A 55,549-nucleotide genomic window follows, 5' to 3' on the forward strand; every position below is an offset into this window, starting at 1 on the left:
CGCCAGCGGATAGCGCCAGGAATAGGCATGGTCGATGCGGCGCGGTTGGCCTTGCGCATCGACGAGCAGATCCTCCGGTCCGTGCACGAAACCCAGCGGCGGCGCATCGAGCTTTCCGTCCGCGCCGCGGGTCTTGCCGGGGCGATTCGCCGGCGGAATCGGACGCGGAAACGGCGGTTGGTAGCGGAAGGAACCGGGCGCATCGACCGCGCCGAGCAGCAGTTGCAGGACGTGCAGCGCGCGACAGGTGTGGAAGCCGTTGCTGTGCGCGCTGATGCCGCGCATCGCATGCATCGCGACCGGCCGCGCGCGCATCGTCTCGTGTCGCCGGCCATGCACATCGGTCCAGGCCACGGGCAGATCGAAGGATTGGTCGAAGGCGGCTTCGGCCAATTCGCGCGCGATGCGGCGGATCGTCTGGGCCGGGATGCCGCAGCGTTCGCTCACCGCATCGGGCGCATACTGCGGGTCGAGATAACGTTCGGCCAGTAGATGGAAGACCGGCACGGCGCGACGGCCATCGGGCAACGCGACCTCGCCGACGACCGCCGGTTCGATATCGATCGCGCCAGCATCGGCCGGTGCGCCGGTGCGCCGGTTCCAGCACAGGGCACGGCCTTCTTCGTCGCGCACGAACAGCCCGTCGTCGGCGCCGCCGGGATTACGGACCACGAGCCAGTGCGCGTTCGTGTAACGCACCAGATAGTCGAGGTCGATGCGATCGGCCTTCAGCAGTTCATGGATCAGCGCGAAAGCGAACAGGCCGTCGGTACCGGGGCGGATGCCGATCCACTCGTCGGCGATGGCGCCGTAGCCGCTGCGGATCGGATTGACCGCGACGATCTTGGCGCCGCGTCCCTTCAGTTTTCCGAGACCGAGCTTGATCGGGTTGGAGTCGTGGTCTTCGGCCACGCCCCACATCATCAGGTAGCGCGCGTGTTCCCAGTCGGGCTCGCCGAATTCCCAGAAACTGCCGCCCAGCGTATACAGGCCGCCGGCGGCCATGTTCACCGAACAGAACCCGCCATGTGCGGCGTAGTTGATCGTGCCGTACTGCTGCGCCCACCAGCCGGTCAGCGCCTGCGACTGGTCGCGGCCGGTGAAGAAGGCCAGGCGGTCGGGATCGCGTTCGCGCGCCTCGCCCAGCCATTGCGCGGCGAGGGCCAGCGCTTCGTCCCATTCGATCTCGCGGAACTGATTCTGTCCGCGCTCGCCGGTGCGCAGCATCGGCGAGCGCAGGCGCGCCGGCGAATAGTGCTGCATGATGCCGGCCGAACCTTTCGCGCAAAGCACGCCGCGGTTGACCGGGTGCTCGGGGTTGCCTTCGATGTAGCGGATCTGCCCATCCTGCAGATGCACGTTGATGCCGCAACGGCAGGCGCACATGTAGCACGTGGTCTGCTTGACCTCGGTACCGACGGGTTTTTGCAGATCGAGCGCGGGTTCGGCCATCCGCCTATTCTGCCTGCCCGCCACCTTCCCGGCGAGACGCGCGACCGTTCCGGCAAGCCGGAAACGCGCCCGGGTCGGGTTGCGGTGCCGATCCGGGCGGGCGACGCTTGGAAGCCGCAGGGCACAATGCCATCCTAGTCCGCCCCGGCCGACCCGCGACCTCCGTATGGACCGCTACGAACGCACGCTCGCACTGCATCGCATCCTGAAGTCCGCCCGCTATCCGGTGTCCTTGCAGCGCCTGATGGACGAACTCGCTTGTTCGCGTGCGACCCTTTATCGCGACATCGCTTTCCTGCGCGATGCGCTCGGCGCGCCGATCGAGAGCGAAGGCGAGGGTGGATTCCGCTACAACGAAAAAGACGCCGAACGCTTCGAGCTGCCGGGCCTGTGGCTGAACTCCGACGAGCTGCATGCGCTGCTGGCGACGCACCAGTTGCTCGATCGCACCGGTTCGGGCGTCTTGTCCTCGGCGCTGGCGCCCTTGCGTGGTCGCATCGAATCGCTGCTGGCGCAGCAGGCCGGCGGCAAGCGCTGGCCGGTCGAGCGCGTGCGGGTGATCGGCAGCTACGTGCGCCAGCGCGACGAGATCGCTTTCCGCGTCGTCGCCAGTGCCGTGCTCGAACGCAAGCGACTGGCTTTCGACTATCTGGCGCGTTCGACCAACGAGCGCACCCATCGCACGGTCTCGCCGCAGCGTCTGACGCATTATCGCGACAACTGGTATCTCGATGCCTGGGATCAGGACCGCGAGGCGCTGCGCAGCTTCTCCGTCGATCGCATCCAGCATGCGCGCGTGCAGGACGAGGCGGCGCGCGACCTGCCCGATGCCGAACTCGACCAGCACCTGGCGTCGAGCTACGGCATCTTCTCCGGGGCGCCGAAAGCGAACGCGACCATCCTGTTCTCGGCCAAGGCCGCGCGCTGGGTGGCCGACGAACATTGGCATTCGAAGCAGGAGGGGCGCTTCCTGCCCGACGGCCGTTACCAGCTGAAGATTCCCTACAGCAATGCCAAGGAATTGCTGATGGACGTGCTGCGCTACGGCGCCGATGCCGAGATCGTCGAACCGGAAAGCCTGCGCCAGCAGGCGCGCACCCTGCTGCAGCTGGCCCTGTCGGCCTACGAGCGCTGAATCAGGACGGGCACACCGGCGTTCTCAGTCCCTGAGAAGGGGCTACGGCAGTTTTCCTCCACGCCCACGGAGGAAGCCGCCATGTCGAAGCAGTATTTCAGCCAGAACCGTCCTGACCCGCGTCTGTCTCGCCTGCTGTGGCAGGCCCTGGCCCTGGCCGCCCTGCCGTGGTTGCTGGCGCCGAGCATGTTTGGCGTATCGCCCTGGCTAGGCAATGGCCCGCTCTGGTTGGTGCTGGCGCCGGCGATTTCCCTGCTGGTCTTGCATCGTCAAGCGCTGCGCACCGTCTTCGCCGTGGCCGCCGAACCGGGCGCCGGCCGCCGACGCCTCGGCGCGCGCCAAGGCCAGTCGCGTCGCGCCTCGCAGCGGCCGCGACGCCGCAACCTGGCGCCGCGCGCGGCCTGATCGCGTCTCGCATGACCTCCTTCCATGGGAAGGGGGCCGGGCGGCATGTTAGGTTTCCCGTTTCCTTTCTGGAGACGGTTCATGCCCCGCCCGATGATCGCCTGGTTGGCTGGCGCGCTGTTCGTCTCCGCGGCCGGAGCGCAAAGCGTGAACGATGATCCCAATCTGTGGCTGGAAGACGTCACCGGCGACAAGGCCTTGGAATGGGTGCGGGCGCAGAACGCCGATGCGAAGAATGCGCTCACGTCCGACCCGGGCTTCGCGAAACTGCGCGACGATCTGCGTTCCATCCTCGACTCGGACGCGCGCATTCCCGAAGTCGTCAAGATGGGCGATTACTTCTACAACTTCTGGAAGGACAAGGCGCACCCGGCCGGCCTCTGGCGCCGCACGACGCTGGCCGAGTACCGCAAGGCCGAACCGGCCTGGGAAGTCCTGATCGACCTGGATGCGCTGAACAAGGCCGAGAACGAGAACTGGGTCTGGCATAGCGCCGAATGCCTGGAACCGACCTATGACCGCTGCCTGATCGCCCTGTCGCGCGGCGGCGCCGATGCCGACGTGACGCGCGAGTTCGACCTGCCCAAGCGCAGTTGGGTCGCCGACGGGTTCTTTCGACCGGAAGCCAAGGGCTCGCTGTCCTGGCGCGATGCCGATCATGTCTATGTTTCGACCGATTTCGGCGCCGGGTCCACGACGGAATCCGGATATCCGCGCGTGCTGAAACTCTGGAAGCGCGGCACGCCGATGGCGCAGGCGCAGACGGTGTTCGAGGCCGACGCGAAGGATCTCGGCGTCTGGGGCTATCGCGACCACTCGCCGGGTTTCGAGCGCGACTTCATCTGGCGCGCGTTCGCCTTCTACAACAACGAGCTCTACCTGATCGGCAAGGACGGCAAGCAGACGCGCCTGGACCTGCCCAATAGCGCCGACAAGACCGTGCATCGCGAATGGCTAACGCTGCAGTTGCGCGAGCCGTTCACGGAAGGCGGACGCACCTATGCCGAAGGCAGCCTGATCGGCACGCGTTTCGACGATTTCCTGCAGGGCAAACGCCGCTGGACCGTGCTGTTCGAGCCGACGCCGACGGTCTCGCTGGCGGCGGCGAACTGGACGCGCGACTACCTGATGCTGAGCCTGCTCGAGGACGTGAAGAGCCGCGTCGAGGTGCTCTATCCCGTTTCGGCCGAGGAATGGCATCGCTCGGGCCTGCCCGGCACGGAGGACATCGCCGACCTTACCGTCGATCCCGTCGATCCCGATACGTCCAACGAATACTTCCTCACGTCCACCAGTTTCCTGACGCCGACCTCGTTGTCGCTGGGCGAAGCGGGGTTGCGCGAGCCGGAGATGCTCAAACAGTTGCCGGCCTTCTTCGACGCCAGCGCCTACGCAGCGACGCAACATTTCGCGACCAGCAAGGACGGCACGAAGGTGCCGTATTTCCAGGTGGCGCGTAAGGACGTGAGCGCCAATGGCGCGAACCCGACCCTGTTGTATGGCTATGGCGGTTTCGAGGTCTCGGAAACGCCGGCCTACAAGGGCAGCATCGGTCGTGCCTGGTTGGGCGAGGGCGGCGTCTACGTGCTCGCCAATATCCGCGGCGGCGGCGAATACGGACCGCGCTGGCACCAGGCGGCGCTGCGCGAGAACCGCAACAGGAGCTACGAGGATTTCGCCGCGGTCGCGCAGGACCTGATCGCGCGCAAGATCACCTCGTCGAAACATCTCGGCATCCAGGGCGGCAGCAACGGCGGCCTGCTGATGGGCAACATGACGGTGATGTACCCGGAGCTGTTCGGCGCGGTCGTCTGCCAGGTGCCGTTGCTCGACATGCAGCGCTACAACAAGCTGCTGGCCGGCGCTTCCTGGATGGCCGAGTACGGCAATCCCGACGTGCCCGCCGATTGGGCCTTCCTGCGGAAGTATTCGCCCTACCAGAACGTGCGCAAGGACGTGAAGTATCCGCCGGTGTTGTTCACCACGTCGACGCGCGACGATCGCGTGCATCCGGGACATGCGCGCAAGATGATGGCGCGCATGAAGGAGCAGGGCCACGACGTGCTGTATTACGAGAACATCGAGGGCGGTCACGGCGGTGCGGCCAACAACGAGCAGGCGGCCTTCATGTCGGCCCTGGCCTATGCCTTCCTCAAGAAGAAGCTCTTCTGATCATCCCCGAACTTCATGTATCGCGACTTGCGTCGCTCCTACACTGCTTTCGACAGGAAACCCGATGAACCCGATCAATCTCACGCCCCTCGCTTTCGCCATGTCGCTCGCCGTTGGCGGCGCCCGGGCCGGCGAACTCCCGGTGCCGCCGGTCGCCGCGAAGAAAGCGCATGAAGTGAAGGCGCCGCATGGCGCCGTGCGCCAGGACGAGTACTACTGGCTGCGCGACGACACCCGCGAGAACGAGGAGATGCTGGCCTACGTCAAGGCCGAGAACGCTTATGCCGATGCCGTGCTCGCGCCGACGAAAGCGCTGCAGGAGAAGCTTTACGGCGAGATCGTCGGGCGCATCAAGCAGGACGACGCCACGGTGCCCTATCGCCTGCGCGGCTATTGGTATTACACGCGCTTCGAGACCGGCAAGGACTACGCGATCAACGCGCGCCGCAAGGGTTCGATGGATGCGCCGGAAGAGATCCTGTTCGACCAGAACACGATGGCCGAAGGCAAGGGCTATTTCAGCCTCGGCGAAGCCGAGGTCAGCCAGGACAACGAGCTCGTAGCCTGGGCCGAGGACGATGTCGGCCGTCGCCAGTACGTTTTGCGGGTCAAGAACCTGCGCACCGGCGAGGTCTATGCCGATCGCGTCGAGAACATCGAGCCGAACCTGGTCTGGGCCGACGACAACCGCACGATCTACTACATCGAGAAAGATCCGACGACGCTGCTGAGCAAACGCGTGAAGGCGCACGTGCTCGGCACGCCGGCTTCGCAGGACCGCCTCGTGTACGAGGAGGCCGACGACAGCTTCTACATGGGCATCTCGCGTACGCGCTCGGACAAGTACATCTGCATCGGTCTCGGCAGTACGGTCAGCAGCGAGATGCGCTGCACCCCGGCGGCCAAGCCCGGCGAGTTCGCCGTGTTGGCGCCGCGCCAGCGCGATTTCGAGTACGAAGCCGACCATCTCGACGGCCGCTGGGTCATCCGTACCAACTGGGATGCGAAGAACTTCCGCCTGATGACGATGGCCGACGACCAGGCCTGGGGCGACCGTATGCGCTGGAACGAACTGGTGCCGCACAGCGACAGCGTCTTCATCGAGGACTTCAAGCTGTTCGACGATTTCCTCGCCATCGACGAACGCTCCGGCGGCCTGCGGCGGTTGCGTACGCTGACCGACGATGGCCGCAGCGCCTTCGTCGAATCGGACGAGCCCGCCTACACGATGGGCCTGGGCATGAATTCCGAACCCGGTACCGACTGGCTGCGTTACGGCTACACATCGTTGACGACGCCGAATACGGTCTACGAAGTGAACATGAAGACCGGCGAGCGCAAATTGCTCAAGCGCGAGCCGGTACTGGGTGAGTTCGATCCGGCCAATTACGTCACCGAGCGCCTGTGGGCGACGGCGCGCGACGGCACGAAGGTGCCGGTGTCGGTGGTCTATCGCAAGGGCCTGAAGAAGGATGGCTCGGCCGCGATGCTGCAGTACGCCTACGGCAGCTATGGCATTTCCAGCGATCCGCGTTTCAGCGCGACGATCCTGAGCCTGCTCGATCGCGGCATGGTCTATTCCATCGCGCATATCCGCGGCGGGCAGGAGATGGGCCGTGCCTGGTACGAAGACGGGAAGCTGCTGGAGAAGAAGAACACCTTCACCGATTTCATCGACGTCACACGCTTCCTCGTGAAGGAAGGCTATGCGGCGAAGGATCGCGTCGCGGGCTTGGGCGGCAGCGCCGGCGGCCTGCTGATGGGCGCGGTCGCGAACATGGCGCCGGAGGATTACGCCCTGTTGATCGCCCAGGTGCCCTTCGTCGATGTGGTCACGACGATGCTCGACGAATCGATTCCGCTGACGACGAACGAATACGACGAGTGGGGCAACCCGTCCGAGAAGAAGTACTACGACTACATGCTCTCGTACTCTCCCTACGACAACGTCGGGCGCAAGGCCTATCCCGCGCTGTTCGTCGGCACCGGCCTCTGGGATTCGCAGGTGCAGTACTACGAACCGGCGAAGTGGGTCGCGCGCCTGCGCGATCGCAAGACCGACCAGCATCCGCTGCTGTTCCGCACGAACATGGAAGCCGGCCACGGCGGCAAGTCGGGCCGCTTCCGCCGCTTCCGCGAGATCTCCGAGTACTACGCCTTCATGCTGCAGCAGCTGCGCGTGCTGGAATAAGGCCTGCACCAGTCCCGATATACCCACCCTTTCCTCGCCCCGCGGGGAGAGGGTGGAATCAGGGGCGCGTCACGGCGCTATACTCGCCGCATGAAAAACCTGCGCCTTCCCCTGCTGTTCCTCGCCCTCAGCCTGATGGGCCTGCTGGCCGCCTGCGGCAACAAAGGCGATCTGGTCCGCCCCGGCGAGGCCAATCCGCCCGCCCAGCGCTGAGGCCGGCATGGGCCTGCGTTTCACCAAGATGCACGGAGCCGGCAACGACTTCGTCCTGATCGACCTGCGCGGCGGGCGCGAAGCGCCGAGCGCCGATCTTGCCCGTGCTATCGGCGACCGCCACACCGGCGTCGGGTTCGACCAGCTGCTCAGCATCGAGGACAGCGGCCGCGCGGGTTGCGTTGCGCGCTATCGCATCTGGAACAGCGATGGCAGCCTGGCGCAGCAATGCGGCAATGGCGCGCGCTGTGTCGCCGCATGGCTGGAGCGGGCGATGCCGTCGCTGCCACCGCGCTTCGTGCTCGACAGTCCGGCCGGGCCGATCGAAGCCGAGCGCCTGCCCGACGGTCGCTATTCGCTGCAGATGGGCGTGCCCGAATTCACCGCGGCGAAGATCCCGTTGGTCGGTGCCGATGCACAGGCCGAGCACGAATACGTCGCGATGCTCGGCGGCACGCCCCTGCATTTCGGCGCGGCTTCGATGGGCAACCCGCATGCGCTGTTGTTGACCGATGACATCGTCAACGCGCCGGTCGGCCGGATCGGCCCGATGCTTCAGGCTTCGACGTTGTTTCCCGAGAGCGTCAACGTCGGATTCGCCCAGGTCGAATCGCCCTCGCACATCCGCCTGCGCGTTTACGAGCGCGGCGCCGGCGAGACCCTGGCCTGCGGCAGCGGCGCCTGCGCCGCGGTCGCGATCCTGATCCGGCAGGGGCGGGTCGCACGCAAGGTCGATGTCGACCTGCCCGGGGGTATGCTTCAGATCGACTGGCCGGACGATGCGGCGCAGATCCGTATGGCCGGGCCGGTCGCATTCGTGTTCGAAGGAGAGTGGATCGCATGAGCGAAGAGAGAGCCGAGCGCCTGAGCGCGCACGAAGTCGCGGCATGGCTGCGCCGGCATCCGAAATTCCTGTCGCAGTTCCCCGACCTGACGCTGTCGCTGGTCGTGCCGCGCGAAGACGGGCCGGCGGCGTCGCTGGCGAGCTACCAGCTCGAGGTGCTGCGCGACAAGAACCGCGAACTGAATCGACGCCTGGCCGAACTGTTCGCCAACGCGCAGGAGAACGAGCGCCTGACCGTGCGCACGCACCAGCTCGCGCTGAGCCTGATGCGCGCCGGCAGCGCCGCCGACACCGTGCTGGCGATGGTCGCCAGCCTGGGCGAGGATTTCCAGGGCGATGCCGTGCGCATCGTGCTGTTCGACGAGCAACCGGGCCTGGCGGCTCCCTGGTTGCAGGTGATCCCGGTGCGCGACAAACGCATGGCGCCGTTCAAGGATTGCGTGACCAGCGGCGAACCGCTCTGTGGCCGGCTCAATCCGGACAAGATGGAACTGCTGTTCGGCGACGACCAGTCGCAGGCGCAATCGGTCGCACTGATTCCGGTGACGAACGTCGGTCTGGTCGCCGTCGGCAGCCGCGACGGCAATCGCTTTTTCCCCGGCATGGGCACCCTGTTCCTGCGCCTGATGGGCGAAAGCTTCGCCGCGGCGCTGGCGCGGTTCCCCAAGCACTGACCGAATCATGAGCAGCGACGCCCTCCGCACGCAGGTCGAGGCCTACCTCGAACACCTGTCGGTGGAGCGGCGGTTATCGGCGAACACGACGGAAAACTATCGACGCGATCTGATGGCGATGATCGACTGGATGGCCGAAACCGGCATCGTGCGTTTCGCCGATATCGACGGCGAGCGCCTGCGCGGCTTCATCGCCGGCGAACATCGCCGCGGCCTGTCGCCGAAGAGCCTGCAACGCCGTCTGTCGGCCCTGCGCAGCTTCTTCCGCCACCAGCTCAAGCGTGGCAGCCTGGCGGCGAACCCGGCGCAAGGCCTGCGCGCGCCGAAGGCGCCGCGCAAGTTGCCGCAGATCCTCGATCCCGACGAGATGACGCAACTGGTCGAAGTGCCGACCGATGCACCGCTTGGCCTGCGCGACCGCGCGATGCTGGAGCTGCTGTATTCCTCCGGCCTGCGCGTTTCGGAATTGTGCGCCCTGCGCTGGCGCGACCTCGATCTGGCCGAGGCCCTCGTCCGCGTGAACGGCAAAGGCGGCAAGATGCGTATCGTGCCGGTCGGCAGCCATGCGCTGACGGCCTTGACCGAATGGAAGACCGACCAGCGCGCCGCGATCGAATCGCCCGTCTTTCCCGGTCGCGCCGGCAAGCCGATCACGGCGCGCGCCGTGCAGCTGCGCCTGCGCCAGCTCGCGCAGCAACAGGGCATCTGGAAACGCGTGCACCCGCACCTGTTGCGTCACAGTTTCGCCAGCCACGTGCTCGAGTCTTCCGGGGATTTGCGCGGCGTGCAGGAACTGCTCGGCCACGCCGACATCGCCACCACGCAGATCTACACGCACCTCGATTTCCAGCGCCTGGCCAAGGTGTACGACGACGCCCACCCGCGCGCGAAGCGACGGAGCAAGGCATGAGTTCGCCGCGCCCCACGAACATCGTATTGCATCGTGCCTCGCATGCGCTCGAGGTCGCCTTCGACGACGGCAGCGTTTTCCGTTTGCCCTGCGAGTACCTGCGGGTCGAATCGCCGAGCGCGGAAGTGCAGGGGCATGGCCCCGGCCAGCGCGTGCTGGTGCCGGGCAAGAAGCACGTCAACATCCGCGGCATCGAACCAATCGGCAACTACGCCGTACAACTGCAGTTCGACGACGGCCACGACAGCGGCATCTTCAGCTGGTCGCTGCTGCACGAGCTCGGCCGCGAGTACGAAACCCGGTGGGCCGCGTACATGGCGGAAATGGACAATCGCGGGATGAGTCGTGAGCCCAGCGCCTAGGCGCGTGGAGCCGATGGAGTACGCATGAGCGCGGATACGAAATCACTGGTTGCCTTCGCCCACGTCGCCGACGTCGAACGCAGCATCGGCTTCTACGCGGACCTCGGGTTTCGCGTGGCGAACAGCGTGACGCCGGAAGGCGGCAGCACGCCGAACTGGGCCTGGTTGCAGAGCGGCGAAGCCAGCCTGATGATCGCGCAGGCCTCGGAACCGATCGATCCGCATCGGCAGGCCGTGCTCTTCTACCTCTACTTTGACGATATCCGGAGAACGCGTAGCGAATTGCTCGCACGAGGGCGCGAACCTGGCGAGATCTTCTTTCCGTTCTACATGCCGGGCGGCGAGTGCCGATTATCCGATCCGGATGGCTACGTCCTGATGCTGGCCCAGATCTGAGCCTGCGTTGGCGGGCGGTCGGCGCTAGAATCCTCGCACCCCCCGAAGAGAACACCCGCATGTCGTCCGCCGAAAGACTCCTCCCGAGGCTGCTTCTGTCGTTCCTGCTGATCGCGCCGGGCGCGAGCGCTGGCGAGCTTTACAAGTGCAGCATCAACGGCCAGACCAAGTACCAGGACAAGCCTTGCGAAAAAGGCGCGAAAACGACGGTCATCGATACCGAGGCCGCACAGGCGGCGCCGGGCACGGCCGAGATCACGCCGGCCAGGGCATCGCAGCCCCCGGCGGGCGGTAGTGGTTCGGTGGAAGGGCTCTATATGGAGCTGCAGTCCGCCCAGAAGCAGCGCGACGATGTCCAGCTGTCTTATCAACAAGCGATGAACCGGGCCACGCCCCTGTTCGCGACCAACGAGGACCAGCAACAGGCCGAGCTGGAGCGTGCCAGATTGAAGACCGAGTGGGAGCCGAAGATCGCGCAGGCCTCCGAGCGCGTCGACGCGGCGTCGGATCGCCTCAATGCGCGCTGCCCGACCGGTGTGCGCTTCGACAAGGGGCGCTATTCCTGCAACAAATGAATCGGCGGCGTACGCAAGGGGCTGAGCTTGGCGATGAAGAAAACTATTCCCGCTGCCTCGCCGGACGCCTATGTCGCGGCGCTCGATGGTTGGCGTCGCGCTGTGGTCGAGAGCCTGCGCAAGGCCGTGCTTGCCGCCGGTGCGAAGGACGAGCGCATCAAATGGGGCCACCTCGTTTATTTCAGTAACGGCCCGATGCTGCTTATCCGGGCCGAGGAACAGCGCGTCCTGTTCGGGTTCTGGCGCGGGCAGCGTCTGCGCGAGGTCGAACCGCGCCTGAAACCCGGCGGCAAATACGAAATGGCGACGCTGGACCTGAGCGAAGGCGACACGATCCCGGCCGCGCGCGCCAAGCGCCTGGCGCAGGCAGCGATCGCGCTGAATCGCGAGTTGGGCGATCCGACCGATTAGGCCTTGGGCCGACCCGCAGGCCGGCAGACGAGGGGCCAGCGCAAGCGTAGACTCGGCGCATGGCCCATGGCGGCCACCTGTCGTCGGAAGGGAGAACCCGGATGAGCTTTCGCATCGCGTCGCTGCTCGTACCGTTGTTGTTCCTGGTCGGCTGCTCTTCCGACAGCCTGACGACCGAGGAATGCGAAACGATCATCACCGGTTTCGACAAGATGGCCGAGAACATGGCGGCGAACGAAAAGGACCTCGCCAGGGTTCGGAAGACCTTGCGGCCATTGCACGAAGGCGCGGTCAGGAACTGCGCCGCAGGAAACAGTCTCTCCCGCGAAGACCTGAAGTGCGTCACCGAAGCGTGGAGCGACGACCGCATGAAGGTCTGTTTCGATGCCGCCCGGGAACGATTCAACAAGCAGCGTGGCGGATGAGGACCGGGTCGGAGCGCCGGGGCCGCCTCCCGGACTTGGCCGGCGGCGACCGCAACGGAGTCCGCGGGCACTGCCGCGCTAACTCTGATCGAAGCCCGCGCTCGGAGCCGGCATGACTCGCGAGCAAGTGCTTTCGTTCTGGTTCGACGAAATCGATCCGAAATCCTGGTGGAGCGCCGAGCCGGCGTTCGACGGGCGAGTGCGCGAACTGTTTCTGCCCACCTTGGAGCGGGCGGCGGCCGGCGAGTGTTCCGATTGGCGCGCAAGCCCTGAAGGGCGCCTGGCCGAGATCATCGTGCTCGACCAATTCTCCCGCAACATCCATCGCGGCACGCCGCTGGCCTTCGCCCAGGATCCGATGGCGCTCGCGCTGTCGCAGGAAGCGGTTGCCGCGGGCGTGCTGGAAACGTTGACGACGACGCAATGCGCTTTCCTGCTGATGCCGTACATGCACAGCGAATCTCGGGCGATCCATGCGCTGGCGGAGACCCTGTTCGCGCAATGGGCGCCGGGCAACAACCACGACTACGAGCTGCGCCACAAGGCGATCATCGATCGTTTCGGCAGATACCCGCATCGCAACGCCATCCTCGGGCGCGAATCGACGGCCGACGAGCTCGCGTTCCTGCAGCGGCCAGGATCGAGCTTCTAGATGCCCGGGAAGGAACGCGATCGGCTCGATCAATACAGCCTGTTCGATCGGTTCGCGATCGCCTTCGTATCCCTGATCGTGTCGGTACCGTTGGCCCTGCTGTTCTGGATGATGATCAATCGCTGGTTCGTGGGCGTAGAAGAAACCATTCCGCTGACGACTTTCCTGGCGGGGGCCGGAGCGCTTGCCGTGCTCGCGTTCGCCATGCCTAGGTTCGTGACCGACGCGCTCGCTTGGTTGACGCGCGTGTTGTTCGAAACCGGAAGGTGGTGGTAGCCGTGCGAGCTGCGCGGTTCGCGCGAACGGTGGGTGGCGTCGCGGTCGTCGCACCGGCCCTGCACCTGCTCAGCGACGTGATGGAGTGGCGGCAGCAAGGCTTCAACGACGTTCAGCTGTGGATCAACCTGATCGCTTTCCTGCCGATGCCGTTCCTGCTGGCCGGGCTCATTGCTTGGCAAGGAAATCGGAAAGGACGAATCGGATGGCTGGGCGCGGGCCTGTATGGCGCCGCCTTCATCTATTTCCTGTACACGACGATTCTCGCGATCTCGGCGCGGATCCCGACTTACGAGCAGTTGTGGGCCGAGCTCGGCTGGCACTACACACTGGCGGGCAGTGCGATGGTGCTCGGCGGCCTGCTGTTCGCCTGGTCGGCCTGGCGCGCGAATCGATTTCCGCGCATGGCCGTCGCGTTGTTTCTGGCCGGCATCCTGACCAATCTCGCCATTGCCCTGCTGCCGGTGCCGGATATCCTGCAGGTCCTCGGCAGTGCCCTCCGCAACATCGGCTTGATGGTGATGGGTGTTGCGATTCTCTTCGACCAGCCGCCGGCGTCCGGCGTGCAAGAAGAACACGAGTGATTTTTCGGAAAAGAATGTGATGGAACTGACAACGCCACGCCTGCGTCTGCGCCTGCAGACGTTGGACGAAGTACTGGCATGGATCGACGCCATGTCGCCGGACGACCGCGCGGCGGTTTCCCCTGCCTGGATATCGCAGGCGAAAGCCGCGACGCCGGGCGACCCCTGGGCTTTCAGCTTCACCGTTTTCGATCGCGGCAGCGGTAGTTCGATCGGCGGTTGCTCGTTCAAAGGCCCGCCGAACGCCGACGGCATCGTCGAGATCGCCTACGGCATCGATCCGCAGCACCAGAATCGCGGCTATGCGACGGAGGCGGCGAAGGCATTGATCGATTTCGCCTTGTCCGATGCGCGCGTTCGCCAGGTCATCGCCCACACGATGCCGGACAACGCCATATCGAGCCGTGTACTGGAGAAGTGCGGCTTCCGGCGGATCGGCGAGATCTTCGATCCAGAAGACGGGCTAGTCTCGCGCTGGACTCGCGAAAATGAAGCGATCTAGGTGGCGGTTTTCCTGCTGCAACCCGTAAGGCGTTTGCTCTAGACTGCTTTCTGCGGATATCGGCCGGATTGCAGTTGCCATCGCTGGTGGCTGGCCGCGGTTCCCTTTTCCCAGGTATCGGCATGAAACGACTACTGGCCGCATTCGTCATTCTCTCCATCCTGGGAGCATGCAGCGTTTCGTTTTCGCCAGGTGGCGAGACGGGCCTGCCGGAACCGACGCCAGGCACGCCGGCGCAACAGCAGGAGGCGGTGACCGCGGCGCGCGAGTACATCGACATGATCGATCGCGGGCAATACTCGCGGACGTGGGAGCGTGCCGGTCCTGCGCTCAAGGACCTGACGAACGAACTCGTTTGGACCAACACGCTCAAACTGGCCAGCAAGCTTTCCGAAGGCAAGCCGGAGCGGGAGATCCAGGGGCTGGGTTTCGCCACGCAGGTCGATGTCGGTGGTCCGATCGGGGAATACGCCTTCGTGGTGTTCGCCAGTCGATCCGGCGGGATGAGCCTTTCCGAAAAGGTGGTGATGCAGAAGGCGGGTGGCGATTGGTTGATCGTCGGATACTTCGCGAACAAGCAGACGACTTTCGGCACCAAAAAAGGGTAGCCTCGGGCCGGGCAGAACGAATGCGCATCGCAATCCTCGGCAATTCGGGCTCCGGGAAATCGACGCTGGCGCGCTGGCTGGCCGCGCGCGCCGGTGCCGCGATGCTCGATCTCGATACCGTGGCCTGGGAGCCCGGCCGGATCGCCGTGCCGCGCTCGCCTGCCGAGGCGCAGGCGGATGTGCGCGCGTTCTGCGCGGCGAGCGCGAACTGGGTCGTCGAAGGCTGTTACGCCGGCCTGATCGCCGTCGCGATCGAGCATGGCGCGCGATTGCTGTTCATGAACCCGGGGCGGACGCAGTGCGAGGCGAACTGCCGTGCGCGGCCGTGGGAGCCGCACAAGTACGCATCGCGCGAGGAACAAGACCAGCGCCTGGCCTTCCTGCTCGAGTGGGTAGCCGGCTACTACACGCGCGACGGCGAGATGTCGCTGGCCGGGCATCGCGCCTGTTTCGAGGCGTATGCAGGGTCGAAAACCGAAGTGACCGAGCAGCCGGCGCTCGATCCGCCGTCGGCGCAGGCCCTGCAATGGTTGCGATGAACGACCTGCGGCTCGCGACTCAGACGCGCTTGCCTTCGGCCGAGAATGCGATCAATTTTTCCAGGCGCTTCAGACGCGTCTCTTCCTTCTTGGCGCTTTCGATCCACCAGCAGGCCAGCTTGCGATAGGACGGCGGCTGCGCCTCGAAAAAAGCCCAGGCTTTCCGGTTCTTTCGGAACATCTTCGCGTACGCCTCGCCGAGTTCGGCCGAACGCTGCTCGTAGGCATAGATGCGCGACTTGTCCCCGTTGAGCGCCGCATGCGCGGCCAGGCCAGCCGCTTGCATGCGGCCTTCGGCCGTGAGGACTTCGACGCGACGCAGGTTCACCGCGCTCCAGACGCTGTTCCTGCGGCGCGGGGTGAAACGGATCGTGTAGCTGGTTTCGTCGCGGCGCTTGCGCACGCCGTCGATCCAGCCGAAACACAGCGCCTCGTCCACCGATTCGGGCCAGGTGATGCTGGGATGTTCGCTATCGACGCGATAGAAGCCGACCAGCAGTTCTGTCGATGTGGCATGGTGTTTCTTCAGCCAGGCGCGGAATCCGGCCGGCGTGGCGAAAAAAACGGGTTCGGGCGTCGGCTTGCCCGCCATCTCAGTCGCGCGCCGGCGCGTTCCAGCCGCGGACCACGTCCGCCAGCGTCTTCTCGCTCAGGTCGCGGAATTCGCCGGCATCGAGGAAGCGGCCGTGGCAGACCGGGCAGCTCTCGAACCAGATATGCGGCTGCTGCGGATCGACCATGCGCAGCATCGGGCTGTCCGGGCACTTGGGGCAGCGGATGCGGTCGAAGCTGTTGAGCTGCGCGCCGATCTCGGCGTCGCCTGTATCGAGGATCTCGGAGTAATTCTTCAGGTCCTCGTGCTCGCCGATGTCGAACCACAGGCCCTGGCAACCAGAGCAACGATCGGCGACGCCGCCGGCCGTGGGAACGTTGTCCATCTTTTCGTTGCACTTGGGGCATTTCATGTGACGTATCCGTTCAGACGTGGGCGGCGACGACGCCGCCGATGAAACAGGCCAGCGACAGGGCGATCCCGGTGAACGGTATGCTGAACCAGTAGGCCTTGCCGAGCAACAAGAACGCGCCGGCCATCGCCAGGCCGACGCCGAGCAGATAGGGCGAACCGAACAGCAAGGTCGGATGCGCCAGCGCCAGATAGCCGTAGATGAGTCCGAACAGCATGGCTCCGAGGCTATGGCTGGCATTGAAGCCGATCCAGCACCGCCACATCGTCGTTTGCGCCGAGATGACCGGCGAAACTTCCGCCATGCGTTCCATCAGGCTGCGGTCGCGCGGCATGAACTTCGGGCCGTTGAAGGTGTACAGCAGATGCATCGTCCCCAGTAGCAGGAAGATGCCGGCGCTGATCGACATCAATACGGTCGCGATCATGGCGTGGTCCCGGATAGCCGGCGAATGAAGGGCCGCCGGAGTATCCGCCCCTTGCCCTGAGCCGGCAAGCGTCGCACCCCGGCCGGTGCGATAATGCCGGCATGGACGAGACGAAAGACGGCACCACCCATTTTGGCTACCGCGAGGTGCCGGTCGACGAGAAGAAGAAGCTGGTCGGCCAGGTGTTCTCGTCGGTCGCACGCAACTACGACCTGATGAACGACCTCATGTCCTTGGGCGTGCATCGGGTCTGGAAGCGCTATTTCGTCGGGACCTCCGGCGTCAAGCGCGGCGATCGCGTGCTCGACCTCGCCGGCGGCACCGGCGACATCGCCGCCTTGCTGCACGAACGCGTCGGCGAGACCGGCGAAGTCGTGCTCGGCGACATCAATGCGCAGATGCTCGGCGTCGGCCGCGACCGGCTAACCGACCGCGGCCTGGTGCGTGGCCTGCGTTACGTGCAGCTCAACGCCGAAGCCCTGCCTTTCCCGGACGCCAGCTTCGATCTGGTGACCATCGCCTTCGGCCTGCGCAACGTCACCGACAAGGCTCGGGGCCTACGCGAGATGCGCCGCGTGCTGAAGACCGGCGGGCGCGCACTGGTGCTGGAGTTCTCGCAGGTGAAGCCGGAGTGGTTCCGGCCGATCTACGACTTCCATTCCTTCCAGGTGTTGCCGCGACTCGGCCGCTTGTTCGCCCAGGATGCCGACAGCTATCAGTACCTGGCCGAGTCCATTCGCAAGCACCCGCCGCAGGAAGAACTGCAGGCGATGATGGCCGAGGCCGGTTTCGCGCGTTGCAGCCACCGCAACCTCAGCGGCGGCATCGTCGCGATTCATTCGGGCTACGCGGTCTGATTCATCGGGGGATTCGCGTCGGCTTTGCCGACGACAAAATCATGGGTCCGCTGAAAGTCAGCGCAGGATGCGCGGCCCTAGAGCGACCCGCGCCTTAAAGCGAGCCGAGCATCACAGCCGACCGCGGGGGAAAGGCCCGACTGTCCGAGCGCAGGGATGCGCGAGTTCGGGCCGGCCCGCGGGCGGCGAGAAGCGCAAGGTACGGCGAGAAAGGATTTCGAGCCGGCGAGCGTCGGGCGCAATGGTTTTTGCCTACTTTTTGCCATAACAAAAAGTAGGGCCGCCGGCAGGGCAATGCATCGGTGCAGCCGAACAGTCGCGACTCGCGTCGCTCCTACAAGCGACTACGGAAATCAGAACGTCGGCTGCCACGCGTAGCTGTACTTCAGGAAGATGTTGCGCGTGTAACCGAACATATCCGGGTAGTCGTCGTCCTTGTACGAACCGTACGAGACGCCGGCGTAGAAGGCCGTGCGCGGATTGACCTTGTACGAGTACAGCAGCTGCACGGCGTAGTCCCGCGCGACTTCGTTCACCGCCGTCGTGTACAGCAGCGGATCGCGATAGACGCGGCTGCCTTGCACGGCCAGGCGCAGGCGCTGGCGCGGGTCGAGCTGCCAGCTCAGGCGCGTATCGAAGATCATCGCGGTGAAGGCGGTGCCGCCGTCGCGGCTGAGGCGCTGCCAGGTGATGTCATGCGTGAGATTGACGCCGCGGCCGATGTCGAGTTCGCTCCAGGTGTTGACCGTCAGGCTCTTGCCCAGGCGCACCGCTGTCAGGTCGATGCGCTCGCCGCTTTCGATGCGACCGCCCAGGCGCACGCCTGACTTCGGAATGAAATTGCCCGACATCGCGACGTAGTACTCGTCGAACAGCTGGCCTTCCCAGAAGCGGTCGCGCGACATCCAGACCAGCGAGGCATTGCTCTGCATCGGACCCTGGAGGCTGAACGATCCTTCCCACTCGCGTTCGAGCAGCTGACCGTTGGAATCGTGCGTGATGTCGAAATCGGCATACACGTCCCAGCGCTTGATCTTCTCGCCGCTGTCGCCGTACCAGGTACGGCCGCCGCCGATCAGCGACTTGTCGTAGCCGACCTGGCCGATGAAGCCGAGGTCGGCGCGGAAGCCCGGATCGATGTCCACATGCCAGGTATTGAACGACCAGTCGCGGTTCGAGTAGCCGTAGTAGGCGCGCGCCGCGTGGCCCGAGGGCGAGTCGTCGGCGAAGCCGAGCGAGCTCGGGTATTTCGAGTCGCTGAACAACACCTGCCCGGTCAGCGTATGCGGACCTTTCTGCCAGCGGCCGTCGAAACCGGCGACGTCGTTCGAATAATCGTCGCCATGGCGGAAGGTGCCAATGACGCCGATCGTCGTGTTCTCGCCGAAGTTGTGCCGGTAACGGCCCACGGCGACGTCGGTCTTCATTTCGAAAGGTTCGAAGTACGAACCCAGCGGACCGGGCACCAGCAGGTTGACGGTATTGTCGCGCGCGACGAAAGCGCCATAAGCGCCATGGTCGGTGCCACCGGTCACGCGCACGCCGGCATCGGGGTCGTTGATCTGGCGCGTGTAGAGCACCTGCAGCTGCGTGTTGAAGTAGTCCGCGCCCTCGAGGAAGAAGGGGCGCTTTTCCGGATAGAACAGCGCGAAGTTGTCGTTGAGGTTCAGCTGCGCCTGGTCGGATTCGACCTGGGAAAAATCCGGGTTGATCGTCGCGTTCAGGGTCATGTTCGGCGACGGCGCCCAGGCGATGTCGACGCCGGGCTCGATGTCGACGCCGTCGTTGAGCCAGGGCGTGCCGGCATTGGTGCGGTATTCCGGACGCGTGACGGTGATGGTCGGGACGATTTCGAGGTTGCGGCCCTGCTTGACGCCGCTCATGCCCTCGAACTTGTCGAAGGAGCAGATGAAGCAATTCGAGTCGCGGCTGACCCGGCTGCTGCTGATCTGGTGGCGATTGTTGCGCGGGTAGCTGCGGAAGAAGTCGACGCCCCAGCGCTGCAGGTCGCTGGCGTCGCGGAAACGCAGCGTCGCAAACGGAATGCGCATCTCCACTTCGTAGCCCTGCGCGGTAATGTTGCCGGCGGCGCTCCACAACCCGTCCCAGGAATCGTCTTCGTTGCCGCCGGCGGTCTGGTCGTTGATCAGATCCATCTGCACGCCGAGCGGGTTGACGAAGAACTCGTAGGCGCGGCGCTGGTCGCCGAAGGTGTCGAGAATCACGCCGATGAAATCGTCGCGGTAAGCCGAGTCGCGATCGCGCAGGCGGGCGCGGATGGCAGAAGGATCGGGGTCGTGCGCTCGGAAGGCGATGTAGAGCGCCTCGTCGTCGTAGCCGACGCGCGCCTCGGTCTTCGCCGGCGGCGCGATGTTGTCGCCCGGCGAGATTTCGAACGGAAGATCCACCGGCAACGCCTGCGACCAGACCGCTTCGTCCACCTTGCCGTCGATGACGATGCTGCCCTCGATGCGCGGGATCGTCCTTACCGGCGCGGGGGCGATGGCAGCGTCGGCCGGGGCAGGAGTCGTCTGTGCCTGGGCGAGCGGGCAGGCGGCGAGCAGGGCGAGGAAGAGCGGGCTGTGCTTCACGTGGTTTCTCGTTATGGGGTCTTGCGTTGTTGCGGAGCGGGGCGGAAAGGTTCGGTGGCGCGATGCAACGGGTGTGTCATCCCGCCCGGGCACGGGCGAACGCCGCGCACCCGGCAGGGGTTCGCGGAGACGGGGATGGCAGGAAAGGCGAGGCCGGCGGCAGGGCAAGGAACTGGGTGCGCATGCGGCCGCCGGCAGGGGAGAGTTGCGGCAAGGCTAGGCGCCTTTCCGAGCCGCCGTCCCATGGCTTTAGTCATTTAAACCTTTGGGCCCCATGCGCGATAAACTTGGCCTTTCCCCCGACCCGGAGCCGCCATGCGCTTCCATGCCCTGTTGCTCGCCGCTGCCTTGCTGCCGCTCGCGGCCTGCCAGAAACCCGCCGACCAGACCGCCAAGCCGGATACCACCGAAGCGAAGGCGCAGCCCGCTGCGAACGCCGCGCGCGACGAACATTCCTATTCCGAACCGGACAAGGTTGCGATCAAGCATCTGGCGCTCGACCTGAAGGTCGATTTCGAGCAGAAGACGCTCAGCGGCACCGCCGTGCTCGATCTCGACTGGAAGGACAAGAAGGCCGACGTGCTCGTGCTCGATTCGCGCGACCTGAGCATCACCAAGGTCGAAGCCGGCGACGGCATCGACTGGAAGGAAGTGCCTTTCGATCTTTCCGCGCCGGAAGCGATCTACGGCAGCCGCCTCAGCATCAGCCCGCTGGCGCAGCAACCGAAGGTGCGCATCACCTATTCGACCTCGCCGAACGCCTCGGGCCTGCAGTGGCTGACGCCGGCGATGACGCTGGGCAAGAAGCTGCCCTTCATGTTCAGCCAGTCGCAGCAGATCCACGCGCGGTCCTGGGTGCCGCTGCAGGACACGCCGATCGTGCGTTTCACCTATGAAGCGCACATCACCACGCCGGCCGACGTGATGGCGCTGATGAGCGCCGACAACGACCCGAAGGCCGTGCGCGACGGCGACTACAGCTTCAAGATGCCGCAGCCGATCCCGTCCTACCTGCTGGCGATCGCCGCCGGCGACCTGGTGTTCCAGCCGCTGAACGAGCGCGCCGGCATCTGGGCCGAACCGGCGATGGCGCCGAAAGCGGCCGCCGAATTCGTCGACACCGGCAAGATGATCGACACGGCCGAATCGTTGTACGGCCCGTACCGCTGGGACCGCTACGACATCCTCGTGCTGCCGCCCTCGTTCCCGTACGGCGGCATGGAAAACCCGCGCCTGACCTTCGCGACGCCGACGGTCATCACCGGCGATCGCTCGCTGGTCGCGCTGATCGCGCACGAGCTGGCGCATAGCTGGTCCGGCAACCTGGTCACCTTCTCCACCTCGAAGGACGCCTGGCTCAACGAAGGCGTCACCAGCTACGTCGAGAACCGCCTGGTCGAAGCCCTGTTCGGCAAGGAACGCGCCGACATGGAGAACGTGATCGAGCGCAACGAACTGAAGAACGAGTTCACCGACGAGAACAAGCCGCTGCAGGCGCTGGCGGTGAAACCGGGCGTGCTGAAGGATCCGGACGACAACCTGTCGTCCACCGTGTACACCAAGGGCGCGTGGTTCATGCAGTTCCTGGAACAGCGTTACGGCCGTGCCGATTTCGACGCTTTCCTGCGCGGCTATTTCGACCACTTCTCCTTCCAGTCGATCTCCTCGCACCAGTTCGCCGATTACGCCAAGGCCAACCTGCTCGACAAATACCCGGGCAAGGTGACGCAGGCCGAGTTCGACGAATGGTTGTACGAGCCGGGCGTGCCGGCGACCGCGCCGGCCACGGCGTCGGCCCGTTTCGATGCCGTCGATGCCGCGCGCAAGGTCTTCATCGAGGACAACAGCCTGCCGAACAAGGCGCAGACCGCGCAGTGGACGACGCAGGAGTGGGTGCATTTCATCGAAGGCATGCCGGAAACGCTGGACAGCGAGCAGATCAAACTGCTCGACGGCGCCTACAAGTTCACCGGCACGCCGAACGGCGAAATCGCCCAGCGCTGGTATCCGTTGACCGTGCGTAGCGGCTACACGGCGGCGCGCCCGGAGATCGCCAAGTTCCTCGGCACCATCGGTCGTCGCAAGCTGATCATGCCGACCTACAACGCGCTGGCGAAGACGCCGGACGGCTTGGCGTTCGCGCGCGAAGTGTTCGCGACCGCGCGCCCGGGCTACCACCCGATCACGGTGGGTTCGGTCGAAGCCGCGCTGGCCGACAAGCCGGCGCCCTGATTCGATGAAGAAGGGCCGCGTCGCGCTCGCCGTCTCGTTCGGGCTGGCGCTGACGACGGTCGGCGTCGCGGCCTACATGCCCGAGCGCGTGCTCGATGCCGAGTTCGCGCGACAACGCTGGCTGGCGGGTGCCAGCCAGCAGTCGCTGGAAGCCGCAGGCCATCGTTGGAGTTATCTGCAGGCGGGCCAGGACGGCCCGCTTGTCGTTCTGGTGCACGGCTTCACCGGCAGCAAGGAAAACTGGCTGCCGCTGATGCGCGAGCTGGCGAAGACGCATCGCGTGATCGCGCCGGACCTGCCCGGTTGGGGCGAAAGCGAACGCCAGGCCGGCGCCGATTACGGTCCGCTGGCGCAGGCGCAACGCCTGCAGGAATTCCTCGCCAAGCTCCCCGGCAAGCCGGCGTTGTTGGTCGGCCATTCCATGGGCGGGCAGATCGTCGGCCTGCTCGCTGCGCGACAAGCCGATATCGCCGATCGCCTCGTGCTGATGTCGTCCGCCGGCGTGCGTTTCAACGAAAACCAGTTCGGACGCGAGGTGCTGGCAGGGCAGAATCCGTTCGAAGTCACGTCGCGCGCGGAGCTGCACCGTTATCTCGGCATCGTCTTCACCGACCCGCCTTTCGTGCCTTGGCCGGCCGACGAAGCATTCGTGCGCCGGCGTCGCGCCGATGCGCCGTTCGAACAATCGGTGCTCGATGCCATCGGCCGCGGGCCGGAAGCGACGCAGTTGCAGAGCGAACTGGCGCAGATCACGGCGCCTGTGCTGCTGCTGTGGTGCAAGGACGACCGCGTCATCGACGTCAGTTCGGTGCCGATTTTCGAAGCCGGCCTGCCGGACAGCCGCGCCGTGCTGTTCAGCGGTTGCGGCCATATGCCGATGATGGCGAGGCCGAAGGAAACGGCGAAGGTCTTGCAGGAATTCGCCGCGCCCAACCTGCAATGATGATCGCGCAGGAGCGATGGCAATTGCGGCCAATTCGCCGCCGCTAGTCGTGGCGCGGCGCGAGCAGCCCGTCCGGATCCAGATAGAACATCCGCTTCCAGCCTTGGGTTTCGCGGGTGATGCGCCAGGGCAGCGGCACCAGCGAGACCACCGAATAGTGCAGGTGCGGCGGCTTGTTCGCGGCGTTGCCGGTTCGACCGACATCGCCGAGACGCTCTCCGGAATGAACCAGCCAGGGATCCTCGTCGGCGAAACGCGACAAATGCGCGTAGTAGTGGATGCGCCACTTCGGGCCCAGCACGAGCACGACATTGCCGCCCTGCGACCATTCGCCCCGATAGACGACGAGCCCCGAGGTCGCCGCGACGACGGGGCGGCCTTCGACGGCGAAGATATCGATGCCCTTGTGTACCCCGGATTTTCCCCAGGGTTCGTACCAGAACGCGTCGGGATTCCAGTCGCGCGAGGTCGCACCCTCTACCGGAACAAGACAACGCTCGGGCAGCGACAAACCGATGGCCAGGACGATGAAGGACGCGATCCCCAGGCGCAGCGCGATTCGGCGTTTGCGACTGGGGTGATTCATGCCGGCATTGTCGCGTCAGCGATATGCGAGCCGCTGTTACCGCCAGACTGCGTTGCGGCCCAGTGCAACATGCTTGCCGACTACTTCTTCGCCTCTTCCCGCGACTTCTCCCGCACCGCCCGGAAGGCATTGCCTTCGCGATAGTTAGGCCAGTCGCGGCTGGATGCGAGTTTCTTGCCGACTTCGAACACGGCATCGAGATCGTCCACGATGCCGCGCAGGTCCCAGCTCGAATCGAACTGGTCGCCGGCCTTGTGGTATCGCTTGGCGGTGTAGTCGTCGATGACGGACAGGCCGTAATCGCGGCCTTTCTCGCGATGATCGACGCCGCCCTTGATGTACAGCGCCGGCACGCCGGCCTTGGCGAAGCTGAAATGATCGGAGCGGAAGAACAGGCCTTTCTCCGGCGCGCTTTCCTCGACCAGGGTCCGGCCCTGTTGCTGCGCGATCGGGCGCAGCAGGTCGTCCATTTCGGAATTGCCCAGGCCGATCACGATCAGGTCCTTCGTGCGGCCGACGACCGGCATCGCATCGAGGTTGATCGCCGCGACGGTGTTCGCCAGCGGTATCGGCGGGTTCGCGGCGTAGTACGCCGAGCCGAGCAGGCCCGATTCCTCCAGCGTCACCAGCAGGAAGACGATACTGCGCTCCGGCTTCGGTTTGACGACGGTGAACTCTTCGGCGATCTCCAGCACGCCCGCGACGCCCGTACCGTTGTCGATCGCGCCGTTGTAGATGTTGTCGCCGGCTTCTTCGGGGTGCACGCCGAGATGATCCCAGTGCGCCATGTAGACGATGGCCTCGTCCGGATACTTCGTGCCGGGTAGTTTCGCGATGACGTTGCGCGACTGCGACTGTTTCACCGTGCTGTGCAGCGAAGCGTCGAAGCGCGCATCGCCCAGCGCCACGGCCTTGAAGCCGCGACGCCCGGCGGCGACGCGTTGCGCCTCAAGATCGAGCCCGGCCTTCGCGAACAGCTGCGTCGCCGCCTCTGCCGTCAGCCAGCCCTGCAACGGCAGGCGCGGCGCCGGGTCGTCATTGGCGGAGAGATCGTGCTGCGTGCCGCTCCAGCTGTTCTTCACCACGTCCCAGCCGTAACCGGCGCCGGCGGTGTCGTGGATGATCAATGCGGCGGCGGCGCCCTGGCGCGCGGCTTCCTCGAACTTGTAGGTCCAGCGACCGTAGTAGGTCATGCGCCGGCCTTCGAACAGGGCGGCGTCGTTGGCGTGGAAGCCTGGGTCGTTGATCAGCATCACGACGGTCTTGCCGCGCACATCGAGACCGGCGTAATCGTTCCAGCCGACTTCCGGCGCATTGACGCCGTAACCGACGAAGACCAGCGGGCTGTCGGCGACGGCCATGTCGGCTTTCGCCTGACGCGACACGGCGACCGCTTCGCTACCGAAGGCCAGCTCGCGCCGCGCGCCGCCCTGGGTCAGCGCCAACTTGCTCGCGCCCTGGTCCACGGTGGTTTCGACCATCGGCACGGTCTGGAAATAACTGTCGCCATTGCCGGGTTGCAGGCCGAGGCGCTGGAACTGATCGCGCAGGTACTGCACGGTCTTGTCCTCGCCCGGCGTGCCGGGGCCGCGACCGCCGAACTCGTCCGAAGCGAGCACTTTCAGGTGCATCGCGAAGTCCTCGGCCGAGATCTCCGGGCCGAAGGCATGGCCTGCCTGGTTGTTGACCGAGACCATCGAGTGCTCGGTATCGATCGTCGAAGCGTGGCTACAAGCCGTCAGGGCCAGCGCGGCGGCTAGCCAGACCAGACTGCGGGTCATTCAGGACTCCGGGGGAAAGCGGTTCCCCCGGATTCTAGGGCCTAAGCCGGCGCCCCGCATGTGCGGGCGGGCGCCGGGGCGCGGTGGCCTACTTCCTTTCGGGCAGGGTGTCGGTATAGGGTTGGGCGGTCGCGCCGATCACGCGGCCGATTTTCGCGCTGGTGTGCACGAACAGTTCGACCTCGCGCTCGAAGCGCAGCTCGCCGTTGACCGTGGCGCGCGGGCCGATGACGATGCGCGGGACGCGCGGCTTGCCGAAGTTGACGCCCTTGGGCTGCTCGACCTTGATGCCGCCCTGCACCACGGAGTCGGCGCCGACGGTGATGTCGCCGTTGACCGTGTTGATCTGGCCGTCCACCTTCGTCTGCTGGATCAGGATGCTGCCGTTGACGGTGGTGACATCGCGCTCGACCTGCGAGTGGAAACCGATCTTGATGCCGCCGTTCACGGTCTCGACCTCGCCGCTGAAACGCACGTTCTGCCCGGCCTGGATGCCGCCGTTCACGGTGGTGGCCGAGCGCAGCGAAGCACGGTCGCCGATGTCGATGCCACCGTTGACGGTGCTGGCGTCGCGCGCCTGCACGCCGGCATCGACTTCGATGCCACCGTTGACGGTATCGAGATCGCCATAGGCCTGGCCGGCCTCGGCATGCACGCGGCCGTTGACGCGGCTGACGTCGTGGTCGCCGTCATGGGCGAAGGCGCAGGTGGTGGCGAGGGCGAGGCTCAGGGCAAGCAGGGTGCGGCGCATGGGGTTTCCTCCGGGTTTCAAGCTGGGATGCCGATCGGTCCGAGAAGGTTTAGATACGTCCATCGGGCCCTCCGTTACAATTCCCGCATGCCTGCCCCGGAGCCCCGCGTGAAACGTCCCAAGCCATTGTTGTTGTTGATATTGGACGGCTGGGGCTACCGCGAGGAGCGTACCGACAACGCCATCGCCCTGGCCGAGGTGCCGAACTGGCGCCGGCTGCTGGGCAGCAGCCCCCATACCCTGGTGCACACCGAGGGCCGGCACGTCGGCTTGCCGGATGGCCAGATGGGCAACTCCGAAGTCGGGCACATGAACATCGGCGCCGGTCGCATCGTCTACCAGGACCTGACGCGGGTCGATGCGGCGATCGACGACGGCAGCTTTTTCGCGAATCCCGAGCTGATGGCGGCCTGCGACGCGGCGAAAGCCAGCGGCGGCACCCTGCATCTGTTCGGCCTGATGTCGCCCGGCGGCGTGCACAGCCACGAAGTGCACGTCTTCGCGATGATCCGCCTGGCGAAACAGCGCGGCGTGCCGCGCGTGGCCGTGCATGCCTTCCTCGATGGCCGCGACATGCCGCCGAAATCGGCCGAGCCCAGCCTGCGCGCCCTGCAATCGGCCTGCAGCGAAGCGGGCAATGCCTTCATCGCCACGGTTTGCGGCCGTTACTACGCCATGGACCGCGACAAGCGCTGGGAACGCGTGGAGCCGGCTTATCTCGCCATCACCGAAGCGATGGCGACGCATCGCGCCGCCGATGCGCTGCAGGCGCTGGAACAGGCCTATGCGCGCGGCGAATCCGACGAATTCGTATTGCCCACCGTGATCGGCGCCGGTGCGCGTTTCGACGACGGCGATGCCGTGGCCTTCATGAACTTCCGCGCCGATCGCGCCCGCCAGTTGACCGCCTGCTTCGTTTCGCCGGATTTCGACGGATTCGCGCGACCGCGGCGCATCGCGCTGTCGCGCTTCGTCTGCCTCAGCGAATACGACGCCAAGCTGGCGGCGCCGGTTGCGTTCACGGCGGAAGACCTCAGTCATACGTTCTCCGACGTGCTGGCCGACAACGGCCTGAGCCAGTTGCGCATCGCCGAGACGGAAAAGTACGCGCACGTGACCTTCTTCTTCAGCGGCGGACGCGAAGCCCTGCAGCCTGGCGAGGATCGCGTGCTGGTGCCGTCGCCGAAGGTGGCGACCTACGACCTGCAGCCGGAAATGAGCTGTCCCGAGCTGACCGACAAGCTGTGCGAAGACATCCGCGCGCAGCGGCACGACGTCATCATCTGCAATATCGCCAACCCGGACATGGTCGGCCATACCGGCATGCTGGAGGCGGCGATCCGCGCGGCCGAAGCGGTCGACCATGCGCTGGGCGCCGTCGATGCGGCCTTGAAGGAAGTCGGCGGCGAAATGATCGTCACCGCCGATCATGGCAACTTGGAAATGATGCGCGATCCGGAAACGGGCGAACCGCATACCTCGCATACCGTCGGTCCGGTTCCGCTGGTTTACGTGGGACGTCCGGCCACGCTCAGGGCCGGCGGGGCCTTGCGCGACATCGCGCCGACGTTGCTGCACCTGCTCGGCCTGCCGGTTCCCGCGGCGATGACCGGTCGCTCGCTGGTGGAGCTGCGCTGAGTGCGGAGCGCCTGGGCGATCGCGCTGCTGCTGTTCGGCGTCGTCGCATCGTCGCAGGCCCAGACCACGGCGCAGCGTGCGCAGCGCCAGGCCGCCACGCAGAAGCAGCTGACGACGCTGCGCGGGCAGATCAAGTCGCTCGGCGAAGAACAGCGCAAACTCGAGGGCGAGAAGAACGCTGCGGCACGCGAGTTGCGCGAGATCGACGGTCGCGTGTCGAAGTCGCAGCGCAGCCTGCACGACACCGAAACCAGGATCGCCGACCAGGAAGCGGAACTCGTCCGCTTGCAGGAGAAGCAGCAGGCACTGGAACGCAGCCTGACGGCGCAGCGCGCCGAGCTGGCGCAGCTGGTGCGCTCGGCCTATGCGATGGGCCGCCATGAGCAACTGAAGCTTCTGCTGGAACAGGGGCGCATGAGCGATCTCGCGCGCGCGCTGGCCTATCACCGCTATTTCCAGCAGCAGCGCAAGAACGAGATCGGCCGATTGACGCAGGAACTGAAGACCCTGGCCGACGTCAGCGAACAGGTACGGGCGACCACGCTCGAACTGCAGGCGTCCCGCGCGCAGCAGAAGGGCGAGCTCGATACGCTGGCCGGCGAGCGTCGTGAACGCGGCAAGCTGGTCTCGTCGCTGGACGCGCAATATCGCGATCGCGACGCACGCATCAAGGCCCTGGGTCGCGACGAGAAAGCCACCGTCGCCCTGCTCGAGCGCCTGCGCCGGCTGATGGAGCAGGCGGCGAAACCACCGGCGCGCACGCCGAATATGCCGGGCACGCGACCGGCGACGCCGAACGATGCGCGCGTGCCGATCGGCCCCTTGAACCTGCCCTTGAACGGAAGCGTGCTCGCCGGTTTCGGCGGCACGATGCCCGACGGCCACCGCAGCCAGGGCCTGCTGATCGCCGGCAATGCCGGCGCCGAAGTGCGCGCGGTCTCGGGTGGGCGCGTCGCTTATGCCGATTGGTTGAAAGGCTATGGGCTGTTGATCATCCTCGACCACGGCAACGGCTGGATGACGCTGTACGCGTTCAACGACACGCTGCTGAAGAACGTCGGCGATACCGTGCGCGCCGGCGAGGCGATCTCCACGGTCGGCAGTTCGGGCGGACAGGGAAGGCCGGCGCTGTATTTCGAACTGCGACGCAACGGTCAGCCACAGGATCCGCGCAGCTGGCTGAAGAAGTGATGGGAATCCTGTCGGCGGCGTTGATGGCGCGCGGATCGCCAGGACCCTGCTTTCGATTTCAGCGCCGCCGGTGCACCGCATCGCGCAGGAACAGTGCGAGCACGACGCCCAGCAGCAGTCCCGCCAGATGCGCCCACCATGCGACCTGGCCGTAACTGGGCGGGCCGGAGAACGTCAGCAGCAGCTGCAATACCGCCCACACGCCGATCAGTGCCACCGCCGGGGCGCGGATGAATACCGGCCAGAGGCCGAGCGGCAGGATCATGCCGAGCTTCGCGTTCGGGAACAGCACCAGGTAGGCGCCGATCAGTGCAGAGATGCCGCCGCTGGCGCCGACGATCACCTTGCTCGGATCGTTCATCAGCAAGGCGGCGGCGAGGTTGGCCAGTGCGCCGCCGACGAGGAATACCATCAGCAGTCGCGCGCCCCCGAGCGCGCGCTCGGCGCTAAGGCCGAACAGCAACAAGAACAGGCCGTTGACGAGCAGATGCCAGGCGTTGAAGTGCACGAACAGGGCCGTCACCAGGGTCAGGATGCGGCCGTCGTTCCATAGCAATCGCCATTCGGCTGGCGGCGCGGACAAGGTGCCCCATCGTGTCCAGGCCGCCAGCCGCGAAGGATCGTCGTGCGCGAACAGCAGCCACAGATAGCTCGCCACCGCGATCGCCGCCAGCAGTGGCGTAGCCCAGATCAGGCGCGGACGTTTGCGGCGGGGCAGGTTGACGAAAACCATGGCCGGAGAACCTACCACAGCGAGGTTCGCTACTCATTACGCCGGTACGACGCTACGGGCGAGGCAACAGATAGCGTTGGCCGTCGATGTCGAGCGCGACGCCGTCGCGGCGGATTTCGGCGACGACTGCGCCGGACAGGCTGGCGCCTTCGCCCACACGCTGGCCATCGATGATCGCGATACGACGTGCGGGTTGATCCGACCAGACGTGCATGCTGAGTTTCAGCGGCGGCAGGTTGGCGCGCTGGTCCGGCGGCAGGCTGGCGAGGCTGGGCAGGTAGTCGGTGACGGGTTCGTTCGCCGCGGGAAGCGGGGTCGGCAGCGGCGGTGGTGCGGCCGGCGCGATCGCCACGGGCGCAGGCGCCGCGGGTATCGGTGTCTGTGCTGGCGACGGTGGTGGTGCGGGCGATACCGGCGTCGGCGGGGTGGCCGCAGGGGCGATGGTCGTGTCGGACACGCTCTTCGTCGTGCCTGCCTCGACTGGCTTGTCCGGGGCATCGGTGGTGATGGTTTCGATGGCCGTGGGATCTGCAGCGGAGGGCCAGAAGCGGATCACGCCGAAGACCAGCAGGCCGATCACCAGCACGCCCGCGAGCATCGTCCACACCGGCGTACGACGGCGGCGCGATGGCGGCGCGGGCATCGGTGCGAACAGACCGGGCGCCTGTCCGCGCTTGCGCTCGGCTTCCGACTTGCGCAGCGCCTCGAGGATCAACGACATCAGTTCAGTCCTCGCGAGGCCAGGCCCCACCACAGCAACAGGGCCGCGGCGGCGCCGAGGCCGAGGCTCCAGCCCAGCATGCGCCAGCGCGGCGACGGCTCGGTCGGCGGCAGCACTTCGCGCGATGCCAGTTCGACCGTCGCCGCGTCGATGCTGTCGCGGCCTTGCACGTACCCGGCGAGCAGGCAGCGTTCGCCGAGCGTGTTGAGCAGGCGCGGAATGCCGCCGGACAGCACATGCAGCTTCTTCACCGCCGAATCGTCGAAAGGAAAACGGCTGGCGCCGGCCACGGCGACGCGCAGGCGCAGGTAGCCTTCGCTCTCGGCGGCGTCGAGCGGCGTAAGGTGGTAGCGCGCGGTGATGCGTTGCGCGAGCTGGCGCAGGGCGGGACGCGACAGCATCGTGCGCAGTTCCGGTTGGCCGATCAGGATGATCTGCAGCAGCTTCTGCGTCGGCGTTTCCAGGTTGGTCAGCAGACGCACCTGCTCGAGCGCATCGCGCGAGAGTTCCTGCGCCTCGTCGATGATCAGCACCACGCGCAGGCCTTGCGCGTAGGCCCCGAGCAGGTACTCGTTCAGGGCGTCGACCTGCATCTTCAGGCTGCGCCGCTTGCCCGGGAGCTCGATGCGCAGTTCGTCGCAGATGGTTTCCAGCAACTCCAGCGGCGTCTGCTTGGGATTGAGCACCAGGGCGACGCGCACGGTTTCGGGCAGCTGTTCGAGCAACAGCCGGCACAGGGTCGTCTTGCCCGTACCCACTTCGCCGGTGAGCTGTACGAACCCGCCGCTGCCGCCCTGGCCGACGCCATAGAACAGGTGCGCGAGCGCATCCCGGTGGCGTTCGCTGAAATAGACGAAGCGCGGATCGGGAGTGATGGCGAACGGCGGCTCGTGCAAGCCGTAATGCCCGAGATACATGCGCGCTAGGGTATCAGGCCGGCGCGGCGGGCTGCGCTATTGCAGGGTGACGGCGACGGCGAGGTGGTCGGAACCGGCGGCGGGCAAGGCGCGATATTCACTGCACTGGAAGCCGGCGCAGAGGATATGGTCGAGGGCGCGATCCGGGGCCCAGCTCGGAAAGCTCGGGGCGGCACAGCTCGGCGGCTGCAAGTGGGTGTGTCGGTAAAGCGCCTGCATTTCCGGGGCGTCGGCATCGCAGTTGAAATCGCCCATCAGTACCAGGCGTTTTTCGTCGGCGAGCAGGTCGGCCAGGAAGCCGATCTGCAGGTGACGCGAGCGCGCGCCGAGCGAAAGATGCGTCACCGCCAGCATCCAGGCGTCCCGGCCCTGGCCGAAGCGCGACAGCAGCACGCCGCGGCCGGCCACGCGGCCGGGCAAGGCGTAGTCGAGCAGTTCGCTGGGCTCCAGGCGGCTCAGCACGGCATTGCCGCTACCGGCGATGCGGGCGACGCGGCGGTTGGACTGGTGGCTGAAGTACGGGAAGCGCGCGCGTTCGGCCAGCAGCGAACTCTGGTTGTCGAAACCGGAGCGCAGGCTGCCCGGATCGCTTTCCTGCAAGCCGACGACATCGAAGGGGGCGAACAGATCGGCCAGCGCATCGAGATTGGCGCGCTTGCCGTTCGGCAGGACATGCGACCAACTGCGCGTCAGGTATTCGCGATAGGCACGCGTGCTCGAACCGGCCTGGATATTGCAGCTCAGCAGTCGAAGCGGGGCGGACATGCGTTCATCCTCGCGCCGACACGTGCCGGCGGCAAGGATTTACCGGACTGTCGTTCAGCGTGTCGTCGAGGTCTTGCCGGTCTTGCCCTGCTTGGCCTTCGCCTTGGGCTGCGCGGCGCGCACCTTGGCTACCAGATAGTCGGCGGTGGCGATCTGCCCTTCGAAGCCACGATCGTTCGTCGTCGGCACGACATAGCGTCCGGCCACGACCAGGGTCGGCGTACCGCCCAGACCGCGCGCCATGGCGAACTCTTCGATCTTGGCGAGTTTCGCGTCGATCGCCGGGTCGTACACCGTGGCGAGGAACTTCTTCCGATCGACGCCGAAGCGCGCGTACATGTCGGCGATCTCTTCGAGCGAGCCGGTATTGAAGAAGCGTTCCTGGTGGATCGCCTTGAATACCGAGTCGTGCGTCTTCTCGGCGACGCCGAGGGTCTGCGCGGCCAGATAGCTCTTGGCGAAGTTGGACCACAGCGTATTGCCCGGCGCCGGCAGGTATTCCCAGCGCACATCCGAGCCCGGCTTCTGCTTCTTGTGCCACTCGTTGACGTAGGGCTGGAAGCGGGCGCAATGACCGCAGGCGTAGCTGAAGAACTCGGCGATCTCGATCTTGCCCGCAACGAATTGCGGCATCGGCTCGGGCAGTTCGATGTAGTCCACGCCCACGCGCGGCGCGGGCGCGGCGACCGGCGCCGCCTGGGCGTACGCCAGCAGCGGAGCCAGCAGCAGGAGGATCGCGGAAGCGTGCAGCGCGAACAGGCGACGGATCATGGCGAGCTCCCGATCAGGGCGTGGGGGCAGCTGCGGGAGTCGCGGCGGCGGCGCGTTCCTGCGCGACCAGGAAATCCACCGTGGCCAAGAGGCCTTCAAAGCCGCGGTCCGGCGTGACGTTCGCTCGGTACTTCCCGTTGATGACCATGGTCGGCGTGGAGCCGACGCCCGTGCGCTGAGCGAACTGCTTGCCGCGGTTGAGCTTGGCGGTCACGCCGAAGCTTTTCATCGTCTCGAGGAACTTCGTGCGGTCCACGCCCCACTTGGCGTACAGGTCGGCGATCTCGTCCGGGCTGCCGGTCTTGATCACGTGGTCGACGTGGATCGCCTTGAAGACATCGTTGTGCGTGCGCGCCTGCACGCCGAGGATCTCGGCCGCGTAGTAGGCGCGGGCGAATTCGTCCCAGGCGCCGCCGAATGCGCCCGGCACGTATTCCCAGCGCACGTCGGCCGGCATGCGCTGCTTCCACGCGTCGACCGAGGGCTGGAAGTGCGCGCAGTGGATGCACATGTAGCTGAAGACTTCCGCCACTTCGATCTTGCCCTGGCCGATCGTCGGCTGCGGCGTCTCGAGCACCTCGTAGTCGGTGCCCAGGCGCGGCGCTTCCGGGCTGCCGGGCGCAGGAACGGGCGCTGGCGCGGGTGCCGGCGTGGTGCCCTCGGCGGGGGCCGATGCATCGGCAGGCGTTTCAGTCGGAGCGGGTGTCGAGGCCGTCGAGTCGGCGGGGGCCGGGGTGGCGGTGTCCTCCGGCGTGGAAGGCTTGCAGGCGGCCAGCGGGATCAGCAGGGCGAGGACGATAAGCAGACGGCGCAGCATTCGAATCTCCTGAAAAGAAAAGCCGGCGTGCAACCGCCGGCTCGCATGATCTGGACTATCGCCGGCGGCGAAAGTTCTCGCGATTTATTTGGCGGCCACCGGCGTGGCGGAGCTGTCGTGCAGGCCCTGGATGTAGCTGGCGAGGCTCTGGATCTCCTCGTCGCTCAGATTCCGGGCGATGGAGTTCATGATGACGTTGGCATTGCCATCCTTGCCCCAGGCTTCGCCGCCGCGGAAGGCCATCAGCTTCGCCGCCGTGTAGCTGGCGTGCTGGCCGCCGACCGAGGGGTAGGCCGGGCCCGGATTGCCGCGACCGCTGGGGCCGTGGCAGGCCAGGCAGGCCGGGACGCCCGCTTCGGGTTTGCCGGCCCGATAGATCTTCTCGCCAACCTGGTAGAACTTCTTGCCGGCGCTCGGACCGCTGGCGATGGCGCTGTCGTCGGCGACGCCGGCCAGCGCGTGCTGGGTGGCGAAGTAGGCGCCGATATCGCGCATGTCCTGTTCGGTCAGCACCGAGGCCATCGGGGCCATGATCGGGTTCACGCGTTCGCCGCTCTTGAAGAGTTTCAGCTGGCGCCAGATGTAGCGCTCGTGCTGGCCGGCGATCTTCGGGTACTGCGGATCGGCGGCATTGCCATCGACGCCGTGGCAGGCGGCGCAGGCGCCGGCCTTGGTCTGCCCGGCCTTGGCGTCGCCGAAGGTCGCAGGCTTGCTGTCGGCGAGGGCGGCGACCGGGGCCGGCGTGGCCTCGGCGGTGGGCATCACTTCAGCGGCTGAGGCGGCGGCGGGTTCGGCCGTGGCGGGAGCCGGGGCCTGGGTGGCCTGCTGGGCGACCGCGGTCGTCACCAGCGCGGCGGCGGCAACGACACCCAGGATGCGCGAATACTTCATGGAAGGCTCCGGAATCAAACGGGACGGGGCGCAAAGCGCCCACGTTCGGCCGGCAATTATCCCTGCCGCGCCGGGGGATGGTCAAACCGCCCGGCGCCGCCCTCGCGTACCATGCACGCATGGCCAATCCCCTTGCCGCGGCGACTTACAAACTCGCTGCCCATCTGCCGCGCCAGCTGCCGCCGGACACCGCCCGCGAGGTCGCGTTCGCCGGCCGCTCCAACGCCGGCAAGTCCACCGCGCTCAATGCCTTGTGCCACCAGAATCGGCTGGCCAAGACCTCCAAGACGCCGGGTCGCACCCAGCAGCTGGTCTATTTCGAGGTGCAACCCGAGCGCTATCTGGTGGACCTGCCCGGTTACGGTTACGCCCAGGTGCCGGAGGACCTGCGCGCGCATTGGCAGCAGTTCATCAATCGCTATTTCGAGACGCGGCAATCGCTGGCCGGCCTGATCGTGGTCATGGATGTGCGCCATCCCTTGCGCGACTACGACCGGCAGATGCTGGCCTTTGCCATCTCGCGCAACTTGCCCGCGCATTGCCTGTTGACCAAGTCCGACAAACTCGGACGCGGCGAACAATCGAAAACCCTGGCCGCCGTGCGCAAGCAGTTGCTGGCCGATTTCGGCGACAGCGTCGGCGTGCAACTGTTCTCCGGCGATTCGAAGATCGGCGTCGACGAAGCGCGCGGCGTCATCGCCGGCTGGCTGCAGCTCTGACTCGAACTCGCGGATTCATGCCGCGTCCCGCAGGCGCGGATCCATCCAGGCGCGCAGCGCATCCACGAGGGCGTTGATCAGTGCGATGGCCGCACCGATCACCAGTACGATGCCCAGCACCAAGGTGTAATCGCGGTTGAGCGCGCCCTGCACGAAATAGCGACCGATGCCGGGAATGCCGAACACTTGCTCGACCACGGCCGAACCGCTGACGACATTGATCAGGGCCGGCGACAGCCAGGCGACCACCGGCAGCAGGCCCGGACGCAGCGCATGCGCGAACAGCAATCGCATCTCCGACAGGCCGCGGCCGCGCGCCGCACGGATGAAATCCGCGTCGAGCACTTCGAGCAGGCTCGCACGCGTCAACCGCGCGCAATAAGCGAGATTCGGCAGCGACAGCGCGACGATCGGCAAGACCGCATTGCGCCAGCCTCCGTCCCAGCCGCCGGCGGGCAGCCAGTGCAGGGTGACGGCGAAAAGCAGGATCAGCAGCGGCGCGACGACGAACTTCGGCAAGGCCAACCCGAGGCCGGCGATGAACATCAGCACCCGATCCAGCCGGCGTCCCGCATGCAGCGCCGCCCAGATGCCGAGCGGCAGGCCAAGCAGGAGCGACAGCAGCAAGGCCATGCTGCCGTTGAACAGCGAGATCGGCAGACTGTTCGCGACCAATTCGTTGACCGAGTAGTCCGGATACTGGAAGGAAGGCCCGAGGTCGCCGCGCAATACGTCGGCCAACCAGTGGCCGTACTGCGAAAGCATCGGCTGGTCGAGCCGGTACTGCGCGGCAAGCGCCGCCTGCACTTCCGGCGGCGCCGTTTTTTCGCTGTCGAAAGGCCCACCGGGTGCGGCACGCAACAACACGAAACACAGCGTGGCCAGCAGCCACAGCGTGAACAGCGCTTCGGCGAGCAGCAAAACGAATCGCTTCATCACGGCGCCTTCAGTCGCAGGAAGCGGCTCGGGTGATGGTCGAGCGCATTGGCTTCGAAACCGATCACTTCCGGGCGCACCAGATGCTTCGAGGTGTAGTAGTAGATCGGGACGATGGCCTGTTGCGCGAGCAGGCGCGCTTCCGCCTGCTTGAGCAAGGCGGAGCGTTGCGCCGTCGTGGGCGCGGCATCGGCCTGCAACAACAGGCGATCGAAGGTCGGGTCCGCCAGGCCACTCCAGTTCGTCGCGCTGCCGGCCTGGAAGTTGGCGAGGAAATTGCGCGCGTCGTTCAGATCGGCGATCCAGCCGCCGCGAAAGGCCTGCGTGATGATCCGCTGCTTGCGATTGCCGACGAAGACCTTCCATTCCTCGTTGCGCAACACGACCTGCGCGCCCAGCGTTTCCCGCCACATCGCCGCGATGGCCAGGTTCATCCGACGCAGCGGCGTGGAGGTGTTGTAGCGAAGTTCGATGCGCAATGGATTCGCCGGGCCGTAGCCGGCTTCGCGATAGCGACGCTGCGCCAGGACGTTGCGCTGCTTCTGCGTCGCTGCCGCCCAGGGCTGCGAAGCGGGCGAATAGTCGGCGACGCCCGGCGGCACAAGGCCATAGGCCGGCATTTCGCCGAGACCGGTGATGTAGCGCGTCAGGATGTCGCGGTCGATGGCGAGCGACAAGGCTTCACGCAGTGCCGGGTTGTCGCGCAGCGGTGGCTGCGTCAGGTTCAGGCCGATCCACATCGCGCCGAGGTAGGGGCTGATGCGAACCTGCCCGCCGAAACGCTCGCGCAGGTTCGCCAACGGCAAGGGCGGCAGGGTCTCGGTGATATGCAGCCCTCCCGCCTGATAGCGTTGCAGTTCGCTGGCCGCGTCCTCGGTGACCTGGAAACGCACGCGTCGGATCGGCGGCAGCTCACGATAGTTCGGGTTGGCTTCCAGCAGGACATGGGCCTGCGGTGTCCACGCCGCCAGGCGGTAGGCACCGTTAACGACAAGATGGCCGGCGCGCGTGTGCTGTGCGCCATGCGCGCGGATCGCCGGCAGGTAGACCGGATAGGCGATCGGCAGCAGCAGCATCTGCGGCAGCGCCGCGCTGCGCGTCAGCCGGAACACGACGGTGCGCGCGTCCGGCGCGAATACACCGAGCCGCGCCGATGGCAGCTTTCCCGATTGCACGGCGTTGGCGTTTTCCAGCGCATCGAAATGCACCGCAAAAGGCGCGGCGGTCAACGGTTCGAACGCGCGGCGGAAACTGGCGACGATATCGCTGGCGCCCAGGCGCTCGCCGTTCGACCAGCGAAGACCCGCGCGCAGGTGGAAGGTCCACGTCCGCCCGTCGGGCGAGACTTCCCAACGTTCGGCCATGCCGGGGATCAAGCGCCCGGCGCCATCTTCCGCCACCAGGCCTTCGTACAGATCGCGCAGGATGTTGCCGCAGCTCACTTCCGGGCAGCGGTGTGCATCCAGCGTCGAGGGCTCGGGCCCGTTGCCACGTTCCAGCGTCTGCGCCGACACCGGCAACGCGGCCAGCAGGCAGAGCGAAGCGAGCATGACCGGGATGCGTGCGAACAAGGCGGCTCCATGCGGACGATGGCGGTATTGGCCCGGCGGCTGGCGCGTTCAGCCTGTCGCGACCCGGCGCTTGCGATTGTAGGGCCACGCCCCCACATTGCCCTATCCCTGATGGTGAGGTGGCGCGTGTCCGGACCCAGCAACGTCAAAGAGCAGCCCATCACGGACCTGCGCCAACTGGTCGAATTCCACGCGAGCGGCGCCCGCCCGCGCGAGCAATGGGCGATCGGCACCGAGCACGAGAAATTCGGTTTCCGTCTCGACGACCTGCGTCCGCCCACCTACGAAGGCGAACGCGGCATCGAGGCCATGTTGCGCGGCCTCACGCGTTTCGGCTGGCAACCGGTCGAGGAAAAAGGAAAACTCATCGCGCTGTTGCGCGACAGCGCCTCGGTGACGCTGGAGCCGGCGGGGCAATTGGAACTCTCCGGCGCGCCGCTGGAGAACATCCACGACACCTGCTGCGAGACCTCGTTGCATCTGAAGGAGGTCAAGACCGTCGCCGAAGAACTCGGCCTCGGTTTCCTCGGCATGGGTTTCCAGCCCAAATGGCGTCGCGACGAGATGCCGTGGATGCCGAAGGGCCGCTACAAGATCATGCGCGAGTACATGCCCAAGCGCGGCAACCTGGGCCTGGACATGATGACGCGCACCTGCACCGTGCAGGTGAACCTGGATTTCGCCAATGAAGCGCATATGGCGAAGCAGTTCCGCGTATCGCTGGCCCTGCAGCCGATCGCGACGGCGCTGTTCGCCGACTCGCCCTTCACCGAAGGCAAGCCGAACGGCTTCCAGTCCTTCCGCTCCAACATCTGGACCGATACCGATCCCGATCGCACCGGCATGCTGGATTTCGTCTTCGACGAGGGTTTCGGTTTCGAGCGCTACGTCGACTACCTGCTCGACGTGCCGATGTATTTCGTCTACCGCAATGGCGAATACATCGACGCCAGCGGCCAGAGCTTCCGCGACTTCCTCAAGGGCAAGCTGCCGGCGCTGCCGGGCGCGCTGCCGACGCTGAAGGACTGGGCCGATCACATGACGACGGCCTTCCCCGAAGTGCGGTTGAAGAAATATCTGGAAATGCGTGGCGCGGATGGCGGCCCCTGGAATCGGCTCTGCGCGCTGCCGGCGTTCTGGGTCGGCCTGCTGTACGACGATGCCGCGCTCGATGCCGCTTGGGACTTGGTCAAGGATTTCAGCATGGAGGAACGCCATGCGCTGCGCGACGGCGTGCCGCGCCATGCACTGAAGCTGCCGTTCCGCGGTGCGACGGTGCGCGAGCTGGCGCTGGAAGCGCTGAAGATTTCCGGCCAAGGCCTGGCGCGACGCAATCGTCTGAACCGCACCGGTGCCAGCGAAGCGGTGTTCCTTGAGCCGCTGATCGAGTTCGCCCTGGCGAACGAGACGCCGGCCGAGCGCAAGCTCAAGCTGTTCCATGGCGAATGGGGCGGCAGTATCGATCCGCTGTTCCGCGAATTCGCCTATTGATCTGTCGTAGGAGCGGCGTGAGCCGCGATCCGCCAGGTTCGTAGACGGGACCGAAACCCGCGCGAGCGCTGTCCCTCAGCCTTCCAGCTTCGCCTTCAACCGCTCGAGCGCCTCGCCCCAGGCGCGTCGGAAGCCGTCGGCCTCGGCGCGCGTCTGCAGGCGATCATGCGTGATCATCACCGTCGTCTTCGCGCCGGCCGGCTGGAACTTCACTTCCACCGGCGTGCCTTCGCCTGCGCCGCTTTGTTCCCAGACCAGCTTGATGGTCTTGCCCGGATTGATCTTGCGGATGGTCGCGCGATTGCCGTCCGCGTTCGTCAGCGCACCGCCATCGCGGAAGTCGAGCGCGTGTTTCGATCCCAGCCAGGCATCGAGCGCGCCGGCACTGGCGAAAGCGGCATGACAGGCATCCGGCGCGGCCTTGACGCTCTTGGTCGCGCAGATCGTGTAACCCTTCGCGCGCCCGTCCTTTTCCTTCAGGCCGTGCGCCGCCTCGTATTCGATGTTCAGCGTGGCGATCCACCAGGGGTCGAGCTTGTGCGTGTCGTACAGGCGATTGCCGATCTCGCGACGGCCCTTGCCTGGGCCGCCGAAGGCATCGAGTTCGGCGAACCATTGTTTGAGCGTCCGGCCGGTGCCGGCCATCGCGCTGGCATCGTCCACCGCATGGTCGGCCCGCAGTTCGATCTTCATGGCGTCGCTCCCGGCATGCGCACCCACATCGGCGCCAGGTTGCCGCCGGGCGAGATCGTGATGCGGCGGACATTGCCGCCATCGGCGTCCATCAGGTAGATCTCGTTGGCGCCTTCACGGTTCGAATCGAAGGCGATCTGCCTGCCGTCCGGCGAGAAACTCGGATAGCCGTCGTTGCCCTTGTGCGAGGCGGTCAGGTTCCCCGGATTGCCGCCGTCGGCATCCATCACCCAGACGTCGTAATCGCTGCCGGGGAACTTGCGCATCCAGACGATGCGTTTGCCGTCGTACGACCAGTGCGCCGGGCCTTCGCCGCCGTATTCGTGCTTGCTCAGCGCATCGTTGGCGGAGTCGGAGGTCAGCAGCTTCGGGTTTTCGCCTTCAGCATCGCCGGCATGCAACTCCCAATGGCCACTGCGATTCGAGCGGAACAGCAGGCGCTTGCCGTCCGGCGACCACTGCGGATCGGCATCGTCGCCCTGGCCGTCATTGGCGAGTATGCCCACGCGTTTTCCCGAGGCGTCGAAGAAGGCGATGCGCTTGCGGCCATCGGCCATCACTTCCGCCGCACAGCGCCGGCCGTCGGGGTGGCAATCGGCGAAACCGTCGGAGACGAGATCGTCGCTGATGCGATGCAGTGCGTCGCCTTGCAGGCGGGATGCCCGCCAGCCTTTCGCTTCTTCGCCCCGACGCTCGTTCGACAAGGTCAGCACCATGTCGCCGCGCGTGTTCCAGGCCCATTCGTTGCTGGCGCGCTTCGTCAGGTTCACTTCGCGGCCGTCGGCTTCCTGCCGATAGACCTCGTAGTTGCCGTCGCGCCGGCTGCTCCAGACCAGGCGCCATTCGGCGCCTTCGTGCATCACCGCCGCCTTCTCCTTCTGCAGTTCCGCCGAATCGGTGCGCAGGTAGCGGAAGTTGCGCCGTTCCGTCCAGCCATCGGCGGTCTTTTCGCGGGCGACCACGCGGTAGGCGTGATCGCCTTCCGGCAGGAACCAGTTCTGCATCTCGGTGACCTTGCCGTCGGCGCCGACATGGCGCTCGGGCACCATGATTCCGTCCGGCGTCTGCTGGAAATAGCCTTCGCTGACCGCGCCGGTGCTGGTGAAGTAGTGGAAACGAATGCGCTTGTTCGCATCGTCCCAACTGAAGATCGTTTGTCCCTGATAGAGCGGATCGGAGCCTTGCACCATGTGCGAGTTGCCGATCAGCTTGCCGCCATACAGCGATTCGAAACACTGCAGGTCGCGCTGGGTATCGCTGAAGCTGGCGCGCCAGCAATGGCCGACCAGGAATTCGATCGGTGCGAAGCGCGGGTCGAGGTCGTCGGCCTTGGCCGCTGGCGACATCAACAGGAGCAGGGCAAGGGCGGGAAGCGGGCGCATGGCGGACTCCGGTGACTTGTGCCTGGCAGTGTATCCGCGCCTGCGCGGATGTCTTGGCGAATTGTTACCTCAGCGAGCCGGCGCGGACCGGTCCTGCTGGATGCTCTCGTCGTCGAGCGCGGTCTGGCGCAGGAAGCCGGCGGGCGCATGGCCGGCGAAGGCCTGGAACTCGCGGCTCAGGTGCGATTGGTCGTAGTAGCCGCATTCGAGCGCCAGTTCGTCCCAACGCGGCGCCTCGCATTCGCGCAGCCGACCCAAGGCCTGGGAAAAACGCAGCACGCGTGCCAGGGCTTTCGGCGACAGCCCGACCTCGCGCTGGAACAGTGAGACGAGGTGTTTGCGGCTGTAGCCCAGCTCGCCGGCGAGTTCGGCGATCTCGATGCCGCCGCCGGTTTCGCGCAGGCGTCGCTCGGCCCAGCGCACGGCGTAGTGCGCCGGCGGCTGACGGCGCACGCGCTCGAGCAGCCAGTGTTCGAACAGCGCCAGGCGCGCTTCCGGCGTCGCCGCCGACAGCAGGCGTTGGCGCAAGGCCAGCACGCTGTCGCCGAGCACGGCATCGAGGTCGAGCACCTGATCGCTCAACGCCTGCTGCGGCAGGCCGAGCACGCGCCAGGCGCCGAGCGTGCGCAGGCGCACGCCGATCAGACAACTGGGCCCCGTGCTGTCGATGTCGAGGAAACGTTGCTGTTGCCCGGAAAACCAGGCGTGCCGGTACACCTGCGGATCGCGAACGCCGTGCAGGTCGAGCACGCGCTGGTCGGCGCCGAGGTTGAACATCAGATGGCTGTTGCCGCGCGGCAGGATGCGCGTTACTTCGCCCGCATCGCTACCTTCGACATGCCAGCAGAACTCGACCGCGTCGGCGAGTTCGGCTGGCGGCTGCAGCAGGGCCAGGCTCCAGCGGCCCAGCGGCGAGTCGTGCGCATGCACGAGCAGGCGCGCGACGAAATCGGGACCGGCTTCGAACATCGCACCCCCGGCGTGGCGTGACGGACCGATTACAACATAGTCGCCGCGTGGCCGCGTCTCAGTGCCAGAGGCCGAGGACGAGCCCGTACAGCGTGAACTGCAGCGTGTGGTAACCGCCGTCGATCAGGAACAGCTTCAGGCTGCGCCCGGCGAACAGGTAGTTGATGCCGAAGCTGGCGGCCACCCAGCACAGGCCGGCCGAGAATCCCGCGCCGACCGCAAAGTGCAGGCCGGGCGCCGGCCCCAGGAATACCGCGAAGACATAGGCCGCGATCAGGCTCAGCACGAACGCGCCGCCGAAGATCTTGGCCGGATGCCCGTGCGATCCATTCGGGTCGACGCCGGCTTCGCGGCACCAGGCATTCTTGAACAGCGGTCCGTACCAGATGCCGCCGAGCATGAAGGCCGAGACGGCGGCGAGCAGGACGGCCCAGACGTTGACGACAGGCATGGCGATCTCCCCTATGAACGAGGGGCCCAGCCTAGCGCGTTTTCCGGCGCGGCGATTGGACGAATGACACCCGCTCTCAGGCCGGACGATCGCGCAGGCGTTGCAGTTCGGCCAGCCAGGGCTTGTTGATCTCGCGGGCGTAACGCGGCATGCGGCCAGCGAGTTTCAGGCCTTCCTCGATCAACGCGGTCGCGCGCTGCCGTTCGCCCCAGTCGATCAACAGGCCGGCGTAGCGCGCACGCGCCTCCAGCCCGGCGAAATAACCGACCAGCACGTCGAATTCGGCGCTGGCCTTGGCGCGGTCGCCGAGTGCGGCGATGGCGCGCGCATAGACCAGATGCCCTTCGGGCGATTTGAAATCCGGTTGTTCGCGGATCAGGCGGTCCAGCGTTTCGCGCGCTTCGTTGGCCTTGCCCGCTTCGAGCAGGGCGGTGGCGTAGCGCACGGTAATGGCGCCATCGCCGGCGTGTACGCCGCGCAGCACTGCCTGGTACTGCACGACGGCTTCCGATGCGCGTCCCGCGCCCATTAGCGCATCGGCCAGTCGCAGGTGGTTGTCGGCGGTGGCGGCGATATCGAGTTGTTCCTGCGCTTCGCGCAATTCGCGCGTCGGGTCGATCAACTGCTTGACGCCGCGCACGACCTGACGCCCCTGGCGCGAATGCCGTGCATCCGGCAACCAGATCGCCAGCGCATAGACGACGCTGCCGAGCAGGGGAAAGGCGAACAGGATCCACAGCCAGTACTTGTCCTGGCCGGTGCGCACGACGTGCGTCGCGAAATAGATCGCGATCAGGACATGCAACCCGAGGCCGAGGAAGGGCATCAGGCCGCCGAGACGTCGTGCAGCTGCCAGTGCGGGCCGGCCAGCAGGTTCAGCCGGTGCTTGAGCACGGAACCGGACAGGGACGTGACCACGATGAGTTCGATGCGCAGGTCGGACTGTCTTCCCTTCACGCTGGCCTGCGGATCGGTGGCGGCGAGCGAGGCATCGACTTCGTCGGGTTCTTCCTGCGCCTGCTGCCAGCGCTCGAACAATCCGCGCGTGCGCAGCGCCTGCTCGAGTTCGGCGGCCATGCCGTCGGCGCCATCGCTGGCGAAACCGAAGGGACGCGACTCGGCGCGCAGTTTCTCGGGATGGGGCAGGCTGTAGAAATAGCGGGTGGGCATAAAGACCTCCATGTCGGGCCGGTGCGGTGATTCTATGCCTGCGGGCTTGGTCGTGTCAGACCAGTGGGTTGATAGGTACGGGAAAAGGGTCAGAGAACGAACTCGTTTCAGATGTGAATGTTCTCCAACCCCTTTTTCTGGCACTGTCGATCTTGGCGATCGCATAGGTCGAGCGCCAGCATCATGGCAGGCCCACCCCGCTCGATGGAGGCGTTTCGATGTCCGACAATCTTCCGCTGTATACCCTGATCCATGTCTTGCTGAGCGTGGTCGGTATTGTGGCCGGCCTGGTGGTCGTGGGCGGCTTCATGGCCGGCGTGCATTTCAGGCGTTGGGTGGCCTGCTTCCTCGCAACGACCATCCTGACGAACGTCACGGGCTTCGGTTTTCCGTTCGTCACGTTGCTGCCATCGCATATCGTGGCCACCTTGTCCTTGATCGTCCTGCCCATCGCGGTCTTTGCCCTGTACGGGAAAGGCCTTGCCGGTTCCTGGCGCCGGGTCTTCGTGGTTCTCTCGGTACTTGCGCTCTACTTGAACGTTTTCGTGCTGATGGCGCAGCTGCTGCAGAAGATTCCAGTCCTGGCGGCGCTCGCTCCCAATCCGCAGGCGCCTGCGTTCGCACTCAGCCAGTTGTTCGTGCTCGTGCTCTTCGTCGGGCTCGGCAGGGCGGCCGTCAGGGGCTTCGGGAACGCCGACCTGGCGCATGTCGCCTGACGAGGCCTCAGACCGTGAGCAATTCCAGCAAGAACGAAAAGACGGCGACGGAACAACCCACGCTGGAAGCGCAGGCGCAAGCCCTGATCGCCAAGTTCGCGCCAGCGCATGTGGAGCTCACGGGAGCCGTACGACAGAAGCTACGGAAACGACTGCCCGGCGCCTGCGAGATCGTCTATGAGTACCGCAGCTGGTTCGTCATCAGCTATTCGCCGAACGATCACGGTTATGAGGGTGTGCTGGGGATTCGCGGGGACGCAGAAGGCGTGAAGCTCTTTTTCAACCGCGGCAAGGAATTGCCGGACCCCCAGAAACTGTTGAAAGGGTCGGGCAGACTGGTGCGTTCGGTCGACCTGGAAGATGCGAACGCGCTCGCGCGTCCAGCAATCGTCAACCTGATCGGAGAAGCCATCGCCCGTAACCCAATAGCTTTTGGGGGCAGCGGCCACGGGTCGACAATCGTCCGTTCGGCGTCCGCCAAGACAAAGCGGACGACGTAAGGTGGGCTCAACCCGCCACGGATTGTTGCCTTTCATGAGGCGGGCTTGAGCCCAACCCACATGCTGCCGACGGGAAGAGATATCCTGATCCAAGCGCCCCCAGAAACCGTTCTTTGACCGCTGAAATGGCCCGATCTGCCGCCATCACCGTGTTCGTGATTCTTTTATCGGCGTGTGTCAGCACAGCGCAGCCGCGGGCTCCGTTCGAGTCAGCCAACGGTTTCAAATTCAAGGTGTACGACGGCGCCGGAACCTACGATTCCGGAACCACCCTGTATACGCCCCAGCAGTGCGGGAACAGCTATGCGCCCATGCAGATCGCGATGGACCAGGAAACCTTCGACGCGATCGAAGGCCTGGTGGAAGCGGGGGCACTTTGGGATGCCCATGTTTCGCCCGTGCCGAACTGCAGCGTGATTGATGTCGCTCTCCCGGAGGAGAGCTACTACTTCGAAGCGGGGGAGAGGAGCGTTTCGATACGGATCGGGCAATGCCAAGCCGTGGACCCGAAGCACGCCGCCCATCTCAATGCGATACGGCGTTTGGTTCGCCTGCAGAGCGACCGATATCCGGCTCGCCTCCCAAAGTGCGTCTACTTCTGAAATCGAGATGAAAAGGGGACGGAGGCAATTAAATGAGCTTAATTACCTCCGTCCCCTTTTCGTAGAGCTTCCGCAGTGCTTCAGTCAGTCGTGCTCCACCGCTGGCCCGAACTCTTGGCCGATGCTGGTGCCGCCTTCGTGCTTCTGCCAGAAGAATTTTGGTTCGCCGCGTTGCAGGCCGCCGATTTCGCTCATGTTCGCGGTTTCGAACAAGCGGCCGTTGACCATCACATAGGCCGTGTCGGCGGTGGCGCGGATGTTCTCCAGCGGATTGCCGTTGACGATCACGAGGTCGGCGCGCTTGCCGATTTCGAGCGAACCGAGCTCGCGGGAGAAACCGATGTAGTCGGCGCCGTCGATGGTGGCCGCACGCAGCGCCTCCCAGTTGCTCATGCCGCCCTGGGTCAGCATCCACATTTCCCAGAGCGTGCCCATGCCCTGCAACTGGCCGTGGCCGCCGACCTGAATGCCGACGCCGGCGTCGCGCAGGCGCTTGGCTTGCTTGGCCACTTCGAAATGGTAGTAATCCCAGTCCGGGCCGATCTCGCGACGGATCGAGCGCGCGCCCAGCGTCTCCGCCGGGAAGAAGCGCTTGAGCTTGGCGTCATCGAAGACGTCGTTGCGCGCGTACCACCAGTATTCGCCGTTGATGCCGCCGTAGTTGACGATCAACGTCGGCGTGTTGCGCACGTCGGTCTGGCGCCAGAGTTCGACGACGTCGCGGTAAAGCGGCGCCACCGGGATGTTGTGCTCCACGCCGGTCACGCCGTCGACGATCATCGGCAGGTTGTGGTTCAGGGTCGAGCCGCCCTCTTCGACCACCAGCATGCCGAGCTCGCGCGCGGCCTGGTTGATCATCTGGTGCTGCTCGCGCCGCGGCTGGTTGTAGCTCTTGACGCTGAAAGCGCCGGAGGCTTTCAGGCGCTGCAGGTGCGCGCGCGCATCGTCGATGGAGTTGATGGTGACCTTGAAGTCGCCATCGGCGCCGTACAGGATGCTGCCCGTCGAGAACACGCGCGGGCCGACCAGCCGACCGGCTTTCTGCAGTTCCGACTGCGAGAACACCGTTTCGGTGCTCGCCGACGGATCGTGCAGGGTCGTGACGCCGAAAGCGAGATTGGCGTAGTAGGCCCAGTTCTGCTGCGGCACCACGCCGCCGCTGAAATGCGCGCCATGGCCGTGCACGTCGACGATGCCCGGGTAGATGGTCTTGCCGCTGGCATCGATGCTTCGCGCGCCGGCCGGGATGGCGACTTCGCCGGCGCGGCCGAGCGCGACGATCTTGTCGCCGCGAACCACCAGCACCCCGTTTTCGATCACTTCCTGCGTCTTGTCGGCGTCGCGCATCGTGACCAGGCGCGCACCGGTGAAGGCGAAGGTATCGGCCGGTGCGTCGCTGGCGACGCTGAGGTCGACATCGGCGGTCGTTTCGGCGCCGCCGCCGAGCGTGCGCGAGTGGTACTTGTCGCCGACGAGCCAATGCAGCGAGCGCGAATCGCCCGACCAATGGATGTAGTTGCCGACGCCGAGCTTGGTGATCGGCACGGCCGTGCTGTCGTTGGCCAGTTCGATCGCGCCGCCGGTCGCCGGCAGCGGCGCCACGTAGACGTTGAACAGTTCGGTGAAGGCGACCTTGCTGCCGTCGGGGCTGATGCTGACGAAATCGGGGTACTTGAGCTTGAGCACGTCGCGCGGCTTCTCGCCGAAGATGCCGATCGATTTCAAGGTCTTCTCGAGGCCGCCGCCGGCGAGGAAGAACACGCGTTCGCCCTTCGGATCGAACTGCGGGTCGGAACCACCGTCGGCAATCTTGCGCGGATCGCTGCCGTCGGCATTCATCACGAACACGCCGCGCTCGGTGCTCCACAGGCTGCCGGTCAAGGAACCGCCGCCGGTGCGCGCGAAGACGATGCGGCGGCCGTCGTTCGAGTAGCGCGGGCCGTAGTAGAAGCCTGGTTCGCGGCTCAGCGTGCGTACCTGGCCGCTGGCGAGGTCGAGCTCGCGGATGGAAGCGAGATCGCTGTCGGACCAGGTGGTGTACAGCAGTTTGCGGCCGTCGGCGCTGAAGCTCGGCTGGTACTCGAAATGCGCCGTTTCCGTCGTCAGGCGCGTCGGTGCGCCGCCAGGTAGGGCTTTCTTCCACAATTGGCCCAATGCGTGGAAGACCAGCGTCTTGCCATCGGGGCTGGTCGCGGCATCGCGGATCATCTTCGCGTCGAAGCGATCGCCATCCAGGCTGCGCGAGAAACGCAGCGGCGCGGCGACGGTCTGCGACACCTGGGCGCGGAACGGGATCTGCGCGGGCGTGCCGCTGGCCATGTCCACGCGCCAGAGCTTGCCCTGCGCCCAGATCACCACCGATTTCGAATCCGGCGTCCAACCGTAGTTCGCGTAGGGGCCGAAGATCGCCCAGACTTCCTGCTGGTCGTGCGAGAGGCCGTTCCAGACCGGACGCACTTCGCCGGTTTTCAGGTCGAGCAGGTGCAGCACGGTCTTGTCGCGCACGCGCTTGACGAAGGCCAGCGATTTTCCGTCCGGCGAAGGCTGAGGACGAATGGCGCCGCCGGCGGTGTTCACCATCGTTCGGGTTTCGCCGGTTTCGCGGTCGAGGCGCTTGATCGCGTAGATCACGCCGTGCACGTTCTTGTTGTATTCGAAGGTGCTGCCGCCGCTGACGTCTTCCGAGTAGTAGACGTAGCGCCCATCGGGGCTGACGGCCGGTTCGCCGAGATCCATCTGGTCGTTCTTGCGCTTGGTCAGCTGCAGGCCGCCGGTGGCGCCGCCGTTGACCGAGTACATCCACAACTCGCCGGCGCCGAGCGAACGCTCCGATGTGAAGTGCTTGCGGCCGATCAGGTACTGGCCGTCCGGCGTCCACACCGGATTGTTGAGCAGGCGGAAGTTCTCCTTCGTCACCTGCGCGGCGCCGCTGCCGTCGCGACTCATGCGCCAGAGGTTGTTGCCGCCACCGCGATCGGAGGTGTAGGCGATCTGCCGACCATCGGGCGAGAAACGCGGCTGCACGTCCCAGGCCGCACCATTGCTGATGCGCGTCGCGTCGCCGCCGCCGATCGGCAGGGTGTAGATGTCGCCGAGCATCGAGAAGACGATCGTGCCGCCGTCCGGGCTGACGTCGAGATCCATCCAGGTGCCTTCATCGGTGCTGAACTGGATGGTCTTCACCGGGCCGTGCGCGGCGTTGACGTCCCACTTCGGCGGGTCCTTCTTTTCCGCGGCGGTGGACAGGGTGGCGAGGCAGACGCCGATGGCGAGGGTGAGCGAGCGAATCTTCATGCGGGTGTTCCCGGAGAGAAAGAGGCCCGCATCGCGGGCCCCGTGGTTTCGTTTCAGTGCTGGTAGGCGCGGGGCAGGGCGCTCGGCGCCTGCAGATAGCGATCACGCAGTTCGGTCTGGCGCGAACGCATCGGCATCGCCTTGCCGCGCATCCAGACCTGGTCGGCGGTCGTGGTCAGTTCGAGCGGATCGCCATTCCACAAGACGAGGTCGGCGATCAGCCCGGGTTCGATGCGACCGATCTGGTCACCGACGCCGAACGCGGCGGCCGGCACGCTGGTGATCGCGGCCAGGCCCGACTCCCACGGCAGGCCATTGGCGACGGCGACGCCGGCGTCCTGCCGGACCTTGCGTGCGTTGTGCGAGGCGAAATCGAAGTCGCTGACGATCACCGATACGCCGGCCTTGTGCAGCAGGGCGGCGTTGTCCAGGCGGGATCCGATCTGGTCGAAACTGCCGGGCAGGTTCTGCAGCGTATTGAGGATCACCGGTACTTTCGCGGCGGCGAGTTGCGGCGCCACGCGCCAGGCTTCGGCGCCGCCGACCACGATCGGGCGCAGGCCGTGCTTGCGCGAGAAAGCGAGCATCTGGCGGATATCCGCCGCGCGATCGACCGAGAACAGCACGCGCCCGCCGACGAGATATTTCGCCAGCGTCTCGCGCCCCGTCGGCGTCAGCAGCGCATTCGGCGTGCCGTACGGCGCCAATCCGCGCGCCTCGCGGATGGCCTGTTCGAGCAACATGAACTGCGCCGCGCGCGACTTGCCGCTGAGCGATTGCGCACCGCTGCCGAGGCTGACGAAGAGCAGGCGCGCGCCGAAGATGCTATCGGTCTTCCCATCGAGACGGATGCTGCCGCCCTGGCCGGCGACGAGGCTGCCGCCGCCGGTGCTGTTGGCCGAGAGCACGCTCCAGGTGACGCCGCCCATGCGTGCGACCGGCAACAGCATCGAATCGGGATTGAAGGCCAGGCTGACATCGAATTCGGGCCGCATCTGCGGCGGCTGTCCGCCACCGCCGAAGGACTGGGCACTGTCGACCGTGCTTTCTTCGCCCGATACTTCTTCCAGGCCGATGTCCGCCGACGCCGCCGAACAGGCCGGGCGTCAATGCGCGGCCCTTCGCGTCGTACACCGGGATGTTCGGCGTGATCAGTATGCCGGTGCCGACCGCGCGGATGACGCCGCCCTGGATCAGCACGTCGGTGTCCTTCAAGGTGCCGCGGGCGCCAGCGGTATGCACGGTGGCGTGCTTGATCAGTAGGTCCTGCGCGAACGCCGGCAGGGCCGCGGCCATGGCGACGCACAGCGCCGCGGGTCGTAGGGTGGGCTTCAGCCCACCAAAAAACCTCGCAAGAAAATCAAAGCGGCTCATGGCGCGGCCTCCTGTCCCAGCATGAAATCGGATACCGGTTGCCGCGACTTGTCGCCGCGGTCGTACATCAGCGCGCCGTCCATGAAGACCTTCTCGGCTTTGGCGTAAACGCTGAAGGGCGTGCCGTTCCACAGCACGACGTCGGCCATCTTGCCCGGCGCCAGCGTGCCGGTGCGGTCGCCGATGCCGAGCGCGCGCGCCGGATTCTGCGTCAGCCAGCGGATGGCGCGTTCGGGCGGAATATCGATGTTCACGCGCCGCGCATTGCCCATCACTTTCGCCGCTTCCTGGTTCAGGCGCTGGATGCCTTCGGAAGAATCCGAATGCACGATCGCGCAGCCCTTCTCGGGGCGATCGACCAGGGCGATGTTTTCCTGGATGCCGTCCAGCGATTCCATCTTGAAGCCCCACCAGTCGGCCCAGAGCGCGCCGCAAACGCCTTCGGCGGCGAGGCGGTCGGCGATCTTGTAGGCCTCGACGCCATGGTGGAAGGCAGAGATGCGGAAACCGAATTCCTTGGCGAGGTCGAGCATGATCGCCATCTCGTCGGCGCGATAGCAGTGGATGTGCACGAGGATCTCGCCCTTGAGCACGCCCATCAGCGTTTCCTTGGCGAGGTCGCGCGACGGCGGATCGCCTTTCTTGTCGCCGGCGTTGTACTTGTCCCAGGCGCGCATGTAGTCCTGCGCGGCGATGAAGTCGGCGCGATAGCCGGCGACATTGCCCATGCGCGTGGACGGCGCCGACCCCTTGCCGCCGTAGACGCGTTTCGGATTCTCGCCGCAGGCCATCTTCACGCCCCAGGGCGCGCCCGGGAATTTCATCCCCTGATAGGTATTCGCATAGACGTTCCGCACGGTCACGCCGCGGCCGCCGATCAGGTTCGCCGAGCCGGGCAGCAGCTGCATCGTCGTGACGCCGCCGGCCAGTGCGGTGCCGAAGCCCGGGTCCTGCGGCGTGATGGAGTGTTCGGCCCAGACTTCCGGCGTGGTCGGGCTGGTCATCTCGTTGCCGTCGTTGTGCGCATTCACGCCGGGGCTGGGATAGACGCCGAGGTGCGAATGCACGTCGATGATGCCGGGCGTGACCCAGCGGCCGGTACCGTCGATCACCTGGGCGTTGGCGGGTGCGGTGAGTCCGGCGCCGACAGCGGCGATCTTGCCGTCCTGCATCAGCACGTCGGCGTTGTCGAGCCGTTCGCCGCTGCCGGTGAGCACGGTGGCGTTGCGGATCAGCACGGGCGGCGAAGGTACCGGCGCATAGGTGCTGGGGTAGGGATCGGACGGCGCGGCAGGCGCAGTCAGCGGAATCGCCGCCAGCAAGGCGGCAAACAGGAGTCTGGTCATGGCTTTCCCCGGTGAACAGGGCAACCCTAGCCCTGCCCTCGGGCCTTGCCAAGCATGCCTTAGGTCATGGTCGGGCGGCCGCGTGGCAAAATGGCGAAACGGCGGAGGATGGAATGAAGGACAAGAACGAGATCGTCAGCAACTGGTTGCCGCGCTACACCGGCGTGCCCCTGGAGAAATTCGGCGAACACATCCTGCTGACCAACTTCGGCGGCTACCTGGATACCTTCGCCCGGCTCACTGGGGCCGAGGTCACCGGCCGCGACCGACCGATGCCGAGTGCGACGATCGACGGCATCACGATGATCAATTTCGGCATGGGCAGCGCCAACGCCGCCACGGTGATGGACCTGCTCAGCGCGCTGCCGCCGAAGGCCGTGCTCTTCCTGGGCAAGTGCGGCGGACTCAAGCGCAAGAACGCGCTGGGCGATCTGATCCTGCCGATCGCCGCCATCCGCGGCGAGGGCACGTCGAACGATTATCTGCTGCCGGAAGTGCCGGCATTGCCGGCCTTCGCCCTGCAGCGCGCGGTATCGACGATGGCGCGCGACCTCGGCCACGATTACTGGACCGGCACGGTGTATACGACCAACCGCCGCGTCTGGGAACACGACGAGGAGTTCAAGGCCTATCTGCGCAAGACGCGTTGCATGGGCATCGACATGGAGACGGCGACGGTGTTCGCCGCGGGTTTCGCCAACAGCATTCCGTCCGGGGCGTTGTTGCTGGTATCGGACCAGCCGATGGTGCCCGAGGGCGTGAAGACGGAAGCCTCGGACCGCAAGGTCACCGACAATTTCGTCGAAGCGCATATCAACGTCGGCATCGAAGCGCTGAAGCTGATCCGCCGGCACGGCAAATCGGTCAAGCACCTGCGCTTCGACGAGTAGCGATTAGGTGAGTGGTTGATGGTGTTTGGACGGTCGGTCACTCCCACCACAAACTACCAATCACGAACCACTCACCGCTTCTACAGGAACGTCATGCTGATGACGTCGGCGGTCTTGCCGTCGGCGCCCATGCGCACCTTGCACTCCAGCGTCTGTTTCACTTCGCCGTCGGTGCCGGGCTGGATCACGATCGGTCCGCTCAACACCTGCAGGTCCGCTTCCGGCTTCATGCTGCCGCCCAGCGTCGCCAGGTCCAGTTCGTAAGCCTTGCCTTCCATCCGCGTCTTCGCGAACGCCTCGCAGGCCGCCGCCGCAACGCCGTTCGGACCGGCCGGAGCGGCGTCGCCGCCGCCTCCGCAAGCCGCCAGGACCATGCAGCCCGCGATGATGATCGAACGCCTCATGCCTACCCCCTTCGGTGGTTGGGCCGATCCGGGCGCTGCCCGCGCCTCCGGATTTCAAGATAGCGCATTTACTCTAAACGTAGCCGGTGCCCTTAGTCACGCCCCGTGAGGCGGGTTCAATACCGGGGAACGGAAGGGTCGATCTGGGTCGACCAGGCGTCGATCCCGCCCTCGACGTTGTAGATGTCGTGAAAGCCGAGTTGGCGGAAATGTTCGGCCGCTTGCCGGCTGGAGTTGCCGTGGTGGCAGAGGAAAGCCAGCGGCAGATCCTTCGGCAGGGCCGCCAGGCGTTCATGGCTGTCTTCGTCCAGCACATCGTGCGGGTGCGGGAACGGCGCGAGGGCGCGCGCGTGCGCGGGCCGGCAGTCGATCACATCGATGGCGCCAGCGATTATGCGATCGTGCAGGTCCTGCACCGTCATCGATTTCACCGATGGTGGCGCGTTAGGGTTGTCGATGGCCAGGCCCGCACCGCGTGCGTCCTCGACCCAGTCGATGCGGATGCCGTTGGCGCGCGGGGCGCTGGCCAGGTCGAAATGCACGCGGATGCCTTCGGACTCGGCGACGATCTCCTGGCCGCCGACCGGCTTGAGTTCGAAACGCGACTGGAAACGCGGGTCGACCGACAGATGCAGGCCGATGCCGGCCTCGGCGTTCGCCATCGCGTTGCGGATCATTTCGGCGGCGCGGGGCGTGATCGAAAGTTGCGGCGGCGTGCGGTCCGGCGCCGGCAGGCCCAGCGCTTCGTGCAGCTCGCCGCTGTTGAGCATCTGTTCGATGATGTCGCTGCCGCCGATCAGTTCGCCGCCGACATAGAGCTGCGGAATCGTCGGCCATTGCCCGTAGGCCTTGATGCCTTCGCGAATCTCGGGATCGGCCAGCACGTCGACGTGCGCGTAACCGGGGGCGAGCGTGTTCAGGATGCCGGCGGCCTTGGCCGAGAATCCGCAGCTTGGCCCCTGCGGCGAGCCCTTCATGAAGAGCACCACGCGGTTCGAGTTCAGGACATGTTCGATGCGTTCGCGCAGTTCAGGGGTCAGGCTCATTGGGGGGCTCCGTGCAATGCCGCCATTCTATCCGGCCGACTCGCCGCGACGTGAATCCCGCATGCACGACCGGTGGGCGCGGATTCGTCCCTGTTTCCCTACCGTCCATCGCGCGGCCGGGCACCCCTGCCTTTCGGCCTAGGCCGGAAAGGCAGGGCGGCGTTAGCATGCGGGTAGCACCGTGCCGGGGAGGGCCTGCCATGTATTCGTTCGCTCGCTGTGTCGTATTGGCGTTCGCCTTGTGCCTGCCTGCGGCGGCTATGGCCTCCGAGGCTGCGCGCGAGAAGACCATCGCCGTGCGCGTGCAGGTCGATGCCGCCGGGAAAGTGCAATCGGCGAAGGCCTTGCCCGACCCCGACGGCGTGGAGGCGCTCAACAACATCGCCGTCGGCCTGGCGCAGAAACTTCCTTTCACGCCAGCGAAGAAAGACGGTGCCGCCGCACCTAGCGAAACGACCTTGTTCCTGAAGCTGAGGATGGAGCCCAAGCCCGACGGGCAGTTCGGTATCCGCCTGGTACACGCCAGCAACGGGCCGCACGTGGTCGAGATGGGGCGCATCCGTTTGCCGGAGAACAAGGGCCTGCGCAGCCGCGCGACCATCGTCGTGAGCGTGCCGCTGCGTGAGGACGGCACGCCCGAGGTCGACGGCATGAAGACCGAGAAGGTGGACATGACGAACGGCTCGGCTTTCGACGAAGCGCGTTATGTCTCGGCCATCGAGGGCTCGTTGCGCCATAGCCGTTTCGAACCCGACAAGGTCGGCGGCGTGGCGGTGCGCACGCGCGCAAACCTGCCCTACCAGTTCGGCGGTGGCGGTGGCGGCCGCGGTCGCGGCGGAAAGGATGCGCCGGGCGATGACGCCAAGGACACCGCTTCCGTCCCCGGCGTCACCGAGGTCTCGGACCAGGCGGGCGTGGAATTGCCGAAGGTGATCTTCACGCCCGCGCCGGTGGCGAAGTAAGGGCTCGGCGAGGTTCCGCCAGCGCGGACAACTGCCGTTCGGATACCTACTCGGCCTCGGGCTGCGCGCGCAGCCCGTGTTGTTCGGCGGCGTCGATGAGTAAGGCGGCGGCGAGGAAGAACTCGCTCTT

Annotated in this window: 59 protein-coding genes and 1 pseudogene (2 of these 60 cut by a window edge); 31 read left to right on the forward strand and 29 right to left on the reverse strand. The window is 66.0% G+C overall.

Going from position 1 to position 55,549, the window contains the following annotated elements; translation table 11 throughout:
- A protein-coding gene (locus tag QM707_RS15150; protein WP_415002712.1) for a molybdopterin oxidoreductase family protein crosses the window boundary here: on the reverse strand, positions 1–1,452 show its 5' portion. 1,368 nt of this gene lie to the left of the window's left edge; only the first 1,452 of its 2,820 coding nucleotides appear in the window; its start codon is at positions 1,450–1,452; its stop codon lies off the left edge, out of view.
- Positions 1,453–1,618: 166 nt separating this feature from the next.
- On the opposite strand from QM707_RS15150, the gene QM707_RS15155 reads away from it, so the two are divergent.
- The 19 genes from QM707_RS15155 to QM707_RS15245 all read left to right on the forward strand — a co-directional run bounded on the left by QM707_RS15155 (position 1,619) and on the right by QM707_RS15245 (position 15,326).
- Positions 1,619–2,587 carry a helix-turn-helix transcriptional regulator gene (locus QM707_RS15155; protein ID WP_415002713.1) on the forward strand — a complete coding sequence of 323 codons (969 nt, stop codon included), beginning with the start codon at positions 1,619–1,621 and terminating at the stop codon, positions 2,585–2,587.
- An 81-nt stretch (positions 2,588–2,668) separates the two neighbouring features.
- Positions 2,669–2,992, forward strand: coding sequence for a hypothetical protein (locus tag QM707_RS15160; protein ID WP_415002714.1), 324 nt, complete (start codon positions 2,669–2,671; stop codon positions 2,990–2,992).
- A gap of 81 nt (positions 2,993–3,073) precedes the next feature.
- A complete protein-coding gene (locus QM707_RS15165) occupies positions 3,074–5,164 on the forward strand; it encodes a prolyl oligopeptidase family serine peptidase (RefSeq protein WP_415002715.1) in 2,091 nt (696 codons plus the stop codon).
- 100 nt (positions 5,165–5,264) lie between these two features.
- Complete coding sequence (locus QM707_RS15170) at positions 5,265–7,355, forward strand: S9 family peptidase (protein WP_415002816.1); 2,091 nt, start codon at positions 5,265–5,267, stop codon at positions 7,353–7,355.
- A gap of 90 nt (positions 7,356–7,445) precedes the next feature.
- Positions 7,446–7,568, forward strand: coding sequence for an LPS translocon maturation chaperone LptM (lptM, locus tag QM707_RS15175; RefSeq protein ID WP_415002716.1), 123 nt, complete (start codon positions 7,446–7,448; stop codon positions 7,566–7,568).
- 7 nt (positions 7,569–7,575) lie between these two features.
- Positions 7,576–8,412: a diaminopimelate epimerase gene (dapF, locus tag QM707_RS15180; RefSeq protein WP_415002717.1), complete on the forward strand. Its 837-nt coding sequence runs from the start codon at positions 7,576–7,578 to the stop codon at positions 8,410–8,412.
- A complete protein-coding gene (locus QM707_RS15185; protein ID WP_415002718.1) occupies positions 8,409–9,086 on the forward strand; it encodes a DUF484 family protein in 678 nt (225 codons plus the stop codon). The genes dapF and QM707_RS15185 overlap by 4 nt, the downstream gene beginning before the upstream one ends.
- 7 nt (positions 9,087–9,093) lie before the next feature.
- Positions 9,094–9,996 (forward strand): tyrosine recombinase XerC, encoded by a 903-nt coding sequence (gene xerC / locus QM707_RS15190; RefSeq protein ID WP_415002719.1) that lies wholly within the window; start codon positions 9,094–9,096, stop codon positions 9,994–9,996.
- On the forward strand, positions 9,993–10,358 hold the full coding sequence (locus QM707_RS15195) for a gamma-butyrobetaine hydroxylase-like domain-containing protein (protein WP_415002720.1): 366 nt from the start codon (positions 9,993–9,995) through the stop codon (positions 10,356–10,358). Before xerC ends, QM707_RS15195 begins: the two co-directional genes overlap by 4 nt.
- A 24-nt stretch (positions 10,359–10,382) precedes the next feature.
- Positions 10,383–10,754: a VOC family protein gene (locus QM707_RS15200; protein ID WP_415002721.1), complete on the forward strand. Its 372-nt coding sequence runs from the start codon at positions 10,383–10,385 to the stop codon at positions 10,752–10,754.
- A gap of 59 nt (positions 10,755–10,813) precedes the next feature.
- Complete coding sequence (locus QM707_RS15205; protein ID WP_415002722.1) at positions 10,814–11,329, forward strand: DUF4124 domain-containing protein; 516 nt, start codon at positions 10,814–10,816, stop codon at positions 11,327–11,329.
- Between the two features lie 33 nt (positions 11,330–11,362).
- Positions 11,363–11,740 carry a DUF1801 domain-containing protein gene (locus QM707_RS15210; RefSeq protein WP_415002723.1) on the forward strand — a complete coding sequence of 126 codons (378 nt, stop codon included), beginning with the start codon at positions 11,363–11,365 and terminating at the stop codon, positions 11,738–11,740.
- Positions 11,741–11,841: 101 nt separating this feature from the next.
- The gene (locus QM707_RS15215; protein WP_415002724.1) at positions 11,842–12,165 is read left to right on the forward strand and encodes a hypothetical protein; all 324 of its coding nucleotides are present in this window, start codon (positions 11,842–11,844) and stop codon (positions 12,163–12,165) included.
- Positions 12,166–12,277: 112 nt separating this feature from the next.
- A complete protein-coding gene (locus tag QM707_RS15220; protein ID WP_415002725.1) occupies positions 12,278–12,817 on the forward strand; it encodes a DUF924 family protein in 540 nt (179 codons plus the stop codon).
- Positions 12,818–13,093, forward strand: a complete 276-nt coding sequence (locus QM707_RS15225) for a hypothetical protein (protein ID WP_415002726.1) — start codon at positions 12,818–12,820, stop codon at positions 13,091–13,093.
- A gap of 2 nt (positions 13,094–13,095) precedes the next feature.
- Positions 13,096–13,677: a hypothetical protein gene (locus tag QM707_RS15230; RefSeq protein WP_415002727.1), complete on the forward strand. Its 582-nt coding sequence runs from the start codon at positions 13,096–13,098 to the stop codon at positions 13,675–13,677.
- Positions 13,678–13,696: 19 nt separating this feature from the next.
- Entirely contained in the window at positions 13,697–14,179 is a 483-nt protein-coding gene (locus QM707_RS15235; protein ID WP_415002728.1) for a GNAT family N-acetyltransferase, read from the forward strand.
- A gap of 68 nt (positions 14,180–14,247) precedes the next feature.
- Positions 14,248–14,787 carry a DUF4019 domain-containing protein gene (locus tag QM707_RS15240; RefSeq protein ID WP_415002729.1) on the forward strand — a complete coding sequence of 180 codons (540 nt, stop codon included), beginning with the start codon at positions 14,248–14,250 and terminating at the stop codon, positions 14,785–14,787.
- Positions 14,788–14,807: 20 nt separating this feature from the next.
- Positions 14,808–15,326: a shikimate kinase gene (locus tag QM707_RS15245; RefSeq protein ID WP_415002730.1), complete on the forward strand. Its 519-nt coding sequence runs from the start codon at positions 14,808–14,810 to the stop codon at positions 15,324–15,326.
- A gap of 19 nt (positions 15,327–15,345) precedes the next feature.
- On the opposite strand, the gene QM707_RS15250 is transcribed toward QM707_RS15245, so the two are convergent.
- The 3 genes from QM707_RS15250 to QM707_RS15260 are packed head-to-tail and all read right to left on the reverse strand — an operon-like array spanning position 15,346 to position 16,718.
- Positions 15,346–15,918: a YdeI/OmpD-associated family protein gene (locus QM707_RS15250; protein WP_415002731.1), complete on the reverse strand. Its 573-nt coding sequence runs from the start codon at positions 15,916–15,918 to the stop codon at positions 15,346–15,348.
- A gap of 1 nt (position 15,919) precedes the next feature.
- Positions 15,920–16,291, reverse strand: coding sequence for a zf-TFIIB domain-containing protein (locus QM707_RS15255; RefSeq protein ID WP_415002732.1), 372 nt, complete (start codon positions 16,289–16,291; stop codon positions 15,920–15,922).
- Positions 16,292–16,304: 13 nt separating this feature from the next.
- Positions 16,305–16,718, reverse strand: a complete 414-nt coding sequence (locus QM707_RS15260) for an LIC_13387 family protein (protein WP_415002733.1) — start codon at positions 16,716–16,718, stop codon at positions 16,305–16,307.
- A 101-nt stretch (positions 16,719–16,819) separates the two neighbouring features.
- Here QM707_RS15260 and ubiE point away from each other — a divergent pair, with 101 nt between their 5' ends.
- Positions 16,820–17,575, forward strand: coding sequence for a bifunctional demethylmenaquinone methyltransferase/2-methoxy-6-polyprenyl-1,4-benzoquinol methylase UbiE (ubiE, locus tag QM707_RS15265; RefSeq protein ID WP_415002734.1), 756 nt, complete (start codon positions 16,820–16,822; stop codon positions 17,573–17,575).
- A gap of 353 nt (positions 17,576–17,928) precedes the next feature.
- Here the strand turns inward: ubiE and QM707_RS15270 are convergent, their stop codons facing one another.
- Entirely contained in the window at positions 17,929–20,166 is a 2,238-nt protein-coding gene (locus QM707_RS15270; RefSeq protein WP_415002735.1) for a DUF5916 domain-containing protein, read from the reverse strand.
- A 315-nt stretch (positions 20,167–20,481) separates the two neighbouring features.
- On the opposite strand from QM707_RS15270, the gene QM707_RS15275 reads away from it, so the two are divergent.
- Both QM707_RS15275 and QM707_RS15280 read left to right on the forward strand, forming a co-directional pair.
- Positions 20,482–22,398, forward strand: coding sequence for a M1 family metallopeptidase (locus QM707_RS15275; protein ID WP_415002736.1), 1,917 nt, complete (start codon positions 20,482–20,484; stop codon positions 22,396–22,398).
- A gap of 4 nt (positions 22,399–22,402) precedes the next feature.
- Entirely contained in the window at positions 22,403–23,341 is a 939-nt protein-coding gene (locus QM707_RS15280; RefSeq protein ID WP_415002737.1) for an alpha/beta fold hydrolase, read from the forward strand.
- 43 nt (positions 23,342–23,384) lie between these two features.
- Here QM707_RS15280 and QM707_RS15285 read toward each other — a convergent pair whose 3' ends face one another.
- From QM707_RS15285 to QM707_RS15295, 3 genes are all read right to left on the reverse strand, one after another.
- Positions 23,385–23,927, reverse strand: a complete 543-nt coding sequence (locus tag QM707_RS15285; protein WP_415002738.1) for a M23 family metallopeptidase — start codon at positions 23,925–23,927, stop codon at positions 23,385–23,387.
- 80 nt (positions 23,928–24,007) lie between these two features.
- Positions 24,008–25,708 (reverse strand): M28 family metallopeptidase, encoded by a 1,701-nt coding sequence (locus tag QM707_RS15290; protein ID WP_415002739.1) that lies wholly within the window; start codon positions 25,706–25,708, stop codon positions 24,008–24,010.
- Positions 25,709–25,796: 88 nt separating this feature from the next.
- A complete protein-coding gene (locus QM707_RS15295; RefSeq protein WP_415002740.1) occupies positions 25,797–26,459 on the reverse strand; it encodes a hypothetical protein in 663 nt (220 codons plus the stop codon).
- A 108-nt stretch (positions 26,460–26,567) separates the two neighbouring features.
- Between QM707_RS15295 and gpmI the strand changes: the two genes are divergently transcribed.
- The gene (gene gpmI, locus QM707_RS15300; RefSeq protein WP_415002741.1) at positions 26,568–28,097 is read left to right on the forward strand and encodes a 2,3-bisphosphoglycerate-independent phosphoglycerate mutase; all 1,530 of its coding nucleotides are present in this window, start codon (positions 26,568–26,570) and stop codon (positions 28,095–28,097) included.
- Positions 28,098–29,288, forward strand: coding sequence for a murein hydrolase activator EnvC family protein (locus tag QM707_RS15305; protein WP_415002742.1), 1,191 nt, complete (start codon positions 28,098–28,100; stop codon positions 29,286–29,288).
- A 58-nt stretch (positions 29,289–29,346) separates the two neighbouring features.
- Here QM707_RS15305 and QM707_RS15310 read toward each other — a convergent pair whose 3' ends face one another.
- From QM707_RS15310 to QM707_RS15340, 7 genes are all read right to left on the reverse strand, one after another.
- Positions 29,347–30,021, reverse strand: coding sequence for a rhomboid family intramembrane serine protease (locus QM707_RS15310; RefSeq protein WP_415002743.1), 675 nt, complete (start codon positions 30,019–30,021; stop codon positions 29,347–29,349).
- Positions 30,022–30,073: 52 nt separating this feature from the next.
- Positions 30,074–30,742 (reverse strand): general secretion pathway protein GspB, encoded by a 669-nt coding sequence (locus QM707_RS15315; protein WP_415002744.1) that lies wholly within the window; start codon positions 30,740–30,742, stop codon positions 30,074–30,076.
- On the reverse strand, positions 30,742–31,659 hold the full coding sequence (locus QM707_RS15320; protein ID WP_415002745.1) for an ExeA family protein: 918 nt from the start codon (positions 31,657–31,659) through the stop codon (positions 30,742–30,744). Before QM707_RS15320 ends, QM707_RS15315 begins: the two co-directional genes overlap by 1 nt.
- A gap of 36 nt (positions 31,660–31,695) precedes the next feature.
- Positions 31,696–32,406, reverse strand: coding sequence for an endonuclease/exonuclease/phosphatase family protein (locus QM707_RS15325; RefSeq protein ID WP_415002817.1), 711 nt, complete (start codon positions 32,404–32,406; stop codon positions 31,696–31,698).
- A 72-nt stretch (positions 32,407–32,478) separates the two neighbouring features.
- On the reverse strand, positions 32,479–33,195 hold the full coding sequence (locus QM707_RS15330) for a thiol:disulfide interchange protein DsbA/DsbL (protein WP_415002746.1): 717 nt from the start codon (positions 33,193–33,195) through the stop codon (positions 32,479–32,481).
- 13 nt (positions 33,196–33,208) lie between these two features.
- The gene (locus QM707_RS15335) at positions 33,209–34,012 is read right to left on the reverse strand and encodes a DsbA family protein (RefSeq protein WP_415002747.1); all 804 of its coding nucleotides are present in this window, start codon (positions 34,010–34,012) and stop codon (positions 33,209–33,211) included.
- Between the two features lie 84 nt (positions 34,013–34,096).
- Entirely contained in the window at positions 34,097–34,903 is an 807-nt protein-coding gene (locus QM707_RS15340) for a c-type cytochrome (RefSeq protein ID WP_415002748.1), read from the reverse strand.
- 119 nt (positions 34,904–35,022) lie between these two features.
- Between QM707_RS15340 and yihA the strand changes: the two genes are divergently transcribed.
- On the forward strand, positions 35,023–35,622 hold the full coding sequence (gene yihA / locus QM707_RS15345; protein ID WP_415002749.1) for a ribosome biogenesis GTP-binding protein YihA/YsxC: 600 nt from the start codon (positions 35,023–35,025) through the stop codon (positions 35,620–35,622).
- Positions 35,623–35,637: 15 nt separating this feature from the next.
- Here the strand turns inward: yihA and QM707_RS15350 are convergent, their stop codons facing one another.
- Positions 35,638–36,558 (reverse strand): ABC transporter permease subunit, encoded by a 921-nt coding sequence (locus tag QM707_RS15350; RefSeq protein WP_415002750.1) that lies wholly within the window; start codon positions 36,556–36,558, stop codon positions 35,638–35,640.
- On the reverse strand, positions 36,558–38,129 hold the full coding sequence (locus QM707_RS15355; RefSeq protein WP_415002751.1) for a peptide ABC transporter substrate-binding protein: 1,572 nt from the start codon (positions 38,127–38,129) through the stop codon (positions 36,558–36,560). Before QM707_RS15355 ends, QM707_RS15350 begins: the two co-directional genes overlap by 1 nt.
- A 126-nt stretch (positions 38,130–38,255) precedes the next feature.
- On the opposite strand from QM707_RS15355, the gene QM707_RS15360 reads away from it, so the two are divergent.
- Entirely contained in the window at positions 38,256–39,620 is a 1,365-nt protein-coding gene (locus tag QM707_RS15360) for a glutamate--cysteine ligase (RefSeq protein ID WP_415002752.1), read from the forward strand.
- A gap of 75 nt (positions 39,621–39,695) precedes the next feature.
- Here the strand turns inward: QM707_RS15360 and QM707_RS15365 are convergent, their stop codons facing one another.
- From QM707_RS15365 to QM707_RS15390, 6 genes are all read right to left on the reverse strand, one after another.
- The gene (locus tag QM707_RS15365) at positions 39,696–40,313 is read right to left on the reverse strand and encodes an SRPBCC family protein (protein WP_415002753.1); all 618 of its coding nucleotides are present in this window, start codon (positions 40,311–40,313) and stop codon (positions 39,696–39,698) included.
- On the reverse strand, positions 40,310–41,695 hold the full coding sequence (locus QM707_RS15370) for a TolB family protein (RefSeq protein ID WP_415002754.1): 1,386 nt from the start codon (positions 41,693–41,695) through the stop codon (positions 40,310–40,312). Before QM707_RS15370 ends, QM707_RS15365 begins: the two co-directional genes overlap by 4 nt.
- A 69-nt stretch (positions 41,696–41,764) precedes the next feature.
- Positions 41,765–42,664, reverse strand: a complete 900-nt coding sequence (locus tag QM707_RS15375; RefSeq protein ID WP_415002755.1) for an AraC family transcriptional regulator — start codon at positions 42,662–42,664, stop codon at positions 41,765–41,767.
- Between the two features lie 58 nt (positions 42,665–42,722).
- A complete protein-coding gene (locus QM707_RS15380) occupies positions 42,723–43,115 on the reverse strand; it encodes a DUF1761 domain-containing protein (RefSeq protein ID WP_415002756.1) in 393 nt (130 codons plus the stop codon).
- 76 nt (positions 43,116–43,191) lie between these two features.
- Positions 43,192–43,941 carry a tetratricopeptide repeat protein gene (locus QM707_RS15385; RefSeq protein ID WP_415002757.1) on the reverse strand — a complete coding sequence of 250 codons (750 nt, stop codon included), beginning with the start codon at positions 43,939–43,941 and terminating at the stop codon, positions 43,192–43,194.
- Complete coding sequence (locus tag QM707_RS15390) at positions 43,941–44,285, reverse strand: hypothetical protein (RefSeq protein ID WP_415002758.1); 345 nt, start codon at positions 44,283–44,285, stop codon at positions 43,941–43,943. The genes QM707_RS15385 and QM707_RS15390 overlap by 1 nt, the downstream gene beginning before the upstream one ends.
- A gap of 218 nt (positions 44,286–44,503) precedes the next feature.
- On the opposite strand from QM707_RS15390, the gene QM707_RS15395 reads away from it, so the two are divergent.
- The 3 genes from QM707_RS15395 (at position 44,504) to QM707_RS15405 (ending at position 46,103) form a co-directional block, all read left to right on the forward strand.
- On the forward strand, positions 44,504–45,001 hold the full coding sequence (locus QM707_RS15395) for a hypothetical protein (protein WP_415002759.1): 498 nt from the start codon (positions 44,504–44,506) through the stop codon (positions 44,999–45,001).
- A 14-nt stretch (positions 45,002–45,015) separates the two neighbouring features.
- On the forward strand, positions 45,016–45,501 hold the full coding sequence (locus QM707_RS15400) for a hypothetical protein (protein WP_415002760.1): 486 nt from the start codon (positions 45,016–45,018) through the stop codon (positions 45,499–45,501).
- 113 nt (positions 45,502–45,614) lie between these two features.
- Positions 45,615–46,103: a hypothetical protein gene (locus tag QM707_RS15405; protein ID WP_415002761.1), complete on the forward strand. Its 489-nt coding sequence runs from the start codon at positions 45,615–45,617 to the stop codon at positions 46,101–46,103.
- A gap of 84 nt (positions 46,104–46,187) precedes the next feature.
- On the opposite strand, the gene QM707_RS15410 is transcribed toward QM707_RS15405, so the two are convergent.
- From QM707_RS15410 to QM707_RS15420, 3 genes and pseudogenes are all read right to left on the reverse strand, one after another.
- On the reverse strand, positions 46,188–49,397 hold the full coding sequence (locus tag QM707_RS15410; RefSeq protein ID WP_415002762.1) for an amidohydrolase family protein: 3,210 nt from the start codon (positions 49,395–49,397) through the stop codon (positions 46,188–46,190).
- Between the two features lie 53 nt (positions 49,398–49,450).
- A pseudogene (locus QM707_RS15415) lies at positions 49,451–50,771 on the reverse strand (amidohydrolase family protein).
- Positions 50,768–52,117 (reverse strand): amidohydrolase, encoded by a 1,350-nt coding sequence (locus QM707_RS15420; RefSeq protein ID WP_415002763.1) that lies wholly within the window; start codon positions 52,115–52,117, stop codon positions 50,768–50,770. Before QM707_RS15420 ends, QM707_RS15415 begins: the two are co-directional and overlap by 4 nt.
- Before the next feature lie 113 nt (positions 52,118–52,230).
- Here QM707_RS15420 and QM707_RS15425 point away from each other — a divergent pair, with 113 nt between their 5' ends.
- Entirely contained in the window at positions 52,231–53,007 is a 777-nt protein-coding gene (locus QM707_RS15425) for an AMP nucleosidase (protein WP_415002764.1), read from the forward strand.
- Positions 53,008–53,087: 80 nt separating this feature from the next.
- On the opposite strand, the gene QM707_RS15430 is transcribed toward QM707_RS15425, so the two are convergent.
- Together QM707_RS15430 and grxD are read right to left on the reverse strand one after the other, a co-directional pair.
- Positions 53,088–53,411 (reverse strand): hypothetical protein, encoded by a 324-nt coding sequence (locus QM707_RS15430; protein ID WP_415002765.1) that lies wholly within the window; start codon positions 53,409–53,411, stop codon positions 53,088–53,090.
- Positions 53,412–53,527: 116 nt separating this feature from the next.
- Positions 53,528–54,457, reverse strand: a complete 930-nt coding sequence (gene grxD, locus QM707_RS15435) for a Grx4 family monothiol glutaredoxin (protein WP_415002766.1) — start codon at positions 54,455–54,457, stop codon at positions 53,528–53,530.
- Between the two features lie 200 nt (positions 54,458–54,657).
- Between grxD and QM707_RS15440 the strand changes: the two genes are divergently transcribed.
- Complete coding sequence (locus QM707_RS15440) at positions 54,658–55,419, forward strand: TonB family protein (RefSeq protein WP_415002767.1); 762 nt, start codon at positions 54,658–54,660, stop codon at positions 55,417–55,419.
- Positions 55,420–55,465: 46 nt separating this feature from the next.
- Here QM707_RS15440 and QM707_RS15445 read toward each other — a convergent pair whose 3' ends face one another.
- Positions 55,466–55,549, reverse strand: the 3' end of a protein-coding gene (locus QM707_RS15445) for a hypothetical protein (RefSeq protein WP_415002768.1). The gene runs 687 nt beyond the window's last position; the window shows 84 of its 771 coding nt (coding positions 688–771); the start codon falls outside the window, past its right edge — the gene reads right to left on this strand; it ends in the stop codon at positions 55,466–55,468.

Source organism: Arenimonas sp. (genome assembly GCF_047602345.1).
GTDB lineage: Bacteria > Pseudomonadota > Gammaproteobacteria > Xanthomonadales > Xanthomonadaceae > Arenimonas.

Bases quoted from the DNA above. Each gene is read 5' to 3' on its own strand.
- xerC (WP_415002719.1), top strand. From the start codon at position 9,094: ATGAGCAGCGACGCCCTCCGCACGCAGGTCGAGGCCTACCTCGAACAC.
- QM707_RS15320 (WP_415002745.1), bottom strand. From the start codon at position 31,659: ATGTATCTCGGGCATTACGGCTTGCACGAGCCGCCGTTCGCCATCACT.
- QM707_RS15160 (WP_415002714.1), top strand. From the start codon at position 2,669: ATGTCGAAGCAGTATTTCAGCCAGAACCGTCCTGACCCGCGTCTGTCT.
- QM707_RS15290 (WP_415002739.1), bottom strand. From the start codon at position 25,708: ATGACCCGCAGTCTGGTCTGGCTAGCCGCCGCGCTGGCCCTGACGGCT.
- QM707_RS15310 (WP_415002743.1), bottom strand. From the start codon at position 30,021: ATGGTTTTCGTCAACCTGCCCCGCCGCAAACGTCCGCGCCTGATCTGG.
- QM707_RS15155 (WP_415002713.1), top strand. From the start codon at position 1,619: ATGGACCGCTACGAACGCACGCTCGCACTGCATCGCATCCTGAAGTCC.
- QM707_RS15330 (WP_415002746.1), bottom strand. From the start codon at position 33,195: ATGATCCGTCGCCTGTTCGCGCTGCACGCTTCCGCGATCCTCCTGCTG.
- dapF (WP_415002717.1), top strand. From the start codon at position 7,576: ATGGGCCTGCGTTTCACCAAGATGCACGGAGCCGGCAACGACTTCGTC.
- QM707_RS15410 (WP_415002762.1), bottom strand. From the start codon at position 49,397: ATGAAGATTCGCTCGCTCACCCTCGCCATCGGCGTCTGCCTCGCCACC.
- ubiE (WP_415002734.1), top strand. From the start codon at position 16,820: ATGGACGAGACGAAAGACGGCACCACCCATTTTGGCTACCGCGAGGTG.
- QM707_RS15440 (WP_415002767.1), top strand. From the start codon at position 54,658: ATGTATTCGTTCGCTCGCTGTGTCGTATTGGCGTTCGCCTTGTGCCTG.
- QM707_RS15425 (WP_415002764.1), top strand. From the start codon at position 52,231: ATGAAGGACAAGAACGAGATCGTCAGCAACTGGTTGCCGCGCTACACC.
- QM707_RS15390 (WP_415002758.1), bottom strand. From the start codon at position 44,285: ATGCCCACCCGCTATTTCTACAGCCTGCCCCATCCCGAGAAACTGCGC.
- QM707_RS15315 (WP_415002744.1), bottom strand. From the start codon at position 30,742: ATGTCGTTGATCCTCGAGGCGCTGCGCAAGTCGGAAGCCGAGCGCAAG.
- QM707_RS15285 (WP_415002738.1), bottom strand. From the start codon at position 23,927: ATGAATCACCCCAGTCGCAAACGCCGAATCGCGCTGCGCCTGGGGATC.
- QM707_RS15365 (WP_415002753.1), bottom strand. From the start codon at position 40,313: ATGAAGATCGAACTGCGGGCCGACCATGCGGTGGACGATGCCAGCGCG.
- QM707_RS15220 (WP_415002725.1), top strand. From the start codon at position 12,278: ATGACTCGCGAGCAAGTGCTTTCGTTCTGGTTCGACGAAATCGATCCG.
- lptM (WP_415002716.1), top strand. From the start codon at position 7,446: ATGAAAAACCTGCGCCTTCCCCTGCTGTTCCTCGCCCTCAGCCTGATG.
- QM707_RS15340 (WP_415002748.1), bottom strand. From the start codon at position 34,903: ATGAAGTATTCGCGCATCCTGGGTGTCGTTGCCGCCGCCGCGCTGGTG.
- QM707_RS15380 (WP_415002756.1), bottom strand. From the start codon at position 43,115: ATGCCTGTCGTCAACGTCTGGGCCGTCCTGCTCGCCGCCGTCTCGGCC.
- QM707_RS15395 (WP_415002759.1), top strand. From the start codon at position 44,504: ATGTCCGACAATCTTCCGCTGTATACCCTGATCCATGTCTTGCTGAGC.
- QM707_RS15255 (WP_415002732.1), bottom strand. From the start codon at position 16,291: ATGAAATGCCCCAAGTGCAACGAAAAGATGGACAACGTTCCCACGGCC.
- grxD (WP_415002766.1), bottom strand. From the start codon at position 54,457: ATGAGCCTGACCCCTGAACTGCGCGAACGCATCGAACATGTCCTGAAC.
- QM707_RS15430 (WP_415002765.1), bottom strand. From the start codon at position 53,411: ATGAGGCGTTCGATCATCATCGCGGGCTGCATGGTCCTGGCGGCTTGC.
- QM707_RS15215 (WP_415002724.1), top strand. From the start codon at position 11,842: ATGAGCTTTCGCATCGCGTCGCTGCTCGTACCGTTGTTGTTCCTGGTC.
- QM707_RS15195 (WP_415002720.1), top strand. From the start codon at position 9,993: ATGAGTTCGCCGCGCCCCACGAACATCGTATTGCATCGTGCCTCGCAT.
- QM707_RS15335 (WP_415002747.1), bottom strand. From the start codon at position 34,012: ATGCTGCGCCGTCTGCTTATCGTCCTCGCCCTGCTGATCCCGCTGGCC.
- QM707_RS15245 (WP_415002730.1), top strand. From the start codon at position 14,808: ATGCGCATCGCAATCCTCGGCAATTCGGGCTCCGGGAAATCGACGCTG.
- QM707_RS15420 (WP_415002763.1), bottom strand. From the start codon at position 52,117: ATGACCAGACTCCTGTTTGCCGCCTTGCTGGCGGCGATTCCGCTGACT.
- QM707_RS15385 (WP_415002757.1), bottom strand. From the start codon at position 43,941: ATGCCCTTCCTCGGCCTCGGGTTGCATGTCCTGATCGCGATCTATTTC.
- QM707_RS15235 (WP_415002728.1), top strand. From the start codon at position 13,697: ATGGAACTGACAACGCCACGCCTGCGTCTGCGCCTGCAGACGTTGGAC.
- QM707_RS15185 (WP_415002718.1), top strand. From the start codon at position 8,409: ATGAGCGAAGAGAGAGCCGAGCGCCTGAGCGCGCACGAAGTCGCGGCA.
- QM707_RS15225 (WP_415002726.1), top strand. From the start codon at position 12,818: ATGCCCGGGAAGGAACGCGATCGGCTCGATCAATACAGCCTGTTCGAT.
- QM707_RS15165 (WP_415002715.1), top strand. From the start codon at position 3,074: ATGCCCCGCCCGATGATCGCCTGGTTGGCTGGCGCGCTGTTCGTCTCC.
- QM707_RS15350 (WP_415002750.1), bottom strand. From the start codon at position 36,558: ATGAAGCGATTCGTTTTGCTGCTCGCCGAAGCGCTGTTCACGCTGTGG.
- QM707_RS15295 (WP_415002740.1), bottom strand. From the start codon at position 26,459: ATGCGCCGCACCCTGCTTGCCCTGAGCCTCGCCCTCGCCACCACCTGC.
- QM707_RS15375 (WP_415002755.1), bottom strand. From the start codon at position 42,664: ATGTTCGAAGCCGGTCCCGATTTCGTCGCGCGCCTGCTCGTGCATGCG.
- QM707_RS15370 (WP_415002754.1), bottom strand. From the start codon at position 41,695: ATGCGCCCGCTTCCCGCCCTTGCCCTGCTCCTGTTGATGTCGCCAGCG.
- QM707_RS15250 (WP_415002731.1), bottom strand. From the start codon at position 15,918: ATGGCGGGCAAGCCGACGCCCGAACCCGTTTTTTTCGCCACGCCGGCC.
- QM707_RS15210 (WP_415002723.1), top strand. From the start codon at position 11,363: ATGAAGAAAACTATTCCCGCTGCCTCGCCGGACGCCTATGTCGCGGCG.
- QM707_RS15205 (WP_415002722.1), top strand. From the start codon at position 10,814: ATGTCGTCCGCCGAAAGACTCCTCCCGAGGCTGCTTCTGTCGTTCCTG.
- QM707_RS15280 (WP_415002737.1), top strand. From the start codon at position 22,403: ATGAAGAAGGGCCGCGTCGCGCTCGCCGTCTCGTTCGGGCTGGCGCTG.
- QM707_RS15275 (WP_415002736.1), top strand. From the start codon at position 20,482: ATGCGCTTCCATGCCCTGTTGCTCGCCGCTGCCTTGCTGCCGCTCGCG.
- QM707_RS15170 (WP_415002816.1), top strand. From the start codon at position 5,265: ATGTCGCTCGCCGTTGGCGGCGCCCGGGCCGGCGAACTCCCGGTGCCG.
- QM707_RS15260 (WP_415002733.1), bottom strand. From the start codon at position 16,718: ATGATCGCGACCGTATTGATGTCGATCAGCGCCGGCATCTTCCTGCTA.
- QM707_RS15200 (WP_415002721.1), top strand. From the start codon at position 10,383: ATGAGCGCGGATACGAAATCACTGGTTGCCTTCGCCCACGTCGCCGAC.
- yihA (WP_415002749.1), top strand. From the start codon at position 35,023: ATGGCCAATCCCCTTGCCGCGGCGACTTACAAACTCGCTGCCCATCTG.